At 71.5% G+C, this 56707-nt stretch carries 53 protein-coding genes (2 of these 53 running past the window's edge); 33 read left to right on the top strand and 20 right to left on the bottom strand.

The features are described from left to right. Positions 1-811, bottom strand: the 5' portion of a protein-coding gene (locus tag AB0F88_RS03620) for an inorganic phosphate transporter (protein ID WP_362676946.1). Its footprint begins 170 nt before the window's first position; 811 of the gene's 981 nt are visible here — the first part of the coding sequence; its start codon is at positions 809-811; the stop codon falls past the left edge of the window. Positions 812-1277: 466 nt separating this feature from the next. On the opposite strand from AB0F88_RS03620, the gene AB0F88_RS03615 reads away from it, so the two are divergent. The 5 genes from AB0F88_RS03615 to AB0F88_RS03595 all read left to right on the top strand — a co-directional run bounded on the left by AB0F88_RS03615 (position 1278) and on the right by AB0F88_RS03595 (position 6240). Further along, positions 1278-1979, top strand: a complete 702-nt coding sequence (locus tag AB0F88_RS03615; RefSeq protein ID WP_362676945.1) for a dihydrofolate reductase family protein — start codon at positions 1278-1280, stop codon at positions 1977-1979. Between the two features lie 25 nt (positions 1980-2004). Next, a complete protein-coding gene (locus AB0F88_RS03610) occupies positions 2005-2451 on the top strand; it encodes a dCMP deaminase (RefSeq protein WP_362676944.1) in 447 nt (148 codons plus the stop codon). Positions 2452-2949: 498 nt separating this feature from the next. Continuing rightward, positions 2950-4188, top strand: a complete 1239-nt coding sequence (locus AB0F88_RS03605; protein ID WP_362676942.1) for a glycosyltransferase family 9 protein — start codon at positions 2950-2952, stop codon at positions 4186-4188. Positions 4189-4222: 34 nt separating this feature from the next. Next, positions 4223-5278: a glycosyltransferase family 9 protein gene (locus AB0F88_RS03600; RefSeq protein WP_362676940.1), complete on the top strand. Its 1056-nt coding sequence runs from the start codon at positions 4223-4225 to the stop codon at positions 5276-5278. Continuing rightward, entirely contained in the window at positions 5275-6240 is a 966-nt protein-coding gene (locus AB0F88_RS03595; protein WP_362676938.1) for a UDP-glucuronic acid decarboxylase family protein, read from the top strand. Before AB0F88_RS03600 ends, AB0F88_RS03595 begins: the two co-directional genes overlap by 4 nt. A 69-nt stretch (positions 6241-6309) precedes the next feature. Here AB0F88_RS03595 and AB0F88_RS03590 read toward each other — a convergent pair whose 3' ends face one another. From AB0F88_RS03590 to AB0F88_RS03580, 3 genes are all read right to left on the bottom strand, one after another. Continuing rightward, the gene (locus AB0F88_RS03590) at positions 6310-7068 is read right to left on the bottom strand and encodes a hypothetical protein (RefSeq protein ID WP_362676936.1); all 759 of its coding nucleotides are present in this window, start codon (positions 7066-7068) and stop codon (positions 6310-6312) included. Between the two features lie 313 nt (positions 7069-7381). Further along, positions 7382-7930 carry a GNAT family N-acetyltransferase gene (locus AB0F88_RS03585; RefSeq protein WP_362676934.1) on the bottom strand — a complete coding sequence of 183 codons (549 nt, stop codon included), beginning with the start codon at positions 7928-7930 and terminating at the stop codon, positions 7382-7384. Positions 7931-8039: 109 nt separating this feature from the next. Then, positions 8040-9227 (bottom strand): ROK family protein, encoded by a 1188-nt coding sequence (locus AB0F88_RS03580; RefSeq protein ID WP_362676932.1) that lies wholly within the window; start codon positions 9225-9227, stop codon positions 8040-8042. Positions 9228-9495: 268 nt separating this feature from the next. Here AB0F88_RS03580 and AB0F88_RS03575 point away from each other — a divergent pair, with 268 nt between their 5' ends. The 5 genes from AB0F88_RS03575 to AB0F88_RS03555 all read left to right on the top strand — a co-directional run bounded on the left by AB0F88_RS03575 (position 9496) and on the right by AB0F88_RS03555 (position 15142). Beyond that, positions 9496-10968 carry a sugar ABC transporter ATP-binding protein gene (locus AB0F88_RS03575; protein ID WP_362676930.1) on the top strand — a complete coding sequence of 491 codons (1473 nt, stop codon included), beginning with the start codon at positions 9496-9498 and terminating at the stop codon, positions 10966-10968. Then, positions 10965-12008, top strand: coding sequence for an ABC transporter permease (locus tag AB0F88_RS03570; RefSeq protein ID WP_362676928.1), 1044 nt, complete (start codon positions 10965-10967; stop codon positions 12006-12008). Before AB0F88_RS03575 ends, AB0F88_RS03570 begins: the two co-directional genes overlap by 4 nt. Continuing rightward, entirely contained in the window at positions 12005-12943 is a 939-nt protein-coding gene (locus AB0F88_RS03565) for an ABC transporter permease (protein ID WP_362676926.1), read from the top strand. The genes AB0F88_RS03570 and AB0F88_RS03565 overlap by 4 nt, the downstream gene beginning before the upstream one ends. 33 nt (positions 12944-12976) lie before the next feature. Continuing rightward, complete coding sequence (locus AB0F88_RS03560) at positions 12977-14194, top strand: substrate-binding domain-containing protein (RefSeq protein ID WP_362676924.1); 1218 nt, start codon at positions 12977-12979, stop codon at positions 14192-14194. Positions 14195-14302: 108 nt separating this feature from the next. After that, a complete protein-coding gene (locus AB0F88_RS03555) occupies positions 14303-15142 on the top strand; it encodes a sugar phosphate isomerase/epimerase family protein (protein ID WP_362676922.1) in 840 nt (279 codons plus the stop codon). A gap of 28 nt (positions 15143-15170) precedes the next feature. Here AB0F88_RS03555 and AB0F88_RS03550 read toward each other — a convergent pair whose 3' ends face one another. From AB0F88_RS03550 to AB0F88_RS03540, 3 genes are all read right to left on the bottom strand, one after another. Next, positions 15171-16661: a hypothetical protein gene (locus tag AB0F88_RS03550; RefSeq protein WP_362676920.1), complete on the bottom strand. Its 1491-nt coding sequence runs from the start codon at positions 16659-16661 to the stop codon at positions 15171-15173. 88 nt (positions 16662-16749) lie between these two features. Continuing rightward, positions 16750-18252: a S1 family peptidase gene (locus AB0F88_RS03545; RefSeq protein ID WP_362676918.1), complete on the bottom strand. Its 1503-nt coding sequence runs from the start codon at positions 18250-18252 to the stop codon at positions 16750-16752. 85 nt (positions 18253-18337) lie between these two features. After that, positions 18338-19297 carry a LysR family transcriptional regulator gene (locus tag AB0F88_RS03540; RefSeq protein ID WP_362676917.1) on the bottom strand — a complete coding sequence of 320 codons (960 nt, stop codon included), beginning with the start codon at positions 19295-19297 and terminating at the stop codon, positions 18338-18340. 497 nt (positions 19298-19794) lie between these two features. Here AB0F88_RS03540 and AB0F88_RS03535 point away from each other — a divergent pair, with 497 nt between their 5' ends. After that, positions 19795-20574 (top strand): putative hydro-lyase, encoded by a 780-nt coding sequence (locus AB0F88_RS03535; RefSeq protein WP_362676915.1) that lies wholly within the window; start codon positions 19795-19797, stop codon positions 20572-20574. Positions 20575-20722: 148 nt separating this feature from the next. Here AB0F88_RS03535 and AB0F88_RS03530 read toward each other — a convergent pair whose 3' ends face one another. From AB0F88_RS03530 to AB0F88_RS03520, 3 genes are read right to left on the bottom strand one after another with little or no spacing between them, the layout of a single operon-like run. Further along, entirely contained in the window at positions 20723-21310 is a 588-nt protein-coding gene (locus AB0F88_RS03530) for an AAA family ATPase (RefSeq protein ID WP_362676913.1), read from the bottom strand. Positions 21311-21317: 7 nt separating this feature from the next. Further along, positions 21318-22139 (bottom strand): patatin-like phospholipase family protein, encoded by an 822-nt coding sequence (locus AB0F88_RS03525; RefSeq protein WP_362676911.1) that lies wholly within the window; start codon positions 22137-22139, stop codon positions 21318-21320. Between the two features lie 59 nt (positions 22140-22198). Then, positions 22199-22597: a PPOX class F420-dependent oxidoreductase gene (locus tag AB0F88_RS03520; protein WP_362676909.1), complete on the bottom strand. Its 399-nt coding sequence runs from the start codon at positions 22595-22597 to the stop codon at positions 22199-22201. 82 nt (positions 22598-22679) lie between these two features. Between AB0F88_RS03520 and soxR the strand changes: the two genes are divergently transcribed. The 4 genes from soxR (at position 22680) to AB0F88_RS03500 (ending at position 27876) form a co-directional block, all read left to right on the top strand. Beyond that, positions 22680-23183, top strand: coding sequence for a redox-sensitive transcriptional activator SoxR (soxR, locus tag AB0F88_RS03515; RefSeq protein ID WP_362676907.1), 504 nt, complete (start codon positions 22680-22682; stop codon positions 23181-23183). 282 nt (positions 23184-23465) lie between these two features. Continuing rightward, positions 23466-26447 carry a cellulose binding domain-containing protein gene (locus AB0F88_RS03510; RefSeq protein ID WP_362676905.1) on the top strand — a complete coding sequence of 994 codons (2982 nt, stop codon included), beginning with the start codon at positions 23466-23468 and terminating at the stop codon, positions 26445-26447. A 226-nt stretch (positions 26448-26673) separates the two neighbouring features. Then, positions 26674-27252 (top strand): TIGR02611 family protein, encoded by a 579-nt coding sequence (locus AB0F88_RS03505; RefSeq protein WP_362676903.1) that lies wholly within the window; start codon positions 26674-26676, stop codon positions 27250-27252. A 249-nt stretch (positions 27253-27501) separates the two neighbouring features. After that, positions 27502-27876, top strand: coding sequence for a hypothetical protein (locus AB0F88_RS03500; protein ID WP_362676901.1), 375 nt, complete (start codon positions 27502-27504; stop codon positions 27874-27876). Positions 27877-28034: 158 nt separating this feature from the next. Here AB0F88_RS03500 and AB0F88_RS03495 read toward each other — a convergent pair whose 3' ends face one another. Continuing rightward, positions 28035-28805 (bottom strand): TetR/AcrR family transcriptional regulator, encoded by a 771-nt coding sequence (locus AB0F88_RS03495; RefSeq protein ID WP_362676899.1) that lies wholly within the window; start codon positions 28803-28805, stop codon positions 28035-28037. A gap of 149 nt (positions 28806-28954) precedes the next feature. Here AB0F88_RS03495 and AB0F88_RS03490 point away from each other — a divergent pair, with 149 nt between their 5' ends. The 3 genes from AB0F88_RS03490 (at position 28955) to AB0F88_RS03480 (ending at position 31354) form a co-directional block, all read left to right on the top strand. Next, on the top strand, positions 28955-29977 hold the full coding sequence (locus AB0F88_RS03490) for an ATP-binding cassette domain-containing protein (RefSeq protein ID WP_362676897.1): 1023 nt from the start codon (positions 28955-28957) through the stop codon (positions 29975-29977). 163 nt (positions 29978-30140) lie between these two features. Further along, complete coding sequence (locus AB0F88_RS03485) at positions 30141-30929, top strand: ABC transporter permease (RefSeq protein ID WP_362677936.1); 789 nt, start codon at positions 30141-30143, stop codon at positions 30927-30929. A 152-nt stretch (positions 30930-31081) separates the two neighbouring features. After that, positions 31082-31354 carry a hypothetical protein gene (locus AB0F88_RS03480; RefSeq protein WP_362676895.1) on the top strand — a complete coding sequence of 91 codons (273 nt, stop codon included), beginning with the start codon at positions 31082-31084 and terminating at the stop codon, positions 31352-31354. Here the strand turns inward: AB0F88_RS03480 and AB0F88_RS03475 are convergent. Further along, entirely contained in the window at positions 31308-33131 is a 1824-nt protein-coding gene (locus AB0F88_RS03475; RefSeq protein ID WP_362676893.1) for a phosphatidylglycerol lysyltransferase domain-containing protein, read from the bottom strand. The two genes, AB0F88_RS03480 and AB0F88_RS03475, sit on opposite strands and share 47 nt — an antisense overlap. Positions 33132-33411: 280 nt before the next feature. On the opposite strand from AB0F88_RS03475, the gene AB0F88_RS03470 reads away from it, so the two are divergent. Further along, complete coding sequence (locus AB0F88_RS03470; protein WP_362676891.1) at positions 33412-34425, top strand: hypothetical protein; 1014 nt, start codon at positions 33412-33414, stop codon at positions 34423-34425. 21 nt (positions 34426-34446) lie between these two features. On the opposite strand, the gene AB0F88_RS03465 is transcribed toward AB0F88_RS03470, so the two are convergent. Next, entirely contained in the window at positions 34447-34767 is a 321-nt protein-coding gene (locus AB0F88_RS03465) for a co-chaperone GroES (protein WP_329092552.1), read from the bottom strand. Positions 34768-34961: 194 nt separating this feature from the next. Here AB0F88_RS03465 and AB0F88_RS03460 point away from each other — a divergent pair, with 194 nt between their 5' ends. Further along, a complete protein-coding gene (locus tag AB0F88_RS03460; RefSeq protein WP_362676889.1) occupies positions 34962-36623 on the top strand; it encodes a DUF885 domain-containing protein in 1662 nt (553 codons plus the stop codon). A gap of 13 nt (positions 36624-36636) precedes the next feature. Here the strand turns inward: AB0F88_RS03460 and AB0F88_RS03455 are convergent, their stop codons facing one another. Genes AB0F88_RS03455 through AB0F88_RS03445 form a run of 3 tightly spaced genes read right to left on the bottom strand, consistent with a single transcriptional unit; the run spans position 36637 to position 39562 of the window. Beyond that, positions 36637-37431, bottom strand: coding sequence for an ABC transporter ATP-binding protein (locus tag AB0F88_RS03455; RefSeq protein WP_362676887.1), 795 nt, complete (start codon positions 37429-37431; stop codon positions 36637-36639). Continuing rightward, positions 37428-38480, bottom strand: a complete 1053-nt coding sequence (locus AB0F88_RS03450; RefSeq protein WP_362676885.1) for an iron chelate uptake ABC transporter family permease subunit — start codon at positions 38478-38480, stop codon at positions 37428-37430. The genes AB0F88_RS03455 and AB0F88_RS03450 overlap by 4 nt, the downstream gene beginning before the upstream one ends. Further along, positions 38477-39562: an iron chelate uptake ABC transporter family permease subunit gene (locus tag AB0F88_RS03445; RefSeq protein ID WP_362676883.1), complete on the bottom strand. Its 1086-nt coding sequence runs from the start codon at positions 39560-39562 to the stop codon at positions 38477-38479. The genes AB0F88_RS03450 and AB0F88_RS03445 overlap by 4 nt, the downstream gene beginning before the upstream one ends. An 86-nt stretch (positions 39563-39648) precedes the next feature. Here AB0F88_RS03445 and AB0F88_RS03440 point away from each other — a divergent pair, with 86 nt between their 5' ends. Next, positions 39649-40668, top strand: coding sequence for an ABC transporter substrate-binding protein (locus tag AB0F88_RS03440; RefSeq protein ID WP_362676880.1), 1020 nt, complete (start codon positions 39649-39651; stop codon positions 40666-40668). A 5-nt stretch (positions 40669-40673) separates the two neighbouring features. Here AB0F88_RS03440 and AB0F88_RS03435 read toward each other — a convergent pair whose 3' ends face one another. Both AB0F88_RS03435 and AB0F88_RS03430 read right to left on the bottom strand, forming a co-directional pair. Continuing rightward, a complete protein-coding gene (locus tag AB0F88_RS03435) occupies positions 40674-43070 on the bottom strand; it encodes a helicase-associated domain-containing protein (protein ID WP_362676878.1) in 2397 nt (798 codons plus the stop codon). 382 nt (positions 43071-43452) lie between these two features. Next, positions 43453-43884, bottom strand: coding sequence for an ATP-binding protein (locus AB0F88_RS03430; protein WP_362676876.1), 432 nt, complete (start codon positions 43882-43884; stop codon positions 43453-43455). 316 nt (positions 43885-44200) lie between these two features. Between AB0F88_RS03430 and AB0F88_RS03425 the strand changes: the two genes are divergently transcribed. The 3 genes from AB0F88_RS03425 (at position 44201) to AB0F88_RS03415 (ending at position 45679) form a co-directional block, all read left to right on the top strand. Beyond that, positions 44201-45061 (top strand): helix-turn-helix transcriptional regulator, encoded by an 861-nt coding sequence (locus AB0F88_RS03425; protein ID WP_362677934.1) that lies wholly within the window; start codon positions 44201-44203, stop codon positions 45059-45061. Beyond that, complete coding sequence (locus AB0F88_RS03420) at positions 45062-45298, top strand: DUF397 domain-containing protein (RefSeq protein WP_329092568.1); 237 nt, start codon at positions 45062-45064, stop codon at positions 45296-45298. It begins immediately after the preceding gene. 177 nt (positions 45299-45475) lie between these two features. Further along, positions 45476-45679 (top strand): hypothetical protein, encoded by a 204-nt coding sequence (locus AB0F88_RS03415; protein ID WP_350970701.1) that lies wholly within the window; start codon positions 45476-45478, stop codon positions 45677-45679. Positions 45680-45821: 142 nt separating this feature from the next. Here AB0F88_RS03415 and AB0F88_RS03410 read toward each other — a convergent pair whose 3' ends face one another. Beyond that, the gene (locus AB0F88_RS03410; RefSeq protein ID WP_362676873.1) at positions 45822-46403 is read right to left on the bottom strand and encodes a histidine phosphatase family protein; all 582 of its coding nucleotides are present in this window, start codon (positions 46401-46403) and stop codon (positions 45822-45824) included. 157 nt (positions 46404-46560) lie between these two features. On the opposite strand from AB0F88_RS03410, the gene AB0F88_RS03405 reads away from it, so the two are divergent. The 9 genes from AB0F88_RS03405 to AB0F88_RS03365 all read left to right on the top strand — a co-directional run bounded on the left by AB0F88_RS03405 (position 46561) and on the right by AB0F88_RS03365 (position 56686). Beyond that, positions 46561-47415, top strand: coding sequence for a Gfo/Idh/MocA family oxidoreductase (locus tag AB0F88_RS03405; protein WP_362676871.1), 855 nt, complete (start codon positions 46561-46563; stop codon positions 47413-47415). 469 nt (positions 47416-47884) lie between these two features. Then, positions 47885-48811, top strand: a complete 927-nt coding sequence (locus AB0F88_RS03400) for an ABC transporter substrate-binding protein (protein ID WP_362677932.1) — start codon at positions 47885-47887, stop codon at positions 48809-48811. Between the two features lie 23 nt (positions 48812-48834). After that, on the top strand, positions 48835-50028 hold the full coding sequence (locus tag AB0F88_RS03395; protein ID WP_362676869.1) for an iron ABC transporter permease: 1194 nt from the start codon (positions 48835-48837) through the stop codon (positions 50026-50028). A gap of 148 nt (positions 50029-50176) precedes the next feature. Continuing rightward, entirely contained in the window at positions 50177-50950 is a 774-nt protein-coding gene (locus AB0F88_RS03390) for an ABC transporter ATP-binding protein (RefSeq protein WP_362676867.1), read from the top strand. Between the two features lie 91 nt (positions 50951-51041). Beyond that, entirely contained in the window at positions 51042-51707 is a 666-nt protein-coding gene (locus AB0F88_RS03385) for an adenosylcobinamide amidohydrolase (protein ID WP_362677930.1), read from the top strand. 68 nt (positions 51708-51775) lie between these two features. Beyond that, positions 51776-52360, top strand: coding sequence for a Uma2 family endonuclease (locus tag AB0F88_RS03380; RefSeq protein ID WP_362676865.1), 585 nt, complete (start codon positions 51776-51778; stop codon positions 52358-52360). A gap of 285 nt (positions 52361-52645) precedes the next feature. Beyond that, the gene (locus AB0F88_RS03375) at positions 52646-54262 is read left to right on the top strand and encodes a hypothetical protein (protein ID WP_362676862.1); all 1617 of its coding nucleotides are present in this window, start codon (positions 52646-52648) and stop codon (positions 54260-54262) included. Beyond that, positions 54262-55845 (top strand): serine/threonine-protein kinase, encoded by a 1584-nt coding sequence (locus AB0F88_RS03370; protein ID WP_362676860.1) that lies wholly within the window; start codon positions 54262-54264, stop codon positions 55843-55845. The genes AB0F88_RS03375 and AB0F88_RS03370 overlap by 1 nt, the downstream gene beginning before the upstream one ends. A gap of 178 nt (positions 55846-56023) precedes the next feature. After that, positions 56024-56686, top strand: coding sequence for a response regulator transcription factor (locus AB0F88_RS03365; RefSeq protein ID WP_362676858.1), 663 nt, complete (start codon positions 56024-56026; stop codon positions 56684-56686). On the opposite strand, the gene AB0F88_RS03360 is transcribed toward AB0F88_RS03365, so the two are convergent. Continuing rightward, positions 56626-56707, bottom strand: the end of a protein-coding gene (locus tag AB0F88_RS03360; protein ID WP_362676856.1) for a hypothetical protein. The gene runs 632 nt beyond the window's last position; the window shows 82 of its 714 coding nt (coding positions 633-714); its start codon lies beyond the right edge, outside the window — the gene reads right to left on this strand; its stop codon occupies positions 56626-56628. The two genes, AB0F88_RS03365 and AB0F88_RS03360, sit on opposite strands and share 61 nt — an antisense overlap.

Here is a 56707-nt window from a genome sequence, read left to right as displayed (position 1 = left end):
CCGGGCTTCCCAGGGCCGAACTGCCGAGGACGGCGCCGGTGGCCGCGGTCTCGGCGGAGACGATGTGCAGCGGGCGGGTGATGACCACCCCTCGGCCCAGCCGGCCTCCGACGCGGCTCAGGCTCGCCAGGGCGCCGGTGAGGAAGATCGCCACCAGGGCGGCCATCCACACCGGCGGGACCTCGACGGGCCCCACCCCGCCGAGCCCGTCACGGCTCACCCCGATCGCCACGCTCACCACCGCGATCATCTTCTGGCCGTCGTTCACCGCGTACGCCACGCACTGGGCCGAGTAGGCGAGCAGGTGGGTGGTGAACACCAGCCTCGGCATGCGGCGGTAGGACGGCACGCGGTGCGACACGGCCCCCAGCAGGTAGCCCAGGGCCAGCCCGGCCAGGGGCGCGCCGGCCCCGATCGCCAGGACGGTGCCCAGGTCCCGCCACGACACGGGGAGCCCGGCGCCGAGTCCCGCGCCGCTGATGCCGCCGATCACCGCGAGGGTCAGGCTGGTCGGCAGGCCCCTGCCGGTCAGCACCGCGACCACCGCCACCGCGATCACCACTCCCACCAGGAACGCCGCCGCGCCGCCGCTCGTCCCGAGCCCGGCCAGCCGCTCGGTGAACGTGCGCGCGACCGCGACCCCCAGCAGGTACGGGACGGCGAAGAGCACGGACACCAGGAGCACGGCGACCGCCCAGCCGGGGGAGCGGGGGAACCTGAGCCCGAGGCCGATGATGGTGGCGCCGTCGTTGGCCCCGCTGGCCAGCACGAAGAGGATCGCCACGACGGCGAACGCCAGGGTCCATCCCATCAGCGGCGGGACCGCCGGTCGCGCCCCGCGCCCCCGCGGCACTCGCGCGCCGGGTGGCTCGCCGTCACGCCTCCCCCTCGCCCCGGGCGGCGCGGGCGGCGTGGATGGTGTGGGCGTACGAGGCGCGGGCGGCGCGGGCGCACGGGACACCGGTGTCGCGGAGGCGACGGCCGGTCGGTCCTCGGAGACGGCGCAGGGGGCCGGGAAAGCGCCCGTGACCACGGCTCGGGGAGCTCACACGCATTTATGACCCTTCATTTGGAAAGCTTCAGTTTTAGGTTAACAGAAGGTAAACAATCGGGGAATTGCCGCTGACGTACAGATGACATCCCGGGTTCGCCGTCGCGGGGCCGGGCGGGAGCGCCGATCGGGAGCGCCGGGCGGGACGCGCGGGGGCGGGCCTCGCCGCGAGCGGCCGGGAGGGAGGTTGTTACGATCGGCCGGTGCCCGACCGGGGAGGTGGAGGGTGGGCGAGCGCCCGTACGTGCTGCTGAGCTGCGCGATGTCCGTTGACGGATACATCGACGACGGCACGCCGCACCGGCTCCTGCTCTCCAACGACGAGGACTTCGACCGGGTCGACGCGGTCCGCGCCACCTGCGACGCGATCCTGGTCGGGGCGGGCACCGTCCGCCGCGACGACCCCCGGCTCCTGGTCAGGTCACCGGAGCGCGGGCGGGAGCGGGCCGCGCGCGGCCTGCCGCCGTCTCCGGCGAAGGTGACGCTGACCGCCACCGGGGACCTCGACCCGAACGCCGCCTTCTTCACCGCCGGCGACGCGGAGAAGATCGTGTACGCCGCGCCGGCGGCCGTGGCGAAGCTCGCCGGCCGTCTCGGCGGGGCCGCCGAGGTGGTCGACGCCGGCGCCCCTGGTGACGGCGGTGACGGCGGCGGTACGGTCGATCTCGGCCGCGTCCTGTCGGACCTGCGCGGGCGGGGAGTGCGCCGCCTGATGGTCGAGGGCGGCACCTCCGTCCACACGCGCTTCCTGCGGGAGGACCTCGTGGACGAGCTCCACCTCGTCGTCGCCCCGTTCTTCGTCGGCGACCCCGCCGCCCCGCGTTTCGTGCTGGGCGGGGACTTCCCCCGCGACCGCCGCCGCAGAATGGACCTGGCGGAGGTCCGCAAGATGGGCGACGTCACCCTCCTGCGCTACCGGCTGGCCTGACATGCCGTTCACGGGGGAAGCCGGGATGAACGACCACGACTGGCTGGAGCTGGCGTGCGACCTGGCGAGGTCGTGCCCGCCCTCGGAGACGGCCTTCTCGGTCGGCGCCGTGGTCGTCTCCGCCGACGGCGAGGAGATCTCCCGGGGCTACTCGCGGGAGGGCGGCGATCCCCACGTCCACGCGGAGGAGTCGGCGCTCGGCAAGGTCTCCCCGGACGACCCCCGGCTGGCCGGTGCCACGGTCTACAGCAGCCTGGAGCCGTGCAGCGCGCGCAGGTCGCGCCCCAGGACCTGCACCCGCCTGATCCTGGACGCCGGCGTCCGGCGCGTGGTGATGGCCTGGCGCGAGCCGCTGGTCTTCGTCGACTGCCACGGGGCCGAGGAACTCGCGGCGGCCGGGGTGACCGTGGTGGAGATCCCCGACCTGGCGGGCCGTGCCCGCGAGCCCAACGCCCACCTCCTCCCCGGCTGACCGGCTCCTGGGCGTCCCGTCCCGTACGGACCCCCGATCCCGTGCCGGCCCCGAGCCCTGGTTTCCCGGCCGTCCGGTCCTCGGGGCCGTCCGGCCGTCAGAGGGCGTCCGGTTCCGTTCGGGAGCGATCTGTCCCCCGAGGGTGTTAGGTCCCGTTTGGGAGATATCTGTCCCACGAAGGCGTCAGGTCCCGTTTAGGGCGATATGTCTCGCGGGGCGGTTCGCCGTCGCGGTGAACCGCCCCGTTACCCGGTCGAAGAGCCAGATAATCCTGGGAACGATTACTTATAGTGATAAAAGTAACCGCATAAGCCTCTCAACTGCGCTTATATACGATTTTTCGGTTTGTGTGGCCGCTCCGCTCGGTAGTCATTAGATATCGAACGAGAGGCCGAGCACCATGAGATTTCTCGGAAAAAACGTGATATTTCATGATCCGTCGGCCGCCCTCGTGGTCCGCGGGGAGACCACCGCCGTGGACCGACGCGGGGAGCGGTGATGACCGGCACCGTTCTCGTCGCCCGCATGGACAACGCGGGTGACGTCCTGCTGGCGGGTCCCGCGATCCGCGCGGTGGCCGCGAGCGCGCGGGAGGTCGTGCTGCTGACCGGGCCGTACGGCCGGGCCGCCGCCGAGCTGCTGCCCGGGGTGTCGCGGGTGGTGGAGTGGCGCACGCCGTGGATCGACCCCGCCGCGCCGCCCATGACCGGCCCGCACGTCCTGAGGCTGCTGCGGATCGTCCGGGACGTGGCCCCCGAGCAGGCGCTGATCCTCACCTCGCACCACCAGTCGCCGTTGCCGCTGGCTCTGCTGTTCAGGCTCGCGGGTGCGTTGAGGATCGCCGCGATCTCCGCCGACTACCCGGGCTCGCTGCTCGACGTGCGGCACATCGTCGACGAGGACGTGGACGTTCCGGAGCCCGAGCGCATGCTCGGGCTGGCCGGTGCCGCGGGATTCGAACTCCCCAAGGGAGACCCGGGCAACCTCGCCGTACGACGCCCGCTGCCCGACGTCGGCCACCTCACCGGGCCGTCCGGCTACGTGGTCCTGCACCCCGGGGTGTCGGCCCCGGCCAGGGCGTGGCCGGAGGAGAGCTGGTCACGCGCGGTCCACGACCTGGTCCGCTCGGGCCGCAGGGTCGTCGTGACCGGTGGCCAGGACGAGCGGGCGCTCACCGCGCGGATCGCCTCCGGCGTCGGGCAGCACGGCCTGTCGCCCGGCCCCCTCTTCGCGGGCGGCTGGATGGGCGGTGGTCCCGTCCGCCTGCGCGGCTGGGAGGAGGCCGACGAGCCCGCCTTCACCGAGGGCTGGGTCGACGGGCAGTCCGTCGCGACGGGCGGCCGGGGTCCGGCCGACCCCTCGGCCCCACGCGGCGCGCGGCCGGGCGGATACCCGGGAAGGTCCGTCGTCGACCTGGGCGGCAGGACGACCTTTCCCGAGCTCGCCGCGGTGCTCGAGGGAGCGTGCGCGGTGGTCGTCGCCGACGCCGGTCCCGCGCACCTCGCGGCCGCGGTCGGCACGCCGGTCGTCAGCCTGTTCGCCCCCGTGGTACCCGCCGGACGCTGGGCGCCGTACGGGGTGCCGACCGTGGTCCTCGGCGACCAGCGGGCTCCCTGCAGGGCGACCCGGGCCGGCGAATGCCCGGTTCCCGGTCACCCGTGCCTGTCGTCGGTGCCGAGCACGCGGGTCGTCGAGGCGGTCGACCACCTGACGTTCGTGAAAGAGGCCGTCACATGAGGAGCGCCCAGGCGTTCGTGAAAGAGGCGGTCGCATGAGAGTCCCCCCGGTGCCGGAGCGCGCGGGCCCCCTTGAGGCCGTTCCCCTTGAGACCGACACCGACACCGACACCGACACCGGAGGGCGGAGCGTCGATGTCGCGGGACCCGCGGAGGACCGGCCGCTCATGGTGGTGCTGCGCGGGCTGGGGCTGGGAGACCTGCTCACCGCGGTCCCGGCCCTGCGCGCCCTGCGGCGCTCCCACCCCGGCCACCGGATCGTGCTGGCCGCGCCCTCCGTGCTGGCGCCCCTGGTGCCGCTGATCGGCGGGGTGGACGAGGTGTGCGACGTGTCGGGACCCGGTCACGTACCGCCGCTCGGCTGTCGCGTCGACGTCGCCGTCAACCTGCACGGGGGCGGCCCGCACGGCATCGCCGCGCTCCACCGCACCGGCCCGGCTCGGCTGCTCACCCACACGCATCCGGCCTTCCCCGAAGCGTACGGACCGGACTGGCCGGACGACGTGCACGAGGTGCGGCGCTGGTGCGACCTGCTCGGCTGGTACGGCATCGAGGCCGATCCCGCCGATCTGGAACTGGAGCGCCCCCGGCTCGGTGACGAGGGGTCGCGGCCGGTCGTCGTCCACCCGGGAGCCGCGTACCCGGCCAGGCGCTGGCCGCCGGAGCGGTTCGCGCTCGTGGCCGCGGAACTGCGGGACAACGGACACGAGGTCGTGGTCACCGGGAGCGAGAAGGAGCGGGGCCTCGCCGAGCGGGTCGCGCTGCTCGCCGGGTTGCCGTCCACGTCCGTGCTCGCCGGGCGCACCGGGCCGCTCGAACTGGCCGGGCTGATGGCGAGGGCCCGGCTGCTGATCTGCGGGGACACCGGGGTGGCCCATCTGGCGGCGGCCTTCGTCACTCCCTCCGTGGTGCTGTTCGGGCCCGTCTCGCCGGCCCGGTGGGGGCCTCCGGAGACGGGACCGCACACCGTCCTGTGGGCCGGAGGTCTCGGCGACCCCTACGGGTACCAGCCCGATCCGGGGTTGCTGGAGATCGGCGTCTGGGATGTCCTGGATGCCGTGGCGCGGTTGACGGAGGTGGGTGTGCGGTGAACGGGCGGCGGGTTGTGGTGACCGGTGGGGCCGGGTTCGTGGGGTCCCACCTGTGCGAGCGTCTGGTGGCCGAAGGGGCGGAGGTGGTCTGCCTGGACAACTTCCTGACCGGTTCGCCGCGTAACGTCGAGCATCTGGTGGGGTTGCCGGCCTTCCGGCTGGTGGAGTGTGACGTGACCGGTTTCGTGCATGTGCCGGGGGCGGTGGACCTGGTGTTGCACCTCGCCTCGGCGGCCTCGCCGGTGGACTACCTGCGTCATCCGATCGAGACGTTGAAGGCGGGCAGCCTGGGCACGTTGCACGTTCTGGGACTGGCCAGGCAGAAGGAGGCCCGGCTGGTGCTGGCCTCCACCAGCGAGGTCTACGGGGATCCGCTGGAGCATCCGCAGCGCGAGAGCTACTGGGGCAACGTCAACCCGGTCGGGCCGCGCAGTGTCTACGACGAGGCAAAGCGGTTCGCCGAGGCCCTGACCACCGCGTACCGCACCTGTCACGGCACCGACACCGCGATCGTGCGGATCTTCAACACCTACGGGCCCAGGATGCGGCCCTACGACGGCCGGGCCATTCCCACCTTCGTGCGTCAGGCGCTGCGCGGTGAGCCGATCACGGTGGCCGGCGACGGCGGGCAGACCAGGTCGGTGTGCTACGTCGACGACACCGTGGAGGGGATCGTGGCCCTGGCCCGCGGTGAGCTCACCGGCCCGGTCAACATCGGCAACCCCACCGAGCTGACCGTGCTGGCACTGGCCGAGACGGTCCGCCACCTGACCGGCTCGGGATCACCGATCCGTTTCGTCGGACGCCCCGACGACGACCCCGAGATCCGCCGCCCCGACATCTCCCTGGCCGCCTCCGCGCTGGGCTGGCGACCGAGGATCGACGTCATCGAGGGGCTGCGCCGTACCATCACCTGGTTCACCCGGGAGCTCAGCGAGTCGCAGGAGCTGATCCCCCGCTGAGAGTCCCCCTTCCCGCCGTACGCGGACCTTCCGCTCACGCGGACCTTCCCGCCGTACGTGGAGCGACGGTCAGGCGCGGCCGTGGCTGTGATCGTGGCTGTGATCGTGACCATGGGCGTCGGCGCGGACGAGGCGCAGGAAGGCCTTGAGGCCGGTGATGACCTCGTGGTTGTCGGTGAGGCCGTCCACCGTGTCCTCGAAACGCCGGGCGAGACCGGTGATCCGCCGTTCCAGGGCCTCGTCGCCGTTCCGCAGGTCGGCGCCGAGCGTCTCGGTGACGCCCCGGAGCCGCTCGGCCGACTGGGTCAGCGCGGTCACCTCGGCGGCCAGACCGTCCACCCGGGCGACAAGGGAGACGATGTCCTCGCGAGGGTGGCGAGCCTCACTCATCAGCGTGGTGACCCGCTCGCGAAGGTGGGACAGGTAGGCGCCCGCCGGGCGGAAACCGGTGCTCAGCAGGTAGAACCCGGCGAAGTAGTAACCCACCGAGGCACCGGAGAAGTAGGTGATGACCGCCAGGAGCGCCGCCGAGACGACGTGGCCGCCGATGGCGAACCGGCGCATCCGCCGGGCGATCTCCAGGGCCTCGGCCTCGTGCCCCTCGGGCACCTCGATGCCGCGCTCCCTGGACACGTGGATCTCGTGGACCACCTGGCGTGCCCCGAAGTAGAGGTTCCACGGCAGGGTGAGGAGCACGATCAGCCAGATGAGGCTGATCGCGCCGAGCCCGAGCGACAGGAACGTGGAGAGCGGGACGTGGGCGTACACGAGCAGCCACGCCGCGACCACCGTGGCGACGAGCCCGACCAGGAAAATCCACCATTTCATGGTCTGAGCATTTCGAAGATCGAGAAGGTCGGGGAGGGCGCGGGCACTCAGCCACCCCTGAGCATCCCTACTCAGACGCGTCCCGGTTCCGCGAGTCCCACGGCTGCTCGAACCCGCCCCGGATTCACCCGTCCCGCGATCCAGGAGCTCCGCATTCCACGCGTCCATGCCGTACGGTCCGCGCGTTCCACGTTTCACACTTCCGTGGCTCACGCGTTCCATGGTCCATGCGACCCACGGTTTCCATGCCGTTCATGTCGTTCATGGTCCGTCGGCGACAGCCGGTCCCGGATCTGGACGGAACTCCAGGGATCTAGACGGAACTCCAGACGACCTCGCCGTCTACCCTGTCGCCGGTCGGCACCAGGCCCGCGCGGCGGGCCACCGCCGACGAGGCGGAGTGGTCGGGATGGATGGTGGCGACGACGGTGGCCGTGCCGTGCTCCCTGAGCCACGCGACGAGTGCGACCGCCGCCTCCCCGGCGATGCCGCGGCCCTGCCAGGGGGTCCCCACGACCCAGGCCACGGCCGCGCGGTCACGGGTGACGGTCGCCTGGACGTAACCGACCAGCCGGTTCGAGCCGCCGTCCGAGCCGTCGACAGGTCGGTTCGAGTCGTTGTCCGAGTAGCCGTCCGGGGCGTCGAGGCGGATCACCCAGTTGAGCCACGACTCGTCCCGGCCGGGCGGCGGGGTGGCGACCAGGCGGGCGTAGCGGTCGCGGAGCTGCTCGGGGGTCTCGGGCGCACCGCCGATGAAGGCGTGCAGGGCCGGATCGCCGAGTACCTCGGCCATCTCGGCCGCGTGGTGCACCGCCAGCGGCTCCAACGTGAGTCTGGCGGTTCTTACGGGTTCGGCGTTCATGGTCGAACGAGTGTCCCACGAGCGCCGCTCGCCCGCCGTTCGCTCACCGGCGCGGTCGAAGAGCGCGAACGGCACGACCGGTCGGAAGGCGGGGAAGGGTGCGGATCGGTCAGGCGGTGGGGACGGACACGGACCGGTCGACGCTGCCGGGGGCGAGCACGTGCTCGATGACCATGACGGCGGCGCCGATCACGCCCGCGCGGTCGCCCAGCTCGCTGGCGGTGATCGTCAGGTGCTGGGTGGCGAGGGGCAGCGACCGGCTGTAGATGACCTCGCGGAGACCGGCGAGCACCTGCTCCCCGGCCTCGGAGATGTCGCCGCCGACGACTATCACCGAGGGGTTGAAGAAGTTGACGATCGAGGCGAGCACGTCGCCGACCTCGCGGCCCGCCTGCCGGATGAGCTGGACGGCGTGGGTGTTGCCGCCGCGTACGAGGTGGACCACGTCGCGGCTGTCCTCGGCCCGCACCCCGTCCGCGGACAGCTTGGCGGCCATGGCGGCGCCACTGGCGACGGCCTCCAGGCAGCCGACGTTGCCGCAGCGGCAGACGGTGTCCAGGGCCGAGGCCACCCGGATGTGCCCGATGTCGCCGGCCGCGCCCTGCGCGCCCCGGTGCAGGCGGCGGTCGCTGATGATGCCGCAGCCGATGCCAGTGCCGATCTTGACGAAGATGAGGTGGTCGGCCTCGGGGCGGGCGGCCCAGTGCTCGCCCAGCGCCATGATGTTCACGTCGTTGTCGACGAGGACGGGGGCGCCGAGGCGCGAGCCGAGCCATTCTGGGACGGGAAAACCGTCCCAGCCGGGCATTATCGGGGGGTTGACCGGTCGTCCCGAGCTGTGCTCGACCGGGCCGGGCAGGCCGACGCCGATGCCGCAGATCTCGTCCGGGCGGTGGCCGGTCTCGGCGAGCATCTCCTCGAAGGTGCGCTGGAGCCAGCCGAGGGTCTCCTCGGGGCCGCGGTCGATCGGCACCTCGGCCGCGCGCTCGGCGAGGACCGTGGTGCCGAGGTCGGTGACCGCCACCCGGGCGTGGGTGGCGCCGAGGTCGGCGGAGAGGACGACGCGGGCGGTGCGGTTGAACGTGAAGGCGATGGCCGGGCGGCCCCCCGAGGAGATGGCCTCCTCGGTCGGGATGATCCACTGCTGGCTCAGCAGCGCGTCGAGACGCTGGGCCAGGGTGGATCTGGCCAGCCCGGTGAGCTGGACCAACTCGGCCCTCGTCCTGGCCTGACCGTCGCGCAGGATGTTCAGAAGCGCCCCCGCGCCGGCGATCGAACCGTTCGCTTCGCTAAGCATGCGCACAGTCAACACTCCTTGTTTCCACCGAGTCAAAGCAACTTAGGTCCTCCACCTGCTCCATTATGCCAAATGGTGACATGCTTTTGCTTGACCATCGGCATAAGAGCGCTTTAGCATCCGGGAACATGGAGGAAATCGGGCCGTTACCGACGAATCAATTACCATCCGGTGCCGTCGAAACCGGCTTTTCGGATGTGTTAGCCCTAACCGTGAGACCGCTGACAAGTTTTCCCGCCCCCGGACCGCACGCCGGGACGGTCACCCCATGATCCTGAGGATGCGTGGCATCGCCAAGAGTTTTCTCGGGGTTCGCGTACTGAGCGGGGTCGATCTGGACGTCGCCGCCGGAGAGGTGCACGCGGTCGTCGGGGAGAACGGCGCCGGCAAGTCCACGCTGATGAAGGTCCTCGCCGGAGTGCACGCCCCGGACGAGGGCACCGTCGAGATCGACGGCGTTCAGGTCTCCTTCGCCCACCCGGTCGAGGCCCAGCGCGCCGGGGTCGCGATCATCTACCAGGAGTTCAACCTGCTGCCCGAGCGCAGTGTCGCCGAGAACGTCTTTTTGGGCCGCGAGCCCGTCCGGCGGGGGCTGGTCGACAGGGAGGCGATGGAGAGCGCCACCACCCGGCTGCTCCAGGAGCTCGGCGAGGCCTCCTTCACCTCCCGCGATCTGGTCCGCCATCTCTCCATCGCCCAGCAGCAGGTCGTGGAGATCGTCAAGGCGCTCTCCCAGGACGCCCGGATCATCGTGATGGACGAGCCCACCGCGGCGCTGGCCGAACACGAGGTGGAACTGCTCTACCGGCTGGTGGCCCGCCTGCGGGAGCGGGAGATCGCCGTCCTCTACATCTCCCACCGGCTGCGCGAGGTCTTCGACCTGTCCACCCGGGTGACGGTGCTGAAGGACGGCGCGCTGGTCAGGACCGCCGACACCGCCGGGATGACCTCCGACGAGCTGGTCAGGCTGATGGTCGGCCGCGACCTCGGCACCTACTTCCCCGCCAGGGGCACGGAGCCGGGCGAGGTGCGGCTCAGCGTGCGCGGCGGCGGCAACGCCGTGCTCGACGGGATCGACCTCGAACTGCGCGAACGCGAGATCCTCGGGGTGGCCGGCCTGCAGGGGTCGGGCCGCACCGAGCTGGCCAAGGCCCTCTTCGGCGCCGAGCCGTTCACGCGCGGCACGATGAGCCCGCTGCGGCCGGTGTCGGTACGGCAGGCCGTGGCCGCCGGGATCGGCCTGGTGAACGAGGACCGCAAGGCCGAGGGGCTCGCGCTGCGCCAGTCCGTACGGGACAACGCCCTGCTGGTCTCCCGCTCGGTGCGCAGGATCGGCGGCGGAGGCCGGATCGGCGGGACCGGCGGGACCGGCGTCCTCGAACTCCTGGAGGCGGTACGGCTCCATCCACCCCGCCCCGACCAGGAGGTCCGCTACCTGTCCGGCGGCAACCAGCAGAAGGTCGTGCTGGCCAAGTGGATGACCGTGGCGCCGAAGGTCCTGATCTTCGACGAGCCCACGCGCGGGGTCGACGTGGGGGCCAAGGCCGCCATCCACGACCTGATGCGCGGCCTGGCGGAGGACGGAATGGCGATCATGATGATCTCGTCAGAGCTTCCCGAGCTGATCGGCATGAGCGACCGCGTCATGGTGATGCGCGACGGCCGCGTCGCCGGGGCGCTCCCGGCGGGCTCCTCCGAGGAGGCCGTGATGCGCCTCGCCGCCGGTGAGGTGGCGGCATGACCGGCCGGGTCAGGCCCGCGGCGGCGACCGGCACCGCCGGTCCCGCCGCCCCCGTCCCGCCGGGAGGCGGCGGCCGGCGCGCCCTGGCGGGCCGCATCGGCTCGACCCAGGTCATCTACCTGGCCCTGGTCGGGGTGATGCTCGTCGGGTGGGTGCTGGTGGCCTTCGACGGGGGGAACTTCCTCACGCTGGAGACCGTCGTCGGCATCCAGCAGCGCTCGGCCGCGCTGGGCATCGTCGCGGTGGGGCAGACGCTGGCGATCCTGGTCGGGTCGCTCGACCTGTCGGTCGCGTACCTGATCAGCCTCACCTCGCTCGTCGCGGCCGAGATCATGGCCGGGCAGGACGGCGGGATCGTCCCCGGCGTCGCGGCGGTGCTCGCGGTGAGCGCGCTGATCGGGCTGGTCAACGGGCTGGTCATCACCCGGCTGCACGTCCACGCCTTCATCGCGACCCTCGGCACGGCGCTGATCGTCAAGGGGATCGTGGACCACCTCTACGACGGGCCCGCGGGTAGCGTGCCCGAGTCCTTCCAGCGGCTCGGCTACGACAGGATCGGGCCGGTCCCGGTCTCGGCGCTGCTCTGGGCCGCCGTCGCGGTCGCCGTCTGGTTCCTGCTGCGCCGCACGAGGCTCGGGTACCGGATCTACGCGGTCGGCGGGGACGAGGAGGTGGCCCGGCTGTCCGGGGTCCGGACCGGCAGGATCGTCGTCGCCGCGCACGTCCTGTGCTCGGTCTGCGCGGGCGTCGCCGGGCTGCTGCTGGCGAGCCGGCTCGGCGCGGGCGCGCCCACGGTCGGCACCGACGGCGGCTACGACCTGGAGTCGATCGCCGCGGTGGTCCTCGGCGGCACGGCCCTGGCCGGAGGCAGGGGCGGGGTCGTCGGGACGGTCGGCGGGGTGCTGCTGCTCGCCGTGCTCGACAGCGTCTTCAACCAGCTGGAGGTCAACGCGTTCTTCAAGGACGTGGTCCGCGGCGTGGTCATCGTCGCCGCCGTGGCCGTCTACGCCCGCCGCACCGCCCGGAGGCGATCCCGATGAGAGCCCTCAGGTCCATGGGGCCGATCCTGGCCGTGCTGGCGGTGCTGCTGGTGCTGATCGCGCTGGTCAACCCGTTCTTCCTGGAACCCGCCGGGTTCCTCGCCTTCCTCAAGAGGGCCGCGCCGCTGGTCATCCTGGCGGCCGGGCAGTACTTCGTGATCGTCTCCGGGGAGTTCGACCTGTCGGTCGGGTCGCTGGTCACCGTGCAGGTCGTGGTGGCCGCCCGGCTGATCGACGGCCAGGAGCAGGCGACCTGGCCGGTACTGGCCCTGCTGATCGTGATCGGGCTGCTGGTCGGGCTCGCCAACGGGGTCATCACCACCGGGCTGCGGGTGCCGTCGTTCATCACCACGCTCGGCATGATGCTCATCCTGTCCGGCGCGGTGTTCCTGTGGACCGGCGGCGCCCCGCGCGGCGCGCTGTCGGAGACGTTCAGGATGTTCGGCCGCAAGGACCTCGGCCCGGTGCCCTGGTCGGTGCTCATCCTCCTGGCCGCGGGCGCCACGGCGATCCTCCTCATGCGCTCCGACTTCGGCAAGCGGCTCATCGCCACCGGCGACAACGAGCGCGCGGCCGGGCTGTCCGGGGTCCGGGTCAACCGGACCCGGATCGCCGCCTTCGTCCTCTCCGGCCTGGCCGCGGCCGTCGCGGGCATCCTGCTCGGCGGCTTCGCGGGAGTCTCGGCCCAGGTCGGACAGGGCCTGGAGTTCTCCGCCATCACGGCCGTCGTCCTCGGCGGCGTGGCGCTCGGCGGCGGACGCGGCTCCGTGGTCGCCGCGATGGCCGGCGCCTTCACCCTCGAGGCGCTGTTCACCCTGCTCAACCTGTACGGGATCTCGGGGGCCCTGGAGTTCGCCGTCCAGGGCGTGATCATCATCGCCGCGGTCGCGGCGAGCGCCGTACGGCTTCCGTTCAGGCGCGCAGTACGCGTCTGAACGCACCCCCAGAAAAAAAGAAGGAGACCTTCATTGAACAGGCCTATATCGGTGCTCGTCGCGGGTGTCTCCGCGATGTTGCTCGCCGCGGGATGTGCCAGCGACAAGCCGGTGACCTCCAGTGCCGCCCCCGAGACGTCCGCGGCGGCCTCGTCCGCCGCCACGGCCGCCGCGTCCCCCAACACCGGCGAGCAGTCGAAGTTCTTCGTCCAGGCCGACTACGACGCCCAGCTGGCCATGCGGACCCAGACCGCGCAGGGGCCCGCGGACAAGCCGTGGGAGCAGGCCATCGCCCCGGAGATGGTGGACACGGCCAAGTACAAGAAGGACGGGCCCTACAACCTGTGCTTCTCCAACGCCGCCGTGAACAACCCGTGGCGGCAGGTGGGCTGGAAGACCATGCAGGCCGAGGTGGCGCTGCACAAGGAGATCAAGAAGTTCACCGCCCTCGACGCGGAGGGCAAGGACGACAAGCAGATCTCCGACATCGCCGAGCTGGTCGGCAAGGGCTGTGACGCGCTGATCGTCTCGCCCAACACCACCGCCACCTTGACCCCGGCCGTCGAAGGCGCCTGTCCCAAGGTCCCGGTGATCGTTTTCGACCGCGGCGTCGACACCGACTGCCCGGTGACGTTCATCAACCCCATCGGCGGCTACGCCTTCGGCGCCGACGGCGCCGAGTTCCTGGTGGAGAAGGTGCCCGCCGGGGGCAAGGTCCTCGCGCTGCGGATCCTGCCGGGCGTCGACGTGCTGGAGACCCGCTGGTCGGCGGCGAAGGTCACCTTCGACAAGAGCCAGCTCGACGTGGTCGGGGTGGAGTTCACCGACGGCGACGCCGCCAAGACCAAGAGCATCGTGAGCGACTACATCCAGCGGCACGGCAAGATCGACGGGGTGTGGATGGACGCGGGCGCCACCGCCGTGGCGGCCGTCGAGGCGTTCGAGGACGCCGGGGTCCCGGTGCCGGCGATCGTCGGCGAGGACCAGCAGGACTTCCTGCAGAAGTGGAAGAGCGGCAACCTCACGGCCATCGCGCCGACCTACCCCACCTACCAGTGGCGCACCCCGATCATCGCCGCCCTGAAGATCCTCAAGGGCGAGGAGGTGCCCAAGACCTGGAAGCTGCCCCAGCCCAAGATCACTTCCGAGAACCTGGACAGCTACCTGCAGCCCAACATGCCGCCGCTGCACTACGCGCTGTGCGGTTGCGAGAAGCTGCCGGACTTCCCCGCCAACTGGGGCGGTAAGTAAGGCAGATCCACCGGGTTCCGGGCACCGCCGGGCGGCGGTGCCCGGAACCCGCCGCCATGTTCGCGGGCTCACGACGAGCCCGCGCCGAACTCAGGGAAGAGGTTGCCGATGTTCTCCATCGGGGTCAACACGTGGGTGTGGGTCTCACCGCTGACGGACGAGGATCTCGCCCGGCTGGCGCCGCAGGTGGCCGCCTGGGGGTTCGACGCGATCGAGCTGCCCGTGGAGCAGCTCGGCGACTGGGATCCCGCGCGGGCGGCCGACCTGCTGGCGGACCTCGGGCTGAAGGCCTCGGTGGTGCTCGCCATGGGGCCGGGCAGGGAGCTGGTCGGCGCCGACGCGGCGACGGTCGCCGCCACCCAGGACTACCTGCGCGGGTGCGTGGACGCCGCCGTGGCCGTGGGCAGCCCGGTGATCGCCGGACCCGCCTACGCCTCGGTGGGACGGACCTGGCGGATGTCGGACGAGGAGCGCAAGACCTGCTACGCCGAGCTGCGGCGGAACCTGGCCCCGGTCGGCGAGTACGCGGCCGAGCACGGGGTGACGGTCGCCGTCGAACCGCTCAACCGCTACGAGACCAGTGTGATCAACACCGTCGAGCAGGCCGTCGAGGCGGTCGGCGGGATCCCGGGCGTCGGCCTCGCGCTGGACGTCTACCACATGAACATCGAGGAGCGGGACCCGGCGGCGGCCGTACGGCGGGCCGGTGACCTGGTCGCGCACGTGCAGGTCTGCGCCAACGACCGGGGCGCGCCCGGCGCCGACCACATGGACTGGCCCGCCCTCGTCGACGCCCTGCGCGCCGTGGACTACCGGGGCCCGCTCTACATCGAGTCGTTCACCGCGCACAACCAGACGATCGCCGTCGCCGCCTCGATCTGGCGTCCCCTCGCCGAGACCCAGGACGCCCTCGCCACGTCGGGCCTGGCCTTCCTGCGCACCCTCTGACGGGCTCGGGCCCCGTCGCCGGAGTCGTTCAACGACCGGCGTCCCCGCCCGTCCCGTCCACCCCGCCGGGCGGGCCCGCGGCGCCCGGCGCCCGGCGGGGACGCCTGAAGAAGGCGGCCACCGCGTAGGGGTCGACGGGATCGGCGAGCAGGGCGAGCATCTCCTCCCCGCGCTCCGGATCGACCTTGAACGGGTGGCCGAACACGTGCGGCCCCGTCCCGTCGCTCAGCACCCTGGTCAGCATCAGATCCCCGGGCAGCGCCTGCCCGGAGAGCAGCTCGTCGGCGAGCGTCACCCGCTCCCCGCCCTCGCTCCCGTCGCCGGCGTCGGCCACGGTGATCTCGTCCCCGGACACGTCGAGGACCTTCCACAGGCGCAGCGGCGTCCGCCGCCAGGACTCCAGCAGCTCCACCTCGTCGTCGCGCAGCCACTCGGCCCGCGCGTCCAGGAACTCGCCGACGACGTCGTTCTCGAACAGCGCCAGGTCGGCCAGGGCGGGCTCGGCCACCCGGACGCTCAGCGCGATCAGATCCTCGATCAGCCGGTGGCGGGCCGGGCGGTAGGCGTACGTGAGCAGCTGCCGGAACAGGTGCGCGGCCCGTTCGGGCAGCGGGGCGCCGGGGTCGGTGCGGCACGCGGCGTACTCGGCGGCGTCGCGCACGGCCGGTGCCATGCCGGGGGAGAGGGAGAGCACCTCGGAGATCAGCCCCGACGCCTCGAACGAGCGGCCCTCGCCCTCGGCCGACCTCGCGATCAGCAGCAGCGCGGCCGGCTCGGTGCGGGGCAGGGCCTCGACCAGCGCCGGGCCGAGTGGCTCGCGTTCCACCTCGTCGGCGATCCTCGCGAGCACCACCTCCGACCGCGACAGGTAGGTGACGGCCTTGGAGAGGTCGGCGCCCTCGCCGTACGTCCGCAGCGCGCTGCGCACCAGGGCCAGCCTGATGATGTCCAGCGGCGCCAGGTCGGCGACCGACGCGGTGTCCCACGGCGCGCCCACGATGCCCACCCGGCCGTCGCGCAGCTCCAGCGAGGCGTTGCGCAGCAGCGGCGACAGCGGGGGCAGCGGGTCGGCGAAGGTCTCGGGGGCCTTCATCAGCAGCTCCAGGACCACGACGTCGACCGGCACGCCGGGACTGGGCTCCAGCCCCTCGGCGAAGGCGCGCAGCGCGTCGAGCGCCTGCTCCCCGAACTCCTGGACGACCCGCACCGCCCGCTCGGCGGGGACGTCGTCCAGCTCGGTGACCGACAGCTCCAGGGTGCCTGCGCGCAGGCGCAGCGCGACCACCTGCTCGGGCTCCACCCCGTCGAGCCAGCCGTCGGGCCCGGTCAGGACGGGCTCGCCGGTGTCGAGCGAGGTGCGTATCCGGCCACCGCCCGCCAGCGGCACCCCCTCGCCGTCGGCCAGCCGGGCCCACAGCCGCAGGTCGTCGGAGGCGGGCAGCACCCCGCTCGCCAGCTCGGCCCGGGTGGCGAGATGCGTCAGCACCGCGCCCTCGCTCAGCGTCAGAAGGTCGCTCATCCCTCCATTGTTCTCGACGTCCGGGCATGGCGACGCCGCCCTCCCCCACGAGGTCGCACGGGCTCGTGGGGGAGGGCGGCGGGAAGCCCTACGGCCTGGTCAGGCCGAGGGTGTAGGAGCCGGAGCCGCTGTAGGCGTGCACCCGTACGCGGTAGGTGCCCGCGGTGCCGCTGTAGGTGAAGGCCTCATCCGGGTTGGCGGTGGTCCCGCTGGCCACGGTCGTCCAGGTGGAGCCGCTCAGCTTCTGCAGGTAGGCGTCGTAGTCGGTGCCGTTGGGGCCGTCCAGGCAGACGCGGTGGACGCCCGCGCCGGCGCTGTAGCCGGAGGTGCCGGGCTGGTAGGCGTTGGCGTTGGAGGTCAGCGAGCCGGTGTAGGAGTTCTGGTAGCCGCTGCAGCCGGTGGGCGGCGGGGTCCCGTTGGTCACCAGGGTGAGCCCGTACACCGAGAGGATCTCGTTGATCGGCTGGTGGTAGGTCGTGCCGCCGACGCTGCAGTTGCCCGAGCCGCCGGAGGTGACGCCCTGGGCCTGGCTGCCGGAGATGTAGGAGCCGCCGGAGTCGCCGGGCTCGGCGCACACGGTGGTGCGGGTCAGGCCGGTGATGGTGCCCTCGGGGTAGGTGACGCTCGTGTTGTGCTGGCTGATGGTGCCGCAGCGGTACTGGGTGGTGGAGCCGGAGCGGCAGATGGAGCTGCCCACGACCTGCTGGGTGGAGCCGGTCACCGGAAGGATGCCCGCGCTGTAGCCGTTCACCACGCCGGTCGGGGTCCAGTTGGCGTTGACCGCGACCCACGCGTAGTCGTTGCCGGGGAAGGACGAGCCCTGGAAGGTGCCCTGGGCGACCCGGTTGTAGCCCTGGGTGGCGGTGCCGGGCGTGCCGCAGTGGCCGGCGGTGGCGAAGCCGCCCTGGCTGCCGCGGGTGACCGAGAAGCCGACCGAGCAGCGGCCGCCCATGTAGAAGGCGTCGCCGCCGCGGACGTCGTAGAGGGGCCTGGGCCTCTCCTGCGAGGCCTCGACGCGGACCAGCGCCCTGTCCACGCCGCTGCCGTCCACGAACGCCTGCGCCTCGGCGACGTCACCGGCCAGCACGACGACGCTGTTGCTCGGCAGGTCGACGTACCAGGACGGGATCGACTTCGGCGCGGTGGCCACGAGCCGGTCGAGCCGCTCCTTGGCCGTGTCGAGCGTGGCCAGGGAGTTCTTGACGAGCTTGACCTCCGCGCCCGACTTCGCGAGTGAGGCGACCTTGGTGGAGTCGCTGGTGGCGATCACCAGGTTGGAGGTGGGACCGGTCACCCAGGAGCCGGCGAAGGCGGCGCCGAGCTGCCCGCGGAGGGCGGGCTCGATCTTGGCGGCGGCCGCCTCGTTGATCAGCCTGGCCGTGGCCTGCTCGCCGGTGCCTCCGAGGTCGCGCCGGATGGCGTCGACCAGGCCCGGGGACGGCTTGGCAGTGGCCTGCACCAGGGTCCGGGCCTCGGCGAGGGTGTACGGGGCGGCGGGCTCGCCGGGTCCCTGGTGAGCGGCGGTGGCGGGGGTGGCCACCATCGCGACAGCGAGCGCGAAGCCCGCTGTCACGGCACTTCTGCGGAGCATGGGTTCTCTCCTCATGTGGGGGGTGCCGTCAAAGTAACGGTGTACACATGAGGCGCGCCTCTATCAGATGTCTCCTATCGTCACGTTATGGAGAGGTGCCCAGTCCGGGGTTCCCGGCGAGCCACGCGGCGTACCGTCTGCTCCGCCCGATCGCGTCGGAATGCGCGGCCTTCGCGTGTTCGAGGATCGACGTCGCGACCGCGGCGCTGGACGCCTCCGGGTGCCAGCCGAGCAGCTGCCGCCAGCGCAGCGGAGCTCCCGCGAGCGGTACCAGCTTCAGCCCCTCGGCGGGCTGGAAGGTCGCCTGGCACAGCGCGGCGGCGCGGCCGACCTTGGCCAGGTGCATGCAGGTGGCCACGTCGGTCTCGTAGATGGTCTTGGGAGTGAAGCCGGCGCGCGCGCAGGCCGTGGCGAAGCAGTCGCCGAAGCAGCTGTCGCCGGGGGTGACCGTCCACTGCTCGTCGGCCAGCTCCGCGAGCTCCACCTCCTCCCTGTCCACCAGCGGATGGTCCTCGTTGAGCAGCACGAAGACCGGGTCGGTCCCCACGGTCGACCACACCACCGGCCCCTCCACCGGCGGGGGACTCTCCCCGCAGGCGCCGATGAACGCGAAGTCGATCCGGCCCAGCATCACCATGGCGGTGAGCTCCCTCGCGGACCAGGAGGTGTGGGTGCTCACCGGGGTGGACGGCCAGGCGGTGGCGAGGCGGTCCATCAGACCGCCGAGTATCGGTCCGTGGGTGGCGCCCAGCCGGTAGCTGGGGATGTCGGCGTTCGCGTTGGCGAATCGAAGTGCCTCCTCCTGGAGTTCGCGGGCCGCGGGCAGCAGCACCATCGCGCGTGACAGGACCAGCTGCCCCAGGGGCGTGGGCCTGGCGCCGTTGTGGTCGCGTTCGAAAAGAGCTCCCCCGAGAACCCGCTCTATCCGTTTGAGCTGCGCCGTCAGGGCGGGTTGGGCCAATCCGAGGTGGGTGGCGGCCTTGGTGACGCTGCCGGCCTGTGCCACCGCGCGCACGATCTTGAGGTGTCGGAGCTCGAGATCCATACCGGGAACGTAAGGCCGGGACGTTATAGCTGCAATGCAAACATGTCATGAAATGTAACTCAATTTTGTCGAATCGTTCCAAAAGTGATTTTGGTTCATTAGTCGGGATGTTTATGGACATCCCTTAGTGCTTTCCCGGCCATCTCGTCTAGAGAACTCCCACGCCACCCGGCCTCAGCCTGACAGCGGTGTCCGATATCCGAGATTCCCGGGATTCGGGCTTCGCCGATATTCCGGCCGATCGAGCCGGCTGAGCCGATCAAGCCGCCTGAGCCGCCCGAGCCGCCTTAGCCGCCCGAGCCGCCGGTGTCCGGCACCCGCGTTTCCCGTGCGGGCGGGGACGCCGCCTGATCATGTACCGGCGGAGGCCGCTCGCACACTCCCCGCGCGGGTGAGGGAAGCGTCGCCCGGCCGCGTACCGGCGGAGGCCGCTCGCACACTCCCCGCGCGGGTGAGGGACGCTGGCCGGGAGGCGGGGCCGAGGTTATGATCCGCTGATGGACGTAGCGGCGCTCACCCCCGCGCAGGCCCGTAAGCACTTCAGGGAGGGACTGCGGGCGCCCACCGCGGGGTGGTGCCGGGGCTGGACCCAGGCCAACCTGCTCGCCGTGCCCCGCGAGCTCGCCTACGACCTGCTCCTGTTCGCCCAGCGCAACCCCGTCGCCTGCCCCGTCCTGGACGTCGGCGACCCCGGCGCGGTGAGCACCGGCCTGTTCGGCGGGGACCTCCGCACCGACCTGCCCGCCTACCGCGTCTACGAGGACGGCAGGGCCGTGGCCGACGTCGACGACGCTCGCGACGTCTGGCGGGACGACCTGGTCGCCTTCCTGCTGGGCTGCAGCTTCACCTTCGAGGACGCCCTGCTGAGGGCCGGGGTGCCGGTACGGCACATCGAGGCGGGGACGAACGTGCCCATGTACCTCACCTCGATCGCCTGCCGCCCCGCGGGATCGTTGAGCGGCCCGCTGGTCGTCTCGATGCGCCCGGTCCCCGCCTCCCTGGTCTCGGCCGCCGTACGGGTGACCGCGAGGTATCCGGCCGTGCACGGGGCGCCGATCCACGTCGGCGACCCCGGCGAGATCGGGATCGCCGACCTGGGCGTGCCCGACTTCGGCGACCCCGTCGAGGTGCGGGCGGGGGAGACCCCGCTCTTCTGGGCCTGCGGGGTGACGCCGCAGGCGGCCGTCATGGCGAGCGGGGTGTCCTTCGCCATCGGTCACCTGCCCGGCCACATGGCGATCACCGACGCCAGGGACGACCGCTTCCAGGTTCCGTGATCCCGCTCCGCGGCGCCGGTCCCCCGTCGTCGCGCGGCCACCCGTGACACCGTGCGCGGGGCCGGACGCTTCGGCGGGACGTACCTCGGCGGGGCGTACCCGCGCGGCGGCCGGCCGTGAGATCGCGCGCGAAGTCCGGGGCGGGAGACTAGGGGCGGGCGGTGGCCCAGGAGGTGACGAGCCTGTCCAGCTGTGACGTGAGCGCGGGGGCGCCGGGCCGGTTGTCGATCTCGGCGTGGGGCACGACGGGTGGTTCGTCGACCCTGATGGCCCGCAGGTAGTCCTCGAAGCGGCCGAGCTTGCCCGCGTCCCTGGCGAGACCTCTGGCCTCCAGCCGGGATCGCAGCGTCGGACCGTCCGAGCGGATCCAGAGGAGACGTATGGGCGGCCCGCCCAGCCGTCCGGCCCAGCGTTCCCACGCCGCCGCGTCGTGCACCTGGGTGGTGAAGGGGCCTTCCAGCATCACCGGGCAGCCGTGCGAACGGATCTGCCGGGCGACCTCGGTCAGCCCCTCGTACTCGTGACGCTTGACGTGCTCGTCGTACCAGCGGCCCTCGCGTTCCCCGTCGTCGCGGCCGTGGGCGCGAAGGGTGGCCGCGACGAAGCCGCCGTAGACGGTGTCCTTGTCGAGCAGCGCGGGAACCGGGTCCAGCAGCGCCAGCAGCGTCGCCGCGACGGTCGACTTCCCGCTTCCCGGCGGCCCGCTCACCACCCACAGCGGCGCCACCCCGCTCACGCCGATCTCAGTCCTTCCAGACCCTGGCCACGCTCTCCCCGACGGCGGGCGCCTGGGCGAGACCGGCTTCGAAGGCGGGGCGCCACAGGCCCGGGTCGAGGACATTGGTGCCGAACACGGTGATCGACGCCTCGTCGGGGACGACGTGGGCGATCGCGGCGTCGCCCAGTTCGGCGAGCTCGGCCTTGAGCCGCGCCTTCGGCGAGGTGTGCGCCAGCGGTTCCAGGAGGACCACGGCGGAGCTGCCCGCCGCCAGATCGGCGTTCGTGGCCGAGCGGACCCCGCCGTCCATGTAGCGGCGCCCGCCGATCTCCACCGGCGGGAACACGCACGGGACCGCGCAACTGGAGGCGACCGCCGACACCAGCGGCGCCCCCGAGTCGCGCTCCCAGACCACGAACTCGCCGGTCCCCGCGTCGACGGCGGTGATCAGCAGGCGGCGCTGCGGCCACTCCTTGACGGGCAGCCGGTTGCCGATCGTCTCGATCTTGGCGCCGGTGTCCTTCACCGAGAGGGCCATCTCACCGACCCGGCGCCGGGCCTCCTGCGGCTCCAAGGACGGGTCGTAGAGCAGGCTGAAGGCGGTCATGACCGCCTCCATGTCGACGGCGGAGACGGTCGCGACCTCCGTGTTCGCCTGGACGCCGACCGAGCTCTCCAGGTCGGCCTCGGTGGCGACGAGCGTCCCGACCACCGACCCGGCGGAGGTGCCGACGATCAGGTCCGCCCCTCCCAGCTCTATGCCCGCCCGGCGCAGACCGGTGATGATCCCGGCCTCCCAGGCGATGCCCGCCACGCCCCCGCCACCCAGCACCAGTGCTCTCGTCATGCGCCATTCTTACCTGATTCGCCCGCCCCGCAGGGGAAGCGCACCCGGGGGACCGGGATTCAGACGTCGCGGCCCTTCATGCCCTCCTGGGCGGGGTCGACGCCCCAGGAGATGATCCGCCTGGGATGGATGCGGATGATCTCCCGGCTGAAGTACGGGGAGGGCGGATCGTGGTCCTCGACGGCCTCGGCCTCGCCGCGGATCTCCACGCCCCTGACCCGCCAGGGGTCGGTGGAGGCGACGTCGTCCACCACGAAGGCCACCTGCGGGTTCGTCCGGACGTTGTGGAACTTCCTGGTGGTGCCCATCGCGCGGCCGTAGATGTCGACGACGCCGGTCTCGATGTCGACGCGGAACCCGGTCGGGCTGTTCTGCAGGGAGCCGCCGGGGCCCGTCGTGGCCAGGCGGCCCAGGCGCTGCTCCGCGAGGTAGGCGAGTTCCGCCTTCGTGAATGTCATGCTCCCCCTCTTTCCGTCTCCGCGAATGTCATGCCCTCACTCTGCAACCTCAATATTGATTGAGGTCAAGTTAGACTGGCGCATGCCCAACAATCCGGAGATGACCGTCGGCCAGCTCTCCTCGCGCAGCGGGGTCGCGGTCTCCGCCCTCCACTTCTACGAGGCGAAGGGCCTGATCCGCAGCCGCCGCACCGCGGGCAACCAGCGTCGTTTCCCTCGCGACACGCTCCGCAGGATCGCCTTCATCAGGGTCTCCCAGCGGGTCGGGATCCCGCTCAAGACGATCCAGGAGGCGCTGTCCGCCCTTCCCGACGAGCGCACCCCCACCAGGGACGACTGGGCGAGACTCTCGACGATGTGGCAGTACGAGCTCGACGACCGCATCAAGCAGCTCGAACGGCTCCGGCACGGCCTGACCGACTGCATCGCCTGCGGCTGCCTCTCGCTGGACCGCTGCGCGCTGGCCAACCCCGACGACGTGGCCGCCGCGCGGGGGCCCGGCTCGCGGTTGATGCTCCCTGCCAGGGAAAACGGCCCTCAAGAAAACGGCCCCCGGGAAAACGGCGCTTCCTGCGGGGCGCGGTAGGCCGGGACGTGGGACGTGGTAGGCCGGGACGCGGGGCGCGGCAGACCGGGACGCGGGGCGCGGCAGGCCGGCGCTCCGGGCCCCTCCGCTTCGGTGTCCGGGGATTTCACCGGGATTCGCGACAGGTTTGTTAGTTGTCTATTCAAACTATTGACGGCCCGGGGCCCGGCATGTGAACCTCTGGGCGTTCATGCACGCACATCGTGGGCGGTCGAAGGTCAGGGTCCCGTCACCTGATCGTGCATGGCGGTTTGTCTGTTGCATTGCGAAGGGAAGCCGTACATGCGAAGAAGGCTGTTCAGCATGCTCGCCGCCGTGGCGGTGGCGTGCGCGTCGGTGGGCGCGGCCGCCGTGGGCGGGAGCGCCCAGGCGTCCGCGTCCGATGCCGTGGCCGGGACGAGGACCGTGGCGACCGGGACCGGTTCGGTGGCCGCCGCCGAACCGTACGAGTGGAAGAACGTCAGGATCGACGGCGGCGGGTTCGTGCCGGGGATCGTCTTCAACCAGAAGGAGAAGAACCTGATCTACGCCCGCACCGACATCGGCGGCGCGTATCGATGGGAGCAGTCGAGCAAGAGCTGGACCCCGCTGCTCGACTGGGTGGGCTGGGACAAGTGGGGATACAACGGCGTGGTCAGCCTGGCCACCGACCCGGTGGAGACCGACCGGGTCTACGTCGCCGCCGGGATGTACACCAACAGCTGGGACCCCAACAACGGGGCCATCCTGCGCTCCGCCGACAGGGGCGCGACCTGGCAGGCCACCCCGTTGCCGTTCAAGCTCGGCGGCAACATGCCCGGCCGGGGGATGGGCGAGCGGCTCGCCGTCGACCCCAACAGGAACAGCGTCGTCTACTTCGGCGCGCCCGAGGGCAACGGCCTGTGGCGCAGCACCGACAAGGGCGTGACCTGGGCCAAGGTCGCGAGCTTCCCCAACGCGGGAAACCACGCCGACAACCCCTCCGACCCCAACGGCTACACCAGCCACCGCCCCGGCGTGGTCTGGGTGACCTTCGACCCCGGCTCGGCGACCGCCGGCAACACCACCCAGAAGATCTACGTGGGTGTCGCCGACAAGCAGAACACCGTCTACAGCTCCTCCGACGGCGGGACCACCTGGAGCCGGGTCGCCGGGCAGCCCACCGGTTACATCGCGCACAAGGGCGTGCTCGACCACGTCAACCACACCCTCTACATCGCGACCAGCGACACCGCGGGCCCCTACGACGGCGCCAAGGGCGACGTGTGGAAGCTCGACACCGTCACCGGGGCCTGGACCCGGATCAGCCCGGTCCCCTCCAGCTCGGCCGACGACTACTTCGGCTACAGCGGCCTCACGATCGACCGGCAGAACCCCGGCACGATCATGGTCGCCACCCAGATCTCCTGGTGGCCGGACGTGATCTTCTTCAGGTCCACCGACTCCGGCGCGACCTGGACCCGCATCTGGGACTTCACCTCCTACCCGGACCGCAGCTTCCGCTACACGATGGACATCTCCTCCTCGCCGTGGCTGACCTTCGGGACCAACCCCCAGCCGCCGGAGGTGACGCCCAAGCTCGGCTGGATGACCGAGTCGCTGGAGATCGACCCGTTCGACGGAAACCGGATGATGTACGGCACCGGCGCCACCATCTACGGCACCGAGGACCTCAAGAAGTGGGACACCGGCGGCAAGCTCACCATCAAGCCCATGGTCAAGGGGCTCGAGGAGACCGCCGTCCTCGACCTGGTCAGCCCGCCGTCCGGCGCCCCGCTGGTCAGCGCCCTGGGCGACCTCGGCGGCTTCCGGCACACCGACCTCGACGCCGTGCCGCCCATGCTGTTCACCTCGCCGGTCTTCACCTCGACGACCAGCCTCGACTACGCCGAGACCAACCCGTCCGTCATGGTCAGGGCGGGCAACTTCACCGACGCCGACCGGCCGAACGACAGCCACGCCGCGTTCTCCACCGACGGCGGCGCCACCTGGTTCCAGGGCACCGAACCCGGCGGGATCAACGAGGGCGGCACGATCGCCGCGGCGGCCGACGGCTCCCGGTTCGTCTGGGCGCCCAAGGGCGTGGGCGTGCACCACTCGGTCGGCTACGGCAACACCTGGACCGCCTCCACCGGACTGCCCACGGGAGCCGTGGTCGAGTCCGACCGGGTGAACTCCAGCAAGTTCTACGGCTTCAGCGGCGGAAGGTTCTACGCCAGCACCAACGGCGGCGCCTCCTTCGCGGCCACCGCCGCGACCGGGCTGCCCGCCGAGGGCAACGTCAAGTTCAAGGCCGTACCCGGCCGCGAGGGCGACATCTGGCTGGCCGGGCCCCCCAGTGACACCGGCGCCGCCTCGGGCCTGTGGCGCTCCACCAACGGCGGCGCGTCGTTCACCAAGCTGTCCGGCGTCACGAGCGCCGTCAACATCGGCTTCGGCAAGTCCGCCACCGCCGGGGGCTACCAGGCGCTCTACACCCTCGCCACGATCGGCGGAGTGACCGGCGTCTTCCGCTCCGACGACACCGGCGCGAGCTGGGTCAGGATCAACGACGACAAACACCAGTACGGCAACGCGGGCGAGGCCCTCACCGGCGACCCGCGCGTCTACGGCCGCGTCTACCTCGGCACCAACGGCCGCGGCATCGTGTACGCCGACACCGGCGGGACCGTCCCGCCCGTCGACACCGTGCCGCCGACCAGGCCCGGCACCCCGGCCGCCTCGGCGATCACCTCGTCGGGGGCGACGCTGACCTGGACGGCCTCGACGGACGTCGTCGGGGTCAGCGGCTACGACGTCTACCGCGAGGCGGGGGCGACGGACGTCAAGGTCGGCTCGCCCACCTCGGCGTCGTTCGCGCTGACCGGGCTGGCCGCCGACACCTCGTACACCTTCTACGTGATCGCCCGCGACGCGGCGGGCAACAGCTCCACCGCTTCGGTCCCGGTGACCTTCAAGACCCTCACCGGACCCGTCACCGGCGGTTGCACCGCGACCTATCGGGTGGCCAACTCCTGGCCGACCGGCTTCCAGGGTGAGGTGACGGTGCGGAACACCGGAACCTCGGCGATCACCGGCTGGACGGTCAGGTGGTCGTTCCCGAACGGCCAGACGATCAGCCAGCTCTGGAGCGGCGCCCATACCCAGACCGGTGCCGACGTCACCGTGCGGAACGTGAACTGGAACGGCAACCTGGCCGCCAGTGCCTCCACGGTGTTCGGCTTCAACGCCTCCTGGGCCGGCACCAACGGCGTTCCGTCCGCCGTCACCTGCACCGCTTCCTGACGGCCCGCCGACGGCCGGGGTGTTCCGCGAGAACCGCGGGACACCCCGGCCCGCACGGTCCCGCCGAGCCCCGAACGGGCGCGGCGGGACCGTGCCGACGATCTCGTGGCTCTCTCCACCCGGGGGACCCCCTGCCCTCCCCCTTGAGGATGATCTGAGGGCGTCAGCGGGGCCGGTCCGCCCAGCAGCGCCTATTGTGGAAGAAACCGACTGTCCTGGAGAGAACATGACGATCTCAGATGGGGTGCGCGAGCCTCACGGTTCAGCCGGGCGGCTGTCTGAGACCGGCACCGCCGGCGTGCGTGGCGAGACGGACGGCCGAGGTGACGTCCGGGACGGGATCCGGGGCGAGACGGACGGCCGAGGCGACCGTGGGCTCGAGACCGGCGACGCCGACGCGCTGAAAGGCGCGGCGGCCGAGCGGTCCGGTGTGAACGGCTGGCTCGACGGGGTCAGGTCCACCCGCGCGGGCCACCTCACCCTGAAGATCGTCATCGGTGCCATCGGCGCCGTGCTGGTCATCGGCGGCCTGATCATGGTGCCCTTCCCCGGTCCCGGCTGGCTCGTCGTCTTCGCGGGACTGGCGGTGCTGGCCACCGAGTTCCACTGGGCCCACCGGCTGCTGGAGTTCGGCAAGCGGACCCTGTCGGCCTGGACGGCCTGGCTGGGCCGCCGGGGCTGGACGGTCAAGATCCTGGTCGTCCTCGCCGCCGCGGTGACCGCGACCGCCATCGTCTACTACGGCCTCAAGCTCAGCTTCGACCTCGATCTGGTCGTCGAGGCCCAGAAGCTCCTCACCCGGTAGGCCGGTTCCGGCGGCTTCGCCTCGTGCTCGATTCAGGGTGATTTTCTGGGCGATTGCCCCTCGACAATGGCGATGGCGATACTTCGGCCGCCGATGTCGCCCCGTGTCCGGGAGGGAAACCGGCGCTCCCCGGAGTTTTACCCAGGTCCGCCCACCTCGTTATCTTTCCCGGATGTGACTCTCCGTAGTGTCTCCACGTCCGATCCGCAGGGACGGATCGGCAGAGACGAATAAGGAGAGTGACGTTCTATGCGCGCCCTGTCCTCGATGTTGGTCCTGGCGGCCGCCGGAGCCGTCGCACTGACCGGCACCCCCGCCCACGCCGACGACGTCAACCTGGCCGCGAGGGTCCAGCCCGGCGAGGAGGTGTTCCTCACGCCCGAGCTCGTTCCCGCGGCCCAGTACAACGGAAACGTGCTGGTCAAGCTCGACACCAACAGCGTGCCCGTCAAGGTCAAGATCGCTAACTGCCGCGGCAGGTACATCGGGACGGTGCCGATCGCCGCCAACGACCACGCCGCCTACGTCGCCGCCAGCATCTCCCCGCCCGCCCCGTGCATCCGTTACCGGGTGAAGAACATGGGCAACCAGACCGCCGCCATCACGGGCACCGGTTACTACTAAACCGGCCCGCCGGGGTGTGCGGGACGGGAACGGCTACCGAGGGCGTTCCCGTCCCGCGCACCCCGGTTTTCCCGTTTCCGGGGAGCGGTGTCCGTGCCCGCCTCATCCGTCGCCGGGCGCGCCGCTCCCGCGCCGCACCCCCCGGCGGTTCTTCGGCGTCACGGGCGATTCCGGCCCGCGATCAGGCCGGCGATCCCGTCCAGGATGCGTTCCAGGCCGAAGGTGAGGGCGTGGACGGGGTCGGCGACGGACTGGTAGGCCTCTCCGGCCGCCCGGCCCACGCGGGAGGCGAGGGGGAACCGGGAGGAGTCCATGATCTTTTCGAGGATCGGGGCGTTGGACAGCCACCACTCGACGTCGGTGATCCCGCTCTCCTCCTGGATGCGGGCCTGGTTGGCCTTGGCCCTGGCGGTGCTCTCCACGTGGCTGAGCACCAGGGCCAGGACGGAGTCCATCTCGACGTCCGACAGTCCGGTGCCCTCCAGCGGGCGCAGCTCGGCCTCGTACTTGAGTGACGCGTTCGGCCCCAGCGTGGAGCGGACGTCGATGATCTGCAGCAACCACGGGTTGCGCCGGTAGAGGTCCCAGTTGCGGGCCGCGACGAACTCCAGCCCGCCCCGCCACCCGCCCGGCTGCCGGGAGGGGGCGTCCACGTCGTCGTAGAGCTCCCCGTACGCGGTGTCGATCATGAGGTCCACCAGCTCCCCCTTGCCGGGGACGTGGGTGTAGAGGGACATGGTCCCGACCCCCAGCCGCTCGGCGACGTGCCGCATGGAGACCGCGTCGAGCCCCTCGTCGTTGGCCAGTTCGATGGCCGCCAGGACGATCGAGCGCACCGTCAGCCCGGAACGCCCCGGCTTGCTGTGTGATCCCCACAGGAGCGCCAGGCTGCGTGCCGGATCGGCGTCGGAAGATTTCTTCGCACTCACGGGAACAGTCTCCAGATTCTCGGCGTTGGGACCACCGTAGCTGAGCCGTACGATGTACGGTACGGTCTACGCTTTGCGGGCGCGTCGATGTCGGGCGAATCGTCCGTCATGGGCGCCGGGCGGGAAGACGGGTGCGAAGGGTGAAACGGATGGATGCGAAGGCGGCAGGACAGGACGCGGTGGCGATCGCCGCGTACGGCCTGCGCAAGAACTACGCCGGTGCCGTCGAGGGGACGGGTCTCAACGGGTTCGACCTGCGGGTGGCGGCCGGAACGGTCTGCGGCCTGCTCGGGCCCAACGGCGCGGGCAAGACGACGGCGATCCGGATCCTGTCCACGCTCCTGCGCCCCGACTCGGGCCGGGCGAGCGTCGCGGGGTTCGACGTCCGGACACAGGCGCGGCAGGTACGCGAGCGGATCGGGCTGGTCGGCCAGTACGCCGCGGTCGACGAGATCCTCAGCGGGCGGCAGAACCTGGTGATGTTCGGCAGGCTGAACCACTTCTCCGCCGCCGGGGCGCGCAGGCGGGCCGACGAGCTGCTGGAGCGCTTCTCGCTGGCCGGCACCGGGGGCAGGCCGGTCGGCAAGTACTCCGGCGGCATGCGCAGGCGGCTCGACCTGGCGGCGAGCCTCATCGTGGCGCCCCCGGTGCTCTTCGTGGACGAGCCCACGACCGGCCTCGACCCGGCCGCCCGCCAGGAGGTGTGGGCGGCCGTCCGTGACCTGGTCGGCTCCGGCACGACCGTGCTGCTCACCACCCAGTACCTGGAGGAGGCGGATCGGCTGGCCGACCGGATCACCATGCTGGGGGCGGGCCGGGTCGTCACCGAGGGCACCCCCGAGGAGCTGAAGTCCGCCATCGGCGGCGACTGGCTCGACCTCGTCCTCGCCGACCAGGCGGACGTGGCCGCGACGGAGGCGCTCGCGGCGCGGGTCGCGTCCGGAGAGGTCCACGTGGACGCCGAGGCGCGCCGGGTCAGCGTCCCGGTCGCCGAGCGTACCCGGGCGCTCGTCACGATGGTCACCGCGCTCGGTGACGCCGGGATCGAGCCGCTCGACGTCACGCTGCGCCGCCCCACGCTCGACGAGGTGTTCCTGCACCTGACGGGCGGGGAAGGGGCCCGGCGGCTCCCGGCCGACGTCCCGGCCGCCCGCGCGGAGGCGTCCGCTTGAGCGTCGCCCTCTCCCGCGCGAGCACGCCGAGCCCTCTCCCGCGCGAGCACGACGACCTTGATCCCTGTTAGGGAGGCGTTCCCGTGAGCACGACGACCTCGATCCCCGGTACGGAGGCATCCCCGTGAGTGCGACGATCTCGACCCCGCCCGCCGGATCCCCGATGTCCCGGTTCGGCTGGGCGCTGGCCGACTCCTGGACCATCACCCTGCGGGACCTGAACCACTGGGTCCGCCGGCCGGGCCCGGTCATCCTCGGATGGTTCTTCCCGATCCTGATGGTGCTGATGTTCGGAGGGCTGTTCGGCGGCGCCATCGGCGTCCCCGGCGGGGACTACTTCGACTTCCTGATCCCCGGCATGTTCGCCATGACGATGCTCTTCGGCCTGGAGAGCACGATGATGGCGGTCACCACCGACGCGGCCAAGGGGGTGACCGACCGGTTCCGGTCGATGCCGATGAGCGCCTCCGCGGTCGTCATGGGCCGGGGGATCGCCGACATGCTCAACTCGGTCGTCGGCCTGGCCGTGATGATCGGGACCGGGCTGCTGCTCGGATGGCGCGCCGGGGGAGGACCGTCCGCGGCGCTGACCGCCGTGGGCCTGCTCCTGCTGCTGCGCTTCGCCCTGATCTGGGTGGGCATCTTCATCGGCCTCGTCGCGGGAGGGCCGGAGGCGGTGACGTCCGTGCAGATCCTGGTCTGGCCCGTCGGCTTCCTGTCGAGCGTGTTCGTCGATCCCGGCACCATGCCCGGCTGGCTCGGCGCGATCGCGGAGTGGAACCCGCTCTCGGCCACCGCCACGGCCGCCAGGCGGCTCTTCGACAACCCCGGCTGGGGAGGTGATTCCTGGGTCGTGCAGAACGCCACGCTCATGGCCGTGGTCTGGCCGCTGCTGCTGATCGCCGTCTTCCTGCCCCTGTCGACGCGTACGTTCCGCAGGCTCGGTGGCTGACGGGCGGCCTCGCCGGCGGCTTACCTCGGCGGATGTGTTCCCGCTGGATCACGGGGTTCACACGTTCGCCGGCGCGGGAGGACGCCCGGTGTTTTACATCGTGGTGACGGGATCCGGCGCGGACCGTAACCGACGGTGGCGAGCCTGGACGCATGAGTGAGACGGAACGGGAACGATCCGCCTCGGGGTGGACGCTCAACAGGGAACTGCTCAACGTCGGCGCGATCATCGTCGCCGCTGGTATGGCCCATCTCGTCATGGGCCTGATAGGACACGAGAAGTACGGGCCGTTCATGCTCCTGCTGCTCGGCGGGGTGCTCGTCGTGACGGCGCTCGGCCACCGGTTCTACGAGCACCGGCGGCACCGCGGCCCCATGATCATGGAATGCGTGAGGTGCGGGAGTACGCCGGGAGGAGGCTCCTGATGCGGCGCGAGACGGTACCGGGAAGGCGGAGGGAGATGAAGGCCTCCGCCTGGAGCGCCGACATGCCGATTCGCGGAAGGTCCCGCGCCGCGGGATAGACCAGGAAGCGGGGTTTCCACAGCGGCTGGAACTTCACGTTGAACCTGTACAGCGACTCGATCTGGAACCACCTGGACAGGAAGACCAGGACGCCGTACCAGACACGGAGGATCGGGCCGGCGCCCAGCCGCTCGCCCCTGGCGAGCGCGGCGCGGAACATGGCGAAATTGAGCGAGACCGTGCTCACACCGAGGGCCGGGGCCGCCTGCAGGGCCTTGACGATCAGCAGGTCGTTGAGGCCCGGGTCGGCCGCGTGGTCGCGACGCATCAGGTCGAGGGACATGCCGTCCGTTCCCCAGGGGACGAAGTGCAGGACGGCGCGGATGTCCTCGCCCGGCCCGGTCCCGCCGCCCGCCGCGTCCTCGCCTTCACCGCCTTCGCCTTCACCTCTCTCGCCGTCCGAGGCGGCCCCGGCGTGACCGTGCGCCGTGACGACGACGCATCCGGCGTCGGCGGGGTCGCCGAAACGGCCGAGCGCCATGGAGAAGCCCCGCTCGGTGTCCGTGCCGCGCCAGGAGTCGGCGGCGTGCCGGATCCGGTCCTTCTCCGCCTCGGTGAGGTCTCCGACCCGCCGTACGAGACAGGTGTAGCCCGCGCGCTCCACCCGGTTCACCATCTGCCGGACGTTGCGCATGCTTCTTCCCTCGAGGGTGAAGGCGGCGACGTCGATGACGGCCTCGTCGCCGATCTCCAGGGCGGACAGGCGGCCCTCCCTGGTCCACACCTCGCCGCCCGTCTCGCTGCAGCCGATCACGGCGGGCACCCAGGCGTGCCGCTCCGCCTCCTCCATGAACCGCCTGATCGCGCCCGGCCACGCCTCGACGTCCCCTATGGGGTCGCCGCTGGCGAGCATGACCCCCGAGACCACGCGGTAGGCGATCACCGCCTTGCCCGTCGGGGAGAACACGACGCTCTTGTCGCGGCGCAGCGCGAAGTAGCCGAGCGAGTCACGGGCGCCGTGCCGGGCGAGCAGCTCGCGGACCGCCCCCTCCTGCTCGGGGTCCAGTTCGGCGACGGGCCGCTCCGGACGCAGGACGAGGTAGAGGGTCGTCACCGCGGTGAGCGCGCCGAGACCGAGCAGGGAGTAGTAGACCAGGTCGGCGGTTCGCTCCACGGAGTAGCTGACCGGGCCCTCCATCCCGACGAGGCCGAGCAGCACGTGCTGGAGCCGTTCTCCGGCACCGGGGTCGCCGACGATCATCAGGGGGTGGGCGTTGACCACGGCCCAGCCGATGACGATGTCCAGGACGCCCAGGACGAGGAGGTTCCACAGCGCCCGCCATCGGGTCCGGGGATCGGAGAGGGCGTCGAACTCGCGCCGGTTGATCACGAGCAGGACGAAGACCAGCGTGCTGAGGATGGCGGTGAAGGGGCGGTGCGAGTGCAGGAGCTCCACCAGGACGCTCAGCGGCAGGAGCACCACCACCGCCCGCCAGGCCCGTTTCTTCCTGCGCCGCAGGCCGTGGGCGAGCATGACGGTCAGGACGCCCAGGACGAGCGAGACCGCCTGGGCGAGCGAGGTGAACGTCCCGGGCAGGAACCCGGCGATCTCGCCGACCCGGCTCCTCCTGAACGCGGGCAGCACGGCCCTGACGATGTCCAGGATGCCGATCGCCATCGCCGCGTAACCGGCCGCGGTGGACACCCAGGAACGGGGCGCCCATGACCGATCCCTCATGGGAGGACATTAATCGGTGATAGAGGCCGTAACGTGACCACACGGCTCACCGATGCTCAATCCACCCCGTCCGGCGCCGGTGACTTTGCATTGCGAGCCGCGGACCCTCCGCGAAAACGGCGGGGTACGGGATGGAGCCCGCCGCCGTAAAATCGCCGTTCGTTTTCGGTCTGCCCGCCGCGCCGCCCGTCCCTTCACCACGGCCGGTCTCTCTCACACCTGTTCTAACCGATTCGTTCTAGATCAGGATCTTGAGGGCTTTCCGGCTTAGGATTCCGCCGTGCCCGTGACTCCTGGGATCCACCGGTTGTTCGGTTGCCTCGCCGTCCTGGCCCTGGTGATCGTGCCGGTTCCGGCCGCCGCACACGCCGCCGGGCCGGCAGCCGTCGCGTTCGCCGCCGTGCCAGCCGCAGTGCCCGCCGCCGTGCCAGCCGCCGCGCCCGTCGACATCGTGCTGCCCGGCACCCGGGTCACCGTCCGGGAGGACTCCAAGGACGCGCTCAGGGTGACCTCTTACTCCTTCGGCAAGATGACCTACCTGCGCAGGGGGGCCGGGTTCACCCGGCAGACCGCCTACCAGGAGATCACGGTCGCCCCGAAGGGGAAGAAGGCCCTCGCGGTGCCCACCTCCTACCAGAGCGGCTACGACTCGGTCGTCCTGCTCGACCTGGCGACCTCCAAGGGCACCAGGATCCGTACGGTGAGGAAGCCGCTCGTCGCGCACTACGCCCACTGGAACCGCAACGGCGGCAAGGCGGTGCTGACCGTCGAGAGGAAGAGCGGATCCGCGTGGGTGACCTCCGGTTTCGTGGTCGTCGACGCGGTCGCGAAGACCGCCAGGACGGTGACCGTGGCCAACGTCGACAAGGCCGCGAGGTTCCGGTGGAGCTCCGACGGCGCCGACGTCGTGGCCGAGCACTCGGGAGGCACCCGCTTCTACGGGCAGGACGGCGCGATCCGCCGCACCCTGGCCAAGACCGGCAGGCCCGCCGGTGGGGAGGACGCCTTCACCCCCTCGGGGCGGGGCCTGATGACCTGGTGCCCGTCCAGCTACACCGAGCACGTCTGCGTCTGGGACCGCACCTCGGGCAAGCTCGCGGCCAAGGTGCCCGGCATCAAGCCGAAGGCCCTGTGGGGCTGGTGGGACGAGAAGCACTTCATCGCGGTCATCCCGGCCTCCGGCCACTACCAGGTGGTCCTGTCCACCCTCAAGGGAAAGACCACCCGGGTCCTGGCCGCCTTCTCGGCCGCCGACTGGTCCAGCAAGCTCTATCTCGGCTACACCCGGAAATGACCCGCGCGGACCTCACGGACCTCACAGATACAGGCCGGTGCCGTTGTCGGTCTGCGGGGTGGCGATGGCGTGCAGGTCGCGCTCGCGCATGACCAGGTAGAGCTGGCCGTGGACCTCGACCTCGTACTGCTCCTCGGGGTTGAACAGGACCTTGTCGCCGACCTTGACCGCGCGGGCGTTCTGGCCCGCGCCGCAGACCTCACCCCAGACGAGACGGTTGGCCATCTTCACCGTCGCAGGGATGACGATGCCGGCCGTGCTGCGCCGTTCCTCGGACTCCTGCTCGATCTTGACCATGACACGGTCGTGGAGCATCTGGATCTCGAACTTCGGGTCACCCACAGCATGAAGTTTATGGGAACCGCGGAGCCGAGCCCGCTCGTCCGCGGACTCGGGTATGTCCGGGGGTACCGAGCGGGTCCGCGCGGGGGTGTCCGGCGGGGCCGGGAGGTGTCCTGGAGGGCCCCGGGCACCGGGAGATCGGCGGGCGGAAACATCGGCGAGGGGGATTCGCCCGCCGAGTAGGATCCGGCGTCATGACGTCTCCCGAGCTCGTAAGCGGCTTCCTCGACTGGTATCTGGCGGAGAATCCCGCCTACGCCAACCTCGCGGGCGCGCAGGGGTACGACAGAACGCTCGGTGACTTCACCGAGTCCGGCATCCTCGCCAGGGAGCGGGAGGCGCGCCGCTGGCTGGAGCGGCTCCAGGGGGTCCAGGGGGTTCGAGCGCCCGGGAGCGCCGAGAGTCCCGGGACCGCCGGAGGTTCCGAGGAGTCCGAGGGCTTCGAGGACGAGATCGACCGGGAGCTGGTCATGTCCACGCTGCGCGGCGGGCTCGCGTACGAGGCGTGGCCCGTCTGGCGGCGTGACCCGGCCGCCTACGTGGGGCCGATCTTCTCCTCGATGTTCGGGCCGTTCCTGCAGCGGCTGTCCACCGAGGACGAGCTGGTGGACGCGGCCGTCGCGCGGCTGGCCGAGGTGCCGGACGTCATCGCCGCCTGCCGGGCCAACCTCGATCCCGTCCTGGCGGCCCCGCTGCTGGTCGCGCGAGGGCTGGGCCAGTCGCGGACCGCCCGGCGCTTCCTCACCGAGACGGTCCCCGGCCAGGTCGCCGACGAGGCCCTGCGCGCCAGGCTGGCCGCGGCGGCCGAGCCCGCCGCGGCGGCCTTCGACGAGCTGGTGGAATTCCTCGAGAGGTTCCGGGCGACCGGCACCTGGCGGATGGGGGAGGAGCTCTACTCCACCCTGCTGCGCGAGAGGGAGATGCTCGGCTACGGTGCCGACGAGCTGCTCAAGAGGGGGCAGGCCGCCTACGACGAGCTGGACGCGCGGATGCGCGAGGTCGCCGCCAGGCTGGACGGCGGCTCAGGCGACTGGCACGCGGCCGTCACCGAGCTCCAGGACGACCACGCGCCGACGCTGGAGGACATGCGGGCCGAGTACGAGGCCGAGACGGAACGGGCCAGGAGATTCGTCCGCGAGCGCGGCCTGGTGACCTTCGCGGAGGGAGAGGAGTGCAGGGTCGTCCCGTCGCCGGAGTTCCAGCGGCCCATCGTCGCCGTCGCCTCCTACATGTCGCCCCCGCCCCTGTCGACCTCCAGGATCGGGCACTTCTTCGTCCCGTTCACCCCGTCCTCGTTCACCGGGGAGCAGGTCCGCCAGCGGCTGCGTACCAACGCCAGGGCACAGATGCCCTCCATCGCCGTTCACGAGGCCTACCCCGGCCACCACTGGCACCTGTCGTGGATGGCGGACAACCCCCGGACCGCCCGCAAGCTGTTCCGCACCCCGTACCTCACCGAGGGCTGGGGCCTGTACGTCGAGAAGCTCATGCACGAGCAGGGCTACTTCACCACCCCGGCCCAGGAGCTCGCCCACCTCGACTTCCGGCTCTTCCGGGCGGCCCGCATCGTCGTCGACACCTCGCTGCACTGCGGCGACATGACGATCGAGCAGGCCGAGGAGTACATGACCACGAAATCGTCGCTCACCCCCGGCACGGCCAGGGGCGAGGTCGACCGCTACTGCGCGTGGCCCACCCAGGCGCCCTCCTACCTGACCGGCGCTCTGGAGATCGACCGCATCCGCGACGACTACCTGGCCGCGGGCCGCGGCGACCTGCGGGCCTTCCACGACACGCTGGCCGGCTCCGGCGGGCTCCCCCTGGGACTGGCCCGCCGGGTCGCGCTGGAGGGCTGAGCCCCGGCCGCGCCTACGTGTGGACGGGGGTGCGGCGGCGGGTCTCGGGGACGATCAGCGGGGTGCCGCTCTGCGGGTCCTCGATGATCTCGCAGCGCAGCTCGAAGACCTCCTCCACCAGCGTGGCCGTGATGATCGAGGCGGGATCGCCCTCGGCGACGATCCGGCCGTCGCGCATCACGATCAGGTGGGTGGCGTAGCGGCAGGCCTGGTTCAGGTCGTGCAGCACGGCGACCAGGGTCCTGCCCTGCTCGTGCAGGTCGGCGCAGAGGTCGAGCACCTCGATCTGGTGGGCGATGTCCAGGAAGGTCGTCGGCTCGTCGAGCAGCAGGATCGGGGTCTCCTGGGCCAGCGCCATGGCCAGCCAGACACGCTGGCGCTGGCCGCCGGAGAGCTCGTCCACGCAGCGGTCCGCCAGACCGGTCACGTCGGTCGACCTCATGGCCGCCGCCACCGCGACCTCGTCCTCGCGGGACCACTGCCGCATCAGCCGCTGGTGCGGGTAGCGGCCCCGGCCCACCAGGTCGGCGACCGTGATGCCGTCGGGCACGATCGAGCTCTGCGGCAGCAGGCCCAGCCTGCGCGCCACCTCCTTGGACGGCAGTGAAGTGATCACGGCGTCGTCCAGGTGGACGGCCCCCGTGCGGGGTTTGAGCATGCGGGCCAGGGCGCGCAGCATGGTGGACTTGCCGCACGCGTTGGGGCCGATGATCACGGTGAACGATCCGTCGGGGATCGTGACGTTCAGGTCGCTCGCCACCACGCGCTTGTCGTAGGAGAGCGTGAGTTCGGTGCCGTAGAGTCTCAACGTCGTTCCCTTCGCAGTAGAAACACCAGGTATATGCCACCGATCGCGGCGGTCATGATTCCCACCGGCAACTGCACCGGCGCGAAGACACGCTGGGCGGCCAGGTCGGCGCCCACCAGCAGGGTGGCGCCCGTCAGCGCCGAGGTGACCAGGGTGACTCCGGGGGAGCGGGCGATCCGGCGGGCCAGCTGGGGCGCGGCCATCGCCACGAAGATCACGGGTCCGGCGGCGGCGGTGGCGACCCCGCACAGCAGCACGCCGACGACGATGGCCATCGCGCGCACCGGCTCGACGCGGATGCCCGCGGCCTTGGCCGCGTCGTCGCCCATCTCCATCATCCGCAGCGGGCGCGACAGCCAGGCGCAGAGGGGCAGGAGCAGGACCAGCGCGTACGCGACCGGGATCGCGTGCTCCCAGCCGCGCCCGCTGAGGCTGCCGGTGATCCACGCCCCGGCAGTGGCGGCGTCGTTGATGTTGGCGCGGGTCAGCATGTACCAGTCGGCGGAGATCAGCAGCGCGCTGATCCCGATGCCGACCAGGATCAGCCGGTAGCCCTGCACCCCGCGCCGGAAGGCCAGGGCGTACACCACCAGCGCGGAGACGACGCATCCGGCGAGCGAGGCTCCGGCGATCTGCCAGGCGGTGCCGCCCAGCACGACGGCGGCGATGCCCCCGGTGGAGGCTCCGGCGGTGAAGCCGATGAAGTCGGGGCTGCCGAGCGGGTTGCGGGTCAGGCTCTGGAAGATGGCCCCGCTCAGCCCGAACGCGGCGCCGACCAGCAGGCCGGTCACGACACGTGGCGCTCGCAGGCGGCCCACGATGAGTTCGGCGGCAGGAGGCCCCTGGCCGAACAACGCGGCCACGATGTCGGGGATGGGAACGGTGAACTCGCCGACGGACAGCGCGACCAGGCTGACGAGCACTCCCAGGGCGGTGACGGCGGTCCCGGCGGCGAGGCCGCGCGGAGAGAGCCGCAGCGACCAGGAACCCAGGCGCAGCGCGGTGGGAAGGGCCTTCGAGGCGGTCGCCGGTGACGGGATGGTTTTCATAGGGCGGCGAGCCTCCGGCGGCGGGCGAGCAGGATGAACACCGGGGCGCCGACGACGGCGCACATGATGCCCACCTGCACCTCGGCGGGGGCGGCGACCACCCGGCCGAGGATGTCCGAGCCGAGCAGCACCACGGGGGCGAGCACGACGGTGTAGGGCAGGACCCAGCGCTGGTCGGGCCCCGTGAAGGCACGCACCGCGTGCGGCACGGCCAGCCCCACGAACCACAGGGGCCCGGCGGCGGCGGTGGCGGCCCCGCACAGCAGGGTGACGGCGATCGCGGTCAGCCCGCGCGTGCGGGCCACGCTCACGCCGAGCGCGCGCCCCGCCTCGTCGCCGAGCGCGAGGGCGTTGAGCGGCTTGGCGAGCAGCAGCCCGAGCACCAGCCCGGCCGCGAGGAACGGGGCGAGCCGTACCGCGACGTCGGCGCTGATCCCGGCGAGCGAGCCGGTGAGCCAGAACCGCATCCGGTCGAAGGTCGCGCTGTCGGTCCGCAGGATCGCCGAGGCGGCGGCGTTGAAGACCATGCCCAGCGCGACACCGGCGAGCGTGAGCCGTACCGGCCCGCCGCCCGACCGGCCGGCGGAGCCGAGCGCGTAGGCCAGCGCGGCGGCGGCGGCCGCACCGGCGAACGCGAACCAGACGTAGAGGGCGGGGTCGCCCACCCCGAGCAGTCCGATCGCGACCGTCACACCGAACATGGCGCCCTGGTTGACGCCCAGCAGCCCGGGGTCGGCGAGCGGGTTGCGGGTGAGGCTCTGCATCAGCGCGCCGGCCAGTCCGAGCGCCGCGCCCACGCCGACGCCGATCAGGGTCCTCGGTACGCGCAGGTCCCTGATGACCGTGTGGTCCGCGGACCCGTCGGGGGTGAGCAGCGCGTCCAGCACCGTGGACAGCGGGACCGAGCGGGAGCCCACCGCGACGCTGACCATCGCCAGCAGCACCAGCGCGGCCAGCCCGGCCAGTAACCCGGCCGCCAGCACCGCCGAGCGGCGTCTCGTCCCTCCCGCTCGCTCCGGACGCGTCACGTCCGGTTCCGCGGCCGTGCCGGACGCGGCCGTGGCCACAGCGGCCCTGCTCACCGGGTACCCCTCTTCGTCGGTAATGATTAGGTAAGGCTAATCTAACGCATGAGTCATTTAGGTAAGCCTAGCCTTTGGAGTCGTAAATGTCCCTACCTGTCCTGCCGCGGCGGGGATTCATGGCCGCGGGCCTCGGTCTCGTGTTCGTCCTGGCCGCGTGCGGCAGCGGTGCGGAGACGGCCGCGGCGCCGGTCGGCTCCCCGGCCGCAGCCTCCCTCACGGCGGGTCCGTGGACTTTCACCGACGACCGTGGAAAGAAGATCGAGGTGCCCGAGCGCCCGGCCCGGGTCGTCGCCCAGGTCGGTGCCGCCGCGGCGCTCTGGGACTTCGGGGTCCGCCCCGTCGCGGTCTTCGGGCCGCACAAGCTCAAGGACGGCACGAAGGACCCCCAGGTCGGCGACGTCGACATCACCAAGGTCGAGTCCATCGGCAACGTGTGGGACGAGTTCAACGTCGAGAAGTACATCTCGCTCCAGCCGGACCTGCTGATCAGCGGCATGTACGCCAAGGACGCCCTCTGGTACGTGCCGCAGAAGTCCGCCTCCACCATCGAGCAGGTCGCGCCCACCCTCGGCGTCAGCCTGATCGGGGCGTCGGTGCCCAAGCTCATCGAGAGGTACGGGCAGGTCGCGGCCGCCCTCGGCGCCGATCTCGACGCCCCCGGGGTGACCGAGGCCAAGGCCAGGTTCGAGGCCGCCTCGGCCGCGCTCGCCACCCCCGAGGCCAAGGGCCTGAAGGTCCTGGTCATGGCGGGCGGGCCGGAGGCGATGTGGGTGGCCAACCCCGACGACCACGCGGACGTGCGCTACTTCAAGGAGCTCGGCCTGGACCTGGTGGTGCCGGAGAAGGTCGACGACGGCGGCTTCTGGCAGACCCTGAGCTGGGAGAACGCCGACACCTACGAGGCGGACGTGATCCTGGTGGACGCGCGCACCCAGTCGATGCGGCCCGAGGAGATGAAGAAGAAGCCGACCTTCGCCGCGCTGCCCGCGGTCAAGGCGGGGCAGGTCTACCAGTGGCACGCCGAGGAGCGCTACAGCTACCAGGGCTACGCCGACGTGCTGGAGCGACTCCACACCGATCTCGCCAAGGCCAAGAAGCTCTAACCGGATCAGGCGTAGGTGCCGCGGACCTCGACGATGTCGGCCAGCGGGAACTCCAGGTAGTCGCCCGCCTCCTCGCACCACGCGTCGAGCACGCCGCTGCGCAGCTCGCCGTGGCTGATGGTGGCGGTCAGGCCGTCGGTCAGCGTGATCGCCGCCCGTACGCCGCGGTCGACGACGAAGCCGAGCAGCGACTGCTGGGCGGTCGGCAGGCGGGAGGCCATCCGGCCGATGACCGCCCACGTCCTGCCGACGGACTGGGAGGCCTCGCCCTCGGCGACGAGCAGGCGCTGGGCATGCTCGTGCGGGTCGGGAGGCGGTTCCACCAGCGGGTACGAAGGCTGCTCGAACTCGGCCACCCGGCCCCCGGGAAGCAGGATCAGCCGCCCGTTCTGCGGCTCCTCGACGCGGGCCCTGCGGATGGTGATCTCACCGGTGTCCTCGATCGGCACCGGCGCGTAGCCGTTCTCCCGCAGCGCCGCCAGGGTCTTGTCGGCGGGCACCGAGCTGGCCAGCACGGTCGGGGCGAGCAGCCGCAGGCCCAGCCTGCCCAGCCGCCGGTGCCCGGCGATCTCGGCGAGCAGTGCCGGGTCGGAGGCCTGCACGATGCAGGCGACCGTGGTCACCGTGACCTCGCCGTGCCGCCTGGCCACGTCGTGTATCAGGTAGTCGAGGGGCTGCGGCACCGTGCCCACCTCCGCGAGGTCCGCCAGCAGGCCCTCGGCGGTGTAACCGGAGTCCATGGCCCGGCGCACGCTGGCCGGGGTGAACCGCCACACCGAGGCCGCGCCCCGCGACTCGCGTTCCGCGGTCCGGTCGAGCAGCTCGGCGAGCTCCCCGGCGGGCGGGCCGGTCACCACGGCGGTGAGGTCGGCACCGAAGAGCGCGCTGCGCCGCACGCTGGCCAGCGCCCTGGTGGAGCACTCGACCAGCACGGGGTCGTTCTCCACGATGGGCGAGGAGTCGTCGATCTCGTCGCCGGGGAAGGCGTCCAGCCCGGCCATCGCCCGGCCGAGGTCGGTGATCGTGTCGAGGGCGACCAGCCCGAGCACGCGGGCCTCCTCCAGCACGGCGGGGGCGCACTCGGCCAGCAGCGACTGGTCCAGCAGCGGGGCGTGCCAGTGCGCGGACCTGACCAGCCCCGCCCGGTCGGTGCACGCCGTGCTGGCGGGCAGCCGGGCCAGCACGCCGAGCAGCGCCCGCCGGGCGCGGGCGACCATGGCTCCGGCCGGGTCGTCGCCGAGCACCGTGCCGTACTTGCCGTCGACCTTCCGCAGCGACGAGCGCTCCATCCGCCACCACGCCGACAGCAGCACCCTGAGCCTGGCGGCGGCGTCGTCCAGCCGCCAGCGGTCGAACTTCTCGGTGGGCACCAGCCCGCCGGCGGACTCGTCCCAGGCCAGCAGGCGGGCCACCGCGCAGACCTCGAGCAGCAGCCGGGTCTCGTCCTCGTCGCAGCCGGTGTCCTTGGCCACCCGCCGGACCTCGCGCACCCCGACCCCGCCCGCCTTGAGCAGCGGCAGCGGGAACTTGGCGGTGTTCTCCAGCATGGCGGCGCAGCGCTCCACCACGTGCGGGGCGGCCAGCGTCATCAGGTGGTCGACGGCCTCGGGGTCGACGGGGATGGTGGCGAGGTCGGGCGGGGCGGGGGTGAAGGGCGGGTGGTAGTCGGGGCCGCGCAGCGCGAGCGCCACCTCGCGGGGCATCTCGGCCACGTTCCAGCTGGGACGGAAGAGCAGCCCGTGGTCGGCCGCCCACTTCTCGGGGGCGCCGGGCACCACGAACCTGCCGCCGTCCACGTCGCGGACCGGGCCGTCCCAGGCGAACTCGTCCAGCAGCCGCCTCGCGCCCTCCGGGGCCCTCTCCAGCAGCGCGGTCACCCGCGCCGGGTCGGAGAGGATCTCGGTGACCCTGGTGACCGTGCGCCGCTTGGGGCCGTGCGGCAGGCCGAGCGTCCTGGCCAGCCCGCGCAGCGCGTCGGCGCTGACCGTCCAGGAGTTCAGATAGTGGGGGAGCGGCTCACCGAGCCCGCAGGGCGCCGCCCACCACCGGGCGACCCCCTCCGCCACCCGGATGCGGCCCTCGCCGTCCGGCCACGCCAGCGCGTGGTCGAACAGCAGGTCGAGCCAGGGCGACACCTCGGCCTCGGGCACGCCCATGAACCGGGCGACCGTCTCCGGCCCGGCCTGCTCGCCGAGGGCGAGTGACGCCTGTGCCACCTCCAGGGAGGGCAGCGGCAGCCCGCGCATGACCTCCATCACCGCGAACCCGTTGCCCAGCCGCTGCGCCAGGGTGTCCAGGCGGCGCGGCCACGGTGGGGCGATGGCGTCCAGCCGGTTGGCCAGAACTCGGGCGAGCCGTTCTTCGTCGAGGGTTTTCAACCAGCCGAGCAGGTGATCGTCCATCTCGCAGCTCTCTCAGGAATCTCGCGCGGGGACTCTCCGTGAGCCATAAACATCCACGGTAATGCAGAGGGCATCTCTGACGGCATCTACCGCGCAGAATGCGATGCGTTATAGAGCTCTCCGTCCGGTTCTGATCGGTCCCGGGGCCGCGAGGCGGGAGGGGTGGCGGCCCCGGGACCGATCGGCGCCTCTGAAAGGGGAAGGGGCGGCGCCGTCCGGAAGGGGTTCGGTGGAGGTCCTGGAAAGGCGGGGAAGGTCGTCGGGCCCGGGGAGGACCTGGGGGCCGGGGGGTACGGGCGGACCGGAGGGCGTTCCGCGGGCCGGCCGGGGGAAGGGGGCCGGTTCGGCGGATCGCCCGGAGGGACTGCGGGCGGTGAGGGAGCTACGGGTGGTCGAGGGGGCCGGGCTCCTCGGGGAGGCCCGTTCTGAGGACGGCCCACACGATCTTGCCGTACGGGGCCAGTGGTGCCCAGCCCCAGCGGAGGCTCAGCGACTCGACGATGTGCAGCCCGAGACCGCCGATGTCGAGGGGAGAGGGATCGCGGAGCGCGGGGAAGCCGGCTCCCGGGTCGTTGAGCGTGCAGGCGACCAGCCCGCCGCGCCGGAGCAGGGAGAGACGGATCGGCTCCCTGGCCCGTGACTCGGCCAGTCTCAGGCCGTGTCTGAAGGCGTTGGTCGCGAGCTCCGAGACCACCAGCTCCATGTTCTCGCTCAGTTCACCGAGGCTCCATCCGGTGAGAGTGCCCGTCGCGAAGCTGCGGGCGGAGTGGACGGACTCGGCGTGGGGCGGGAGCACGAAGGTGGCGCTGGCCATGGCTGCCGGGGATCCGGAAAGGAGATCGCGCGCGGAATCGGGCCACCAGCCGGCGGGGGGCCACCAGTCGAGCGCCGTCCATGACGTTGACGCTCGGGGAGGCGCGGTTTGGGCGGACTGCACAGCCGCCATCATGCTGCAAACTCCCGTGCAGGTGCAAGAGCGAATGCACGTGCATAAGGTGTGTGCAACCGCTACCGTTACCCATGATTGGGTGATTACGGACGAAAGGGGATCTTGGTCGTGGCCGAGGATTCTTAGGTCACGAAGTGACAGACTGTCGATCAGGAAAGCGAGCGAGGAGCACCACGTGTCCATGGATCCGCCCGGTACCGGTTCCACTGTTCGGCGAATCATGCTCGGAGCGAGCCTGCGCCGGCTGCGTGAGGAGAAGGGACTCGCCCGTGAGGCCGCGGGATTTCACATCCGCGCCTCCGAGTCCAAGATCAGCCGCATGGAACTCGGCCGCGTCGGCTTCAAGACACGTGACGTGGAAGACCTGCTCACCCTGTACGGCGTGCTCGACGACGCAGAACGGCGCGGCCTGCTGGAGATGGTCCGCGAGGCGAACACCCCGGGCTGGTGGCACAAGTACGGCGACCTGTTGCCGCACTGGTTCACCACCTACGTGGGGCTGGAGGAGGCGACGAACATGATCCGCACCTACGAGGTGCAGTTCATTCCCGGCCTGCTGCAGACGTCCGCCTACGCGCACACCGTGATCCGGTTGGGCTACCCGGACGTGCCGGAGGCGGAGATCGAGCGTCGTGTGCATATGCGCATGCAGCGGCAGGATCGCCTGACGAAGAAAGACGGCCCCCGGTTGTGGGCGGTCATCGACGAGGCGGCCCTGAGGCGTCCCATCGGAGGCAAGGAGATCATGCGTGAACAACTCCAGCACCTGCTGGAAGTGTCCTCGCTTCCCAACATCACCCTTCAGGTGATGCCCTTTCGATTCGGCATGCACGCGGCCGAGGGTGGTGCGTTCAGCATCTTGCGGTTTCCCGAGTCCGACCTGTCGGACGTCGTCTATGTCGAGCAGCTCTGGGGTGCCCTCTACCTGGATAAACGTGAGGATATCGATCCATATCTCACGGCCATGGAGCAGTTGTGCGTGGAAAGCACCACGCCCGGGGGCACCGCCGAGATCCTCGGCGACCTTCTCAGAGAGATGTAAATGAAGCAGACCTACAACGGCATGCCCGCCACTGACCTTGCCGGGGCCAGCTGGCGCAAGAGCCGCCACAGCAACTCGACGGGTAACTGCGTCGAACTGGCCGAGCTGTCGGACGGCAGCATCGCGGTCCGTAATTCGCGTTTCCCCGAGGGGCCTGCCCTGATCTACACGCGGGATGAGATTCGCGCCCTGGTACTCGGGGTGAAGGATGGGGAGTTCGACGGTTTAACGGTGTAACACCGTTTTTACATCAGGGCCGCCAGGTTAACCGTGGCGCGCTTGTGACGTAACCGGGGGAGTGGATCGGCACGGAAGAGTTTGAGATCACAGTGATTGGGGGCTCAAACCGTGCTCGACCAGATGACCTTGTATCCGGTTGCCGACGACGTGTTGTTCGCACCAGGCGGGCGCGTCGTGATCCGCACTTACGGCGTCGCCTCGGCGGCGACCGGGGAGGGTACGCCCACTCCGGTGTCCTACCGCACATGGGTCACCGGAGTGCGCGACCAGCCGCGTTACTGGCGTTGGGGTCACTTCGAGGACGCCTGCCACGGACATCGCAAGGTCCTCGAATGGCTGACGGGCAGGGGCCCCCAGCCCGTCGAGCTCGCCGCCTGAACGAGATCTCCTCGCCGTACGGCGTGATCGAGCCCGGCCGGGACGCGAGGGCCGGGAGGTTTCCCGCGGGCCAGGGGCGCGGGGTTCTCCTCGCGGCGCCCTCCCCGCCCCCGGCCGCTCTCCGGCCCCGGCCCTTCCGGGGTCAGACGGGGGCGTTCCAGGCGAGGACCACCGGCTCGCCGTGCTCGAAGCCGAGCCGGGAGTAGGTCCCCGTGTCCAGGCGGAACAGACGCCCGTCCTGCGGGGGCAGTCCGAGCCAGCGGGCGCACAGCACCCGCAGGTAGTGCCCGTGGGCGACCACGACCACGTCCCCCTCGACCGCCCTGGCGCGGGCGATCACCCGGTCGGCGCGGGCGCCGACCTGCTCCGCGCTCTCGCCGGGATGGCCGGAGTCGCCGGGGACGACACCGTCGCGCCACAGGTACCAGCCGGGACGGCTCTCGCGGATCGTGGCGGTGGTGACGCCCTCGTACCCGCCGTAGTCCCATTCCCACAGGTCGGGCTCGGTCTCGGGGTCGCCGATCCCGGCCAGCTCGGCGGTGTCCCTCGCGCGCCTGGCCGGGCTCACCAGGGCCAGGTCGAACGTCCGGCCCGCGATCAGCGGGGCCAGCGCCCGCGCCTGGTCCTCGCCCTTGGCGGTCAGCGGCAGGTCGGTGAGCCCGGTGTGCCGGCCGTCCCGGCTCCACTCGGTCTCGCCGTGCCGCAGCAGAGTCATCTGGTTCATCGTGGTTCCCATCATGCCGGTACGGATGGTTCGCCGGTGACCCGCCGGTGGCATACGGGTGGCATACCGGTGGCGTGTCGGTAGCGCGCCGGCGGCGGGGCGCGGAACACCCTCCGGGGCACGCGATCACGGTGGGAGAGCGTGCGAAACTGGATCGGTGACGTTATCTGTGGGTCTGGTAGGCGCCGGACCGTGGGCCGAGATGGTGCACGCGCCGATGCTGGCGGCTGGTCCGAACACGCGTCTGGCGGGCGTGTGGGCTCGTCGCCCCGAGGCCGCGGCCAGGTTCGGCGCCCCGGTCTTCGAGCGGATCGAGGAACTCTTCGACAACTGCGAGGCGGTCGCGTTCTCGGTGCCGCCCGCGGTCCAGGCCGAGCTGGGGGTGCGTGCCGCCAAGGCGGGCAAGGCGCTGCTGCTGGAGAAACCGCTCGCCGCCGACCTGGACGGAGCCCGGCGGCTGGCCGAGGCGGTCGCCGAGGCGGGGGTGGCCTCGCAGATGGTCCTCACCTGGCGTTACTCGCCCGCCACCCGTGCCTTCCTGGCCAGGGTCTCGGCCATCGAGCCGTTCGGCGGAAGGGCGGCCAACATCTCCGGCGCGATGCTCGGCGGAGCCTTCGCCACCTCCTGGCGGCTGGAGCGCGGCGCGATCCTCGACGTCGGCCCGCACATGATCGACATGCTCGACGTGGCGCTCGGCAGGGTCGTCGGGGTCCGGGCGCACGGTAACCCGCTGGGCTGGGTCGGCCTGCTGCTGGAGCACGAGACCGGCGCGGTCAGCGAGGCGTCGCTGTGCATGAGCGTGCCGGGGGAGAACCCGCCCTCCGACGTCGAGATCTACGGGCGTCTCGGCAGGGAGTCCCTGGACGGCACCCGGTTGGGCTCCGACGTCTTCTCCCTCATGCTCGCCGAGTTCGCGCTGACCGTACGGCGCGGTGGCGGCCACCCGCTGGACGCCGCGCACGGCCTGCGCCTGCAGGAGATCATCGCCGCCGCCGAGGAGCAACTCGGCTGAGGAGCAACTCGGCTGAGGAGCAACTCGGCTGAGGAGCAACTCGGCTGAGGAGCAACCGGTCGAGGAGCAACTGGGCCGAGGAGCAACTCAGCCGAGGAGCAACGGGCTGAGGAGCGGCTCGGGTCGAGGACGGTTCGCCGGAGGACACGGGCCGAAAACCCCCTGACCCCGGGGACCCTGGGAGGACCTTCGGGGGGATTGATACCGTTCCTCTGACGCGTGGCGTGAGCGAAGTCCGGTGTGAGCCCGGCGCTGTCCCGCAACTGTCATGGCCCTCAGGGGTCGAGCCAGGTCGCCTCCGCCGCGTCGACGCCGACCCTCGTGGAAAAGGGTGACCCGTCTTTCCTGGGTCCCTCGGTTCCGGCAACTGAAAGGACCTCGTGTGAGGCCCGTACGCAGCGCCCTCGCTGCCCTCGCTGCCCCTGCTGCCCCTGCTGCCCCCGCCGCCCCCGCAGCCCTCGCCGGTGCCCTGCTCGCCGCGCTGGCCCTCGCCGGATGCGGCCAGAGCACCTCCGCCTCGCCCCCCGCCGCCTCCGCGAGCTCCGCGACCGCGGCGGCCACCCCCTCGGCGGCGGGATTCCCCGTCACCGTCGAGGCGGGCAACGGCCCCGTCGCCGTCGCCAAGCGGCCCGAGCGGATCGTCTCGCTGTCGCCGAGTGCCACCGAGAGCCTGTTCGCGATCGGCGCCGGACCGCAGGTCGTGGCGGTGGACGACCAGTCCAACCATCCCGCCGACGCGCCGAAGAGCGACCTGTCCGGCTTCAAGCCGAACGTGGAGGCGATCATCGCCAGGAAGCCCGACCTGGTCGTGGTCGCCAACGACGCCGACAGCGTCGTGGCGGCGCTGGGCAAGGTCGGCGTCCCCGTGCTGCTGGAGCCCGCCGCCACCAAGCTCGACGAGGCCTACGACCAGATCACCGACCTCGGCGCCGCCACCGGCAACGGCGACAGGGCCGCCGAGCTCGTCGCCGGGATGAGGAAGCAGCTCGACGAGATCACCGCCGCCGCGCCGAAGGATGCGAAGCTCACCTACTACCACGAGCTGGACACCACTCCTTATTCGGCCACCTCCACCACCTTCATCGGACAGATCTACGGGCTGTTCGGCATGACCAACATCGCCGACGAGGCTCCCGACGCGGCCGGGGGCTACCCCAAGCTCTCCGCCGAGTTCGTCGCCAAGGCCGACCCCGACCTCGTCTTCCTGGCCGACACCAAGTGCTGCGGCCAGTCCAGGGACACCCTCGCCAAGCGCCCCGGCTGGTCCAAGCTCTCCGCCGTCAAGAACGACCAGGTCGTCCTCCTCGACGACGACGTCGCCTCCCGCTGGGGCCCGCGCGTCGTCGACCTCGCCAGGCAGATCGGTGACGCCGTCCAGAAGGTGGCGGCAGGCTGACCGGCGTCAAGAAGAAACGAGAAATGCTCTCCCCCCGCCCCGAAGGACGAGGCATCCGCCCCGGGCACCCGGTGAGTCCCGGAGACGCGTCCCCGGAGCCGTCGTCCCCCGGTACGGACACCGGTACGGGTGAAGGCGCCGGCACGGACACCGGCACCGGTGTGACCTGGGAGGCCGGTGGTCGGGGAAGGCAGGCGGCACGGCTGAGCCCGCTGGTGACGCTCTCGGCCGTGGGCGTGCTCCTGGCGAGCATGTTCGCCGGGCTGCTGGCCGGCGCGGCGGGCATCGCGCCGCGCGGCGTGATGCTCCAGGTGCTCGACTGGCTGCCGTTCGTCTCGGTGGACTCGGGGCTGGCCCCGGTCGAGCTGGGCCTGCTGACCGAGCTGCGGCTGCCCCGGGTCCTGCTCGCCGCGATCGTCGGCGGCCTGCTGGCCGTCGCCGGAGCCGGCTACCAGGGCGTCTTCCGCAACCCGCTCGCGGACCCCTACCTGCTGGGAGCCGCCGCGGGCGCGGGTCTGACGACCACAGCGGCGATCGTCTTCACCGGCGGCGACATCGAGGCGATCGGCATTCCCGCCGCGGCCTTCGCCGGGGCCGTCGGCGGCGTGCTGCTCGCCTACGCGCTGGGCAGCGCGGCGGGCCGGGGCGGCGGCACCGCCACGCTGGTCCTCGCGGGCGTCGCGGTCACGTCCTTCCTCACCGCGATCCAGACGTTCCTGCAGCAGCTCAGGGTGGAGGAACTCCAGCGCATCTACGCCTGGATCCTCGGCGACGTCGGCGGCGGCTGGGCCCAGGTCACGCTCGTCGCCCCGTACGCCGCCGTCTCGGTGGTGGTCATGCTGCTGCACGGCAGGCTCCTCGACGTGCTCTCGGTCGGCGACGACGAGGCGGTCACCCTCGGACTGAACGCCGCCCGCGTCCGCCTCGTCGTCCTGCTCGCCGCCTCGCTGGCCACCGCGGCGGCCGTCGCGGTCAGCGGGCTGATCGGCTTCGTCGGCCTCGTCGTGCCGCACGTGGTCCGCCGCCTGGCCGGGGCGTCGTACCGGATCGTGCTGCCGATCTCGCTGATCGGCGGGGCCGCCTTCCTGATCCTCGCCGACCTGGTCGCCAGGACCGTGCTCGCCCCCGCCGAGCTGCCCATCGGGGTGGTGACCGCCTTCGTCGGCGCGCCGTTCTTCGTGGCCGTGCTGCGCGTGACCCGCCGGGTGGAGACGTGACGCCGCGCGCGAGCGGCGGGGGGAGGGCGCCGGCCCGCCCGCACGGTGAGCGCGCCACCGGGACCCGCGCGCCGCGCGAGGAGAAGCCGCGCGAGGAGAAGCCGCGCGAGGAGAAGCCGCGCGAAGGGGAGAAACGGAGGGGAGACCGGTGAGCCACCTCGTGGTGAGGGACCTGTCGGTCGTGATGGACCGGCGCGCGGTGCTGTCCGGCGTCGGCCTCGACGTACGGGACGGCGGCTGGCTCGCCGTCATCGGCGCCAACGGCGCGGGCAAGTCGACGCTGCTGCGCGCCCTGGCGGGAGTGCTGCCCTTCGAGGGCGAGGTGCTCGTCGACGACGTGCCGCTCAGACAACTCAAGCCCAGGGAGCGGGCCAGGCTGCTGGCCTGCGCCCCGCAGTCCCCGGCGCTGCCGGCCGACATGACCGTGTTCGACTACGCCCTGCTCGGCCGCACCCCGTACATCACCTACCTGGGCCGCGAGAGCCGCCACGACCGCGAGGTGACCGCCTCGGTGCTGGAGCGGCTGGACCTGTCCTCCCTCGCCGCGCGGCGGCTCGCCCACCTGTCCGGCGGCGAGCGCCAGCGCGTCGTGCTCGCCAGGGCGCTGGCCCAGCAGGCCCCGGTGCTCCTGCTCGACGAGCCCACCACGGCCCTCGACCTGGGGCACCAGCAACAGGTGCTGGAGCTCGTGGACCGGCTCCGGCTGGCCGACGGGCTGACCGTCGTCACGACCCTGCACGACCTGAGCCTCGCGGGCCAGTACGCCGACTCGATGATGCTGCTCTCGGGCGGCCGGGTGGCCGCCTCCGGCACCCCTGCCGAGGTGCTCACCGGGGAGCTGATCGGTGAGCACTTCGACGCCCGCGTCCGCGTCGCGGCCGGTCCCGGCGGCAGGCCCGAGGTCCACCTGGAGCGCCCTTGAGCGGGGCCGTGACGCGCCGGAGGCGTTCGTGAGCGGGTTCGAGGCGCACCTGGACGCCACCGGGCGGATCCGGGGCCCACACGGATCGTCCCTGAGACTGAGCCACCGCGACGAGGACGGCGCCCGGTTGGCCGCGCTGCTGTGGGAGTTCGGCCCCGGCTGGCGGGCGATCTCCTCGGCCATGGTCGGCGGCGGCATCGGCCCGGTCGCCTGGCTGCTCAACGCGCAGGTGGTCGCCGGATACTCGCGGATGGACCCGGTGGACCACCTGCTGGAGCTGGCCCCGCCGGGACCCGGGGTCGGCATGCTCACCGCGGCATCGGTCGACCACTTCACCCGGGCCCGCGACGGGGGAGCGGAGGTCGTGGCGACCGTCGGCCTGCGCGTCCCCACCTGGGCGGCCGCCCCGGAAGGCGCCGCCGACCCCGAGCTGGCCCCCGTGTTCCTGCCGGGAACGATCAACATCGCGGTCGCCGTACCGGTCGCCATGAGCGACGCCGCCCTGGTCAACGCGGTCATGACGGTGACCGAGGCCAAGACCCAGGCCCTGCTGGAGGCCGGTTTCCCCTGCACGGGGACCGCCTCCGACGCCGTCTGCGTGGCCGCCCCCGATCGTGTTCCCGGCGCTCCCGGCGGCCCCGAGGAGCTCTTCGGCGGCCCCCGCTCCACCTGGGGCGCCCGCATCGCCCGCGCCGTGCACACCGCCGTCCGCCAGGGCGCCCGGCGATGGGCGGAACGTGACACATCGGCTACTTAAAGTAGGGAGATTGCGGGAAGTAGCATGTGGGCGAGGGCGAGACTCCCGATACTGAGCAGGTGACCGCGATGGCGACGACGGAGCCGACGACCAGGCGGACGGTTCTCCACGGAGAGCCGCCGTTCACTGTCGACGACCTGCTCACGTTTCCCGACGACGGGAACCGCTACGAGCTCTTCAACGGGAGCCTGCTGGTGAGTCCCTCTCCTGTCCCCCTGCACCAGCGTGCGATCGCGCGTCTTCTCCTGATCCTCGAAGACGCCGCGCCGCCGGAGTTCGAGCCGCTGCCGGACGTCAACCTCCGGGTGAGCAGGCGCGACTCCTTCATCCCCGACCTTGTCGTGGTGTCCGCGGGGGCCGTCGACGAGACGGAATTGATGTTCGCGCCGCGCCACATCCTCCTGGCCGTCGAGATGGTCAGCCCGAGCACCCAGGCACGAGACCGCCACCTCAAGAGGGCCGCCTACGCGGCGGCCGGGATCCCCGCCTACTGGCGGATCGAGCTGTCCGAGGGGCCGTCCGTCCACGTTCACGAGCTCGCCGGTGACGAGTACAAGGCGGCGGAGAAGCACGAGGCCGGAGAGGTGGCGAACCTGCTCGCCCCGTTCGAGGTCTCCTTCGATCCCGCCGTGCTGCTGCGTCCCCGAAGCTGAGGCGACCGAGCCCGAGAGGGCGGGCTTCTCCTGCGGACCGATCTTCGTACGGTATACGTTGTCGCGCCGGGGGTCCGCTCAGGATTAGACTTTGCGTAACTGTCCGCGACGGGGCGTGGGCGTGACGATAGGCCGTAAAACGGGATGGTCAGGACGGGGTGGCGATGCCCTGCTCATGGCCTTTCACTGGTGATGGCGGAAAAGAAAGTCAAGCCCTCGGGGCTGGACGGTTCACTTATTCACCCTCGTTTGCGACCCTGGTCCTATCCCCGGTAGGGAGTGGCGATGCGGCGGTTCGGTTCGGCGCTGGTGGTGTTCGGTGGGCTCTCCTTGGTGATCGCCGGGGTGACCCCCGCCCTGGCTCACGAGCACCCCAGTGGAATCACCGACCTGGTGACCCCCGCGGTGGTCAGGATCGAGGCGACGGCGAAGGTCGACATCACGTTGCTCGACCACATCGGCGAGCTGGTTCACGTGGAGCGTTCCTACGAGGTGCCGATCGGCAGCGGCACCGGCACCGTGATCAACCCCGAGGGTGGCATGGTCACCCTCACCCGGGTGGTCAAGAGCGACCGCGACGTCCGGGTCTACGCCGCCAACAAGATCTTCGCCGCGCACCACAAGGTCAAGATCCCCGAGGACTTCGAGCGGCACAAGCTCAAGGACGATCAGCTCAACCACCACCTGCAGGAGTGTTACCCGCCCAAGCAGCCCACCGCCACCTGCATCATCGACGTCACCACCGAGATCACGGTCTTCCCCAACATCTCCTCCGCCGACAAGGAGGGGTTCAAGGCCGAGATCGCCCGCACCGGTGACAAACCCGACAGCCCCGCGGTGCTGAGGCCCGTCGGCCGCGCCGACGGGAGCGCGGGCCTGCCCACCGCCCCGCTCGCCGGCGCGGTGCCCGCCAAGGAGGGGTCGCCGGTGGCGGTCGCGGGGTTCACCGGGCGGCCCGCCGCGAACCTGCCGGAGACCGTCGACATCGCCCACCTGCGGGCGGGCGGCGCCGTAGAGGGCGGCCGGGAGTTCAAGGACCCGGAGAACAAGGTCAACGAGCCGGAGAAGCTGGGCGCCCTGGTCGACAAGGGCCTGCTCGGCGGCCCGGTGATCGAGGACAAGAAGGGCGAGGTCGTCGGCATGCTGATCGGCGGCGGCAAGGACGCCCGGATGATCGGCATCCGCGAGGTCACCAAGGCCCTGGCCGAGGCGGACGTCGCGCCCGCCAGAGGCCCGATCGACGCCGCCTTCGAGCAGGCGCTGACCCGCTTCCACACCCACTACTACGGTGACGCCGTCCCCGCCTTCCAGCGCGTGCTGGAGCTCTACCCGGGCCACACCGTGGCGGCCGCGCACCTGAAGACGTCGCAGGCCAAGCGCGGCACCGCCGAGGACGAGGGCACCAAGGGGGCGGCCACCTCCACCGACCTGCCCCGGGGGGGCCCGCCCCTGTGGCCGTTCCTCGTCGGCGGCGGCCTGCTGGTGCTGGCCGTGCTGACCACCGCGATCCTGCTCTGGCGCCGCGGGTCGCAGGACCCCGATCCCGAGCCCGAGCCGGGTCCGACCGCGGAGACCCGGCCCCCGGTCCCGACCTCGCCACCGATACCGATACCGGCGCCACCGCGACCGGCCTTCGACGAGCAGGCCGACTCCACGGTCGTCGTCGGTCGCTCCTTCCCGGCGCTGCCCAAGATCTCCTCCACCCCCGGCCAGCCGGTGCTGGTGGCACGCGATCCGGGCCACAACACGGCTCCCGGCCACAGCACGGGGCCGGGTGCCGCCACGGGGCCGGGGACGAAACCCGGCGACACGGTGGTGCAGAGATACTGCACGGGCTGCGGGATGCGGCTGGGCCCCGCCCACAGCTTCTGCGCCTACTGCGGCCAGCCGACCAAGACGTGATGTCCGTGAACGACAGGGCGCTGATCGGCCGGGAAGTGGCCGGCTACCAGATCGAGGACATCATCGGCAAGGGCGGCATGGCCGTCGTCTATCTCGCGATCGACTCCAGGCTCAACCGCCGGGTGGCACTGAAGATCCTCAATCCGCTGCTCGGCGAGGACGACCGGTTCCGCCAGCGCTTCGTGCTGGAGTCGCGCACGGTCGCGAGCATCGACCACCCCAACATCATCCCGATCTACGAGGCCGACAGCGCGGACGACGGCACCCTCTACATCGCGATGCGTTACGTCGACGGCCCCGACCTGCGCAAGCTCTTCTACGACCGGGGCCTGATGCCGGTCAGCCAGGTCAGCCGGATCTTCGCCCAGGTGGCCGCCGCGCTCGACACCGCGCACGCCCACGACCTGGTCCACCGCGACGTCAAGCCCGCCAACATCCTGATCGCCGCCCACACCGAGGGCGACCACGCCTATCTCACCGACTTCGGCATCACCAAGCACCGCACCTCGATCTCCGGGCTGACCCAGACCAACCAGTTCATCGGCACCCCCCGATACATGTCGCCCGAGCAGATCAACAAGGAGCACATCGACGGCCGCTGCGACCAGTACGGCCTGGCCTGCGTGGTCTACGAGGCGCTGTCCGGGCGGCTGCCCTTCCAGCGTGACAACGAGATCGCCCTGCTCTGGGCGCATCTCGCCGAGACCCCCACGCCGCTCACCACGCTTCGTCCCGAGCTGCCGCTCGAGGTCGACGGCGTCATGATGCGGGCCCTGGCCAAGTCGCCCGAGCAGCGCTACGACACCTGCGGCCAGTTCATCGCCGAACTGCGCGACGCGATCAGCGGCGCCGGCCAGCCGTACCAGCTCGTGCAGGCCCCCTACGCGCCGACGGCCCCGGCGGCGTCCAGGACGTCCGAGACGACCGAGGCGTCCGGCGCGCGGAAGGTGCCGAAGAAGAAGCCCGCGTACGGCGGGAAGGGCATCCTCATCGGCGCGGCCGTGGCGATCACGGCGATCGTCGCGCTGGTGGCGGTGCTCGCGACGTTCCTGCGCGGCGACGACACCTGGGTGGCGTACGAGGGTTCGTCCGCGGTGCCGGTCGCCTTCCAGTACCCCGGGACCTGGACCCTCGAGCCGCACGCCGACGTGTTCGTGGCGGCCTCGCCGAAGGTGGAGCAGTTCCGCGCGCTGTTCGCCACGCCCGTCACCGCCGACTGGGCCGCGGCGAACGAGATCATCAAGGACGCCCCCCAGGACGCCACCGGCTTCTACGCGCAGACGCTCGACACCCTCGACCCGCTCAGCGGCGCCAAGCAGTTGCAGGAGACCCTGCAGTCCTCGCTTCCCGGGACGGTCAGCGTCTTCTCCCAGGTCGTCCAGGTGAGCGTGGGCGGGCGAAACGCCTCGCGCCTGCAGGGGACGATCGCCGACCCGCAGCGCGGCGGCCAGCTCGAGTTCACCGGCTGGGTCGTCGAACGGCAGGACGAGCCCGCTCTCCTGATCTACTTCTGCTCCTCCGGCAGGTGTGACGACGCGGTCGCCAACCGGTTCGTGCGGAGTGTGTCGTTCCCGGCGTCCTGATCCGCTGACTTGTGTCCCACTTGTGAGCGGCTTGTCCGGGCGTTTTGTCCTATGGGCAAGACGGTCACCAGGCTTTAGTCTCCCCGCATGGCGGTTCTCCTTCCCCCTTTCCCGGCCCCGCGGGTGCGGGTCGCCCGGCCCCGGAACGAGGTGTCCAGCCGCCTGACAAGGAGGAGACGTGAACATCCGCGTCGTGATCGCCGACGACCAGGCGATGGTCCGCGCCGGGCTGAAACTCCTCGTGGAGAGCGAGCCCGGCCTGGAGGTGGTCGGTGAGGCCCCCGACGGGGTCGAGGCCCTCGCCGTGGTCCGCCGCACCAGGCCCGACATCGTGCTGATGGACATCTCGATGCCGCGGATGGACGGCCTCACCGCCGCCAGGCAGCTGCTGGGCCGGCCGGACCCGCCGAAGGTCGTGATGCTGACGACCTTCGACACCGACGAGAACCTCTACGCCGCGCTCCGCGCCGGGACCAGCGGGTTCCTGCTCAAGGTCTCGCCGCCCGAGCAGCTCGTGGAGGCCATCCGGGTCGTCGTCGCCGGGGACGCCCTGCTCGACCCGGCCGTCACCACCCGCGTCATCGCCTCCTTCGCCGGACGCCACGACCCCGCGCCCCCGCCGCAGCTGGCCGACCTCACCCCGCGCGAGCTGGAGGTGCTGCGCTCCCTGGCGCGCGGCCTGACCAACGCCGAGATCGCCGGGAAGCTCTTCGTCGGTGAGGCCACGGTCAAGACCCACGTGGCGCGGGTGCTGATGAAGCTCCACCTGCGCGACCGGGCTCAGGCGGTGGTGTTCGCGTACGAGTCGGGTGTGGTCCGGCCGGGAGCGGCCGTCGGGTAGTACGAGATCCACTCCTCGCGG

This window comes from Streptosporangium sp. NPDC023963, assembly GCF_040639135.1.
Taxonomy (GTDB): Bacteria; Actinomycetota; Actinomycetes; order Streptosporangiales; family Streptosporangiaceae; genus Streptosporangium.
The sequence above is the reverse complement of the archived record's forward strand: the minus strand, read 5'-3'. Positions and strand labels throughout refer to the sequence as shown.

Coding starts and splice junctions, on each gene's coding strand:
- AB0F88_RS03610 (WP_362676944.1), top strand. CDS start 2,005: ATGAACGACCACGACTGGCTGGAGCTGGCGTGCGACCTGGCGAGGTCG.
- AB0F88_RS03605 (WP_362676942.1), top strand. CDS start 2,950: ATGACCGGCACCGTTCTCGTCGCCCGCATGGACAACGCGGGTGACGTC.
- AB0F88_RS03600 (WP_362676940.1), top strand. CDS start 4,223: ATGAGAGTCCCCCCGGTGCCGGAGCGCGCGGGCCCCCTTGAGGCCGTT.
- AB0F88_RS03590 (WP_362676936.1), bottom strand. CDS start 7,068: ATGAAATGGTGGATTTTCCTGGTCGGGCTCGTCGCCACGGTGGTCGCG.
- AB0F88_RS03585 (WP_362676934.1), bottom strand. CDS start 7,930: ATGAACGCCGAACCCGTAAGAACCGCCAGACTCACGTTGGAGCCGCTG.
- AB0F88_RS03580 (WP_362676932.1), bottom strand. CDS start 9,227: ATGCTTAGCGAAGCGAACGGTTCGATCGCCGGCGCGGGGGCGCTTCTG.
- AB0F88_RS03575 (WP_362676930.1), top strand. CDS start 9,496: ATGATCCTGAGGATGCGTGGCATCGCCAAGAGTTTTCTCGGGGTTCGC.
- AB0F88_RS03570 (WP_362676928.1), top strand. CDS start 10,965: ATGACCGGCCGGGTCAGGCCCGCGGCGGCGACCGGCACCGCCGGTCCC.
- AB0F88_RS03565 (WP_362676926.1), top strand. CDS start 12,005: ATGAGAGCCCTCAGGTCCATGGGGCCGATCCTGGCCGTGCTGGCGGTG.
- AB0F88_RS03555 (WP_362676922.1), top strand. CDS start 14,303: ATGTTCTCCATCGGGGTCAACACGTGGGTGTGGGTCTCACCGCTGACG.
- AB0F88_RS03550 (WP_362676920.1), bottom strand. CDS start 16,661: ATGAGCGACCTTCTGACGCTGAGCGAGGGCGCGGTGCTGACGCATCTC.
- AB0F88_RS03545 (WP_362676918.1), bottom strand. CDS start 18,252: ATGCTCCGCAGAAGTGCCGTGACAGCGGGCTTCGCGCTCGCTGTCGCG.
- AB0F88_RS03540 (WP_362676917.1), bottom strand. CDS start 19,297: ATGGATCTCGAGCTCCGACACCTCAAGATCGTGCGCGCGGTGGCACAG.
- AB0F88_RS03535 (WP_362676915.1), top strand. CDS start 19,795: ATGGACGTAGCGGCGCTCACCCCCGCGCAGGCCCGTAAGCACTTCAGG.
- AB0F88_RS03525 (WP_362676911.1), bottom strand. CDS start 22,139: ATGACGAGAGCACTGGTGCTGGGTGGCGGGGGCGTGGCGGGCATCGCC.
- AB0F88_RS03520 (WP_362676909.1), bottom strand. CDS start 22,597: ATGACATTCACGAAGGCGGAACTCGCCTACCTCGCGGAGCAGCGCCTG.
- soxR (WP_362676907.1), top strand. CDS start 22,680: ATGCCCAACAATCCGGAGATGACCGTCGGCCAGCTCTCCTCGCGCAGC.
- AB0F88_RS03510 (WP_362676905.1), top strand. CDS start 23,466: ATGCGAAGAAGGCTGTTCAGCATGCTCGCCGCCGTGGCGGTGGCGTGC.
- AB0F88_RS03505 (WP_362676903.1), top strand. CDS start 26,674: ATGACGATCTCAGATGGGGTGCGCGAGCCTCACGGTTCAGCCGGGCGG.
- AB0F88_RS03500 (WP_362676901.1), top strand. CDS start 27,502: ATGCGCGCCCTGTCCTCGATGTTGGTCCTGGCGGCCGCCGGAGCCGTC.
- AB0F88_RS03490 (WP_362676897.1), top strand. CDS start 28,955: ATGGATGCGAAGGCGGCAGGACAGGACGCGGTGGCGATCGCCGCGTAC.
- AB0F88_RS03485 (WP_362677936.1), top strand. CDS start 30,141: ATGTCCCGGTTCGGCTGGGCGCTGGCCGACTCCTGGACCATCACCCTG.
- AB0F88_RS03480 (WP_362676895.1), top strand. CDS start 31,082: ATGAGTGAGACGGAACGGGAACGATCCGCCTCGGGGTGGACGCTCAAC.
- AB0F88_RS03475 (WP_362676893.1), bottom strand. CDS start 33,131: ATGAGGGATCGGTCATGGGCGCCCCGTTCCTGGGTGTCCACCGCGGCC.
- AB0F88_RS03460 (WP_362676889.1), top strand. CDS start 34,962: ATGACGTCTCCCGAGCTCGTAAGCGGCTTCCTCGACTGGTATCTGGCG.
- AB0F88_RS03450 (WP_362676885.1), bottom strand. CDS start 38,480: ATGAAAACCATCCCGTCACCGGCGACCGCCTCGAAGGCCCTTCCCACC.
- AB0F88_RS03440 (WP_362676880.1), top strand. CDS start 39,649: ATGTCCCTACCTGTCCTGCCGCGGCGGGGATTCATGGCCGCGGGCCTC.
- AB0F88_RS03435 (WP_362676878.1), bottom strand. CDS start 43,070: ATGGACGATCACCTGCTCGGCTGGTTGAAAACCCTCGACGAAGAACGG.
- AB0F88_RS03430 (WP_362676876.1), bottom strand. CDS start 43,884: ATGGCCAGCGCCACCTTCGTGCTCCCGCCCCACGCCGAGTCCGTCCAC.
- AB0F88_RS03425 (WP_362677934.1), top strand. CDS start 44,201: ATGGATCCGCCCGGTACCGGTTCCACTGTTCGGCGAATCATGCTCGGA.
- AB0F88_RS03420 (WP_329092568.1), top strand. CDS start 45,062: ATGAAGCAGACCTACAACGGCATGCCCGCCACTGACCTTGCCGGGGCC.
- AB0F88_RS03410 (WP_362676873.1), bottom strand. CDS start 46,403: ATGAACCAGATGACTCTGCTGCGGCACGGCGAGACCGAGTGGAGCCGG.
- AB0F88_RS03395 (WP_362676869.1), top strand. CDS start 48,835: ATGCTCTCCCCCCGCCCCGAAGGACGAGGCATCCGCCCCGGGCACCCG.
- AB0F88_RS03380 (WP_362676865.1), top strand. CDS start 51,776: ATGGCGACGACGGAGCCGACGACCAGGCGGACGGTTCTCCACGGAGAG.
- AB0F88_RS03375 (WP_362676862.1), top strand. CDS start 52,646: ATGCGGCGGTTCGGTTCGGCGCTGGTGGTGTTCGGTGGGCTCTCCTTG.
- AB0F88_RS03370 (WP_362676860.1), top strand. CDS start 54,262: ATGTCCGTGAACGACAGGGCGCTGATCGGCCGGGAAGTGGCCGGCTAC.